The 57671-nt window shown below is 38.3% G+C and carries 58 protein-coding genes (2 of these 58 cut by a window edge); 27 read left to right on the top strand and 31 right to left on the bottom strand.

The genetic code is table 11. The features are described 5' to 3' along the window. The 4 genes in view from SK086_RS12225 to SK086_RS12210 are tightly spaced (at most 40 nt apart) and all read right to left on the bottom strand, a layout consistent with a single transcriptional unit that may run on beyond the window. Positions 1-171: the 5' portion of a hypothetical protein gene (locus SK086_RS12225; RefSeq protein WP_324691944.1), read on the bottom strand. Its footprint begins 66 nt before the window's first position; the window shows 171 of its 237 coding nt (coding positions 1-171); its start codon is at positions 169-171; its stop codon lies off the left edge, out of view. 13 nt (positions 172-184) lie between these two features. Then, a complete protein-coding gene (locus tag SK086_RS12220) occupies positions 185-628 on the bottom strand; it encodes a hypothetical protein (protein ID WP_324691943.1) in 444 nt (147 codons plus the stop codon). Between the two features lie 12 nt (positions 629-640). Continuing rightward, entirely contained in the window at positions 641-1036 is a 396-nt protein-coding gene (locus SK086_RS12215; protein ID WP_324691971.1) for a DUF5675 family protein, read from the bottom strand. Positions 1037-1076: 40 nt separating this feature from the next. Next, entirely contained in the window at positions 1077-1835 is a 759-nt protein-coding gene (locus SK086_RS12210) for a hypothetical protein (protein WP_324691942.1), read from the bottom strand. 996 nt (positions 1836-2831) lie between these two features. Here SK086_RS12210 and SK086_RS12205 point away from each other — a divergent pair. Continuing rightward, positions 2832-3356: a hypothetical protein gene (locus SK086_RS12205; RefSeq protein ID WP_324691941.1), complete on the top strand. Its 525-nt coding sequence runs from the start codon at positions 2832-2834 to the stop codon at positions 3354-3356. 71 nt (positions 3357-3427) lie between these two features. Here SK086_RS12205 and SK086_RS12200 read toward each other — a convergent pair whose 3' ends face one another. Together SK086_RS12200 and SK086_RS12195 are read right to left on the bottom strand one after the other, a co-directional pair. Beyond that, positions 3428-4126 carry an SIMPL domain-containing protein gene (locus SK086_RS12200; protein WP_324691940.1) on the bottom strand — a complete coding sequence of 233 codons (699 nt, stop codon included), beginning with the start codon at positions 4124-4126 and terminating at the stop codon, positions 3428-3430. A 50-nt stretch (positions 4127-4176) separates the two neighbouring features. Continuing rightward, on the bottom strand, positions 4177-4806 hold the full coding sequence (locus SK086_RS12195; RefSeq protein ID WP_324691939.1) for a rhomboid family intramembrane serine protease: 630 nt from the start codon (positions 4804-4806) through the stop codon (positions 4177-4179). A gap of 128 nt (positions 4807-4934) precedes the next feature. Here SK086_RS12195 and SK086_RS12190 point away from each other — a divergent pair, with 128 nt between their 5' ends. Continuing rightward, a complete protein-coding gene (locus SK086_RS12190) occupies positions 4935-5807 on the top strand; it encodes a lysophospholipid acyltransferase family protein (protein ID WP_324691938.1) in 873 nt (290 codons plus the stop codon). 16 nt (positions 5808-5823) lie between these two features. Here SK086_RS12190 and SK086_RS12185 read toward each other — a convergent pair whose 3' ends face one another. After that, positions 5824-7311, bottom strand: a complete 1488-nt coding sequence (locus SK086_RS12185) for an aminotransferase class V-fold PLP-dependent enzyme (protein WP_324691936.1) — start codon at positions 7309-7311, stop codon at positions 5824-5826. Positions 7312-7451: 140 nt separating this feature from the next. Here SK086_RS12185 and SK086_RS12180 point away from each other — a divergent pair, with 140 nt between their 5' ends. The 9 genes from SK086_RS12180 (at position 7452) to SK086_RS12140 (ending at position 15456) form a co-directional block, all read left to right on the top strand. Beyond that, entirely contained in the window at positions 7452-8264 is an 813-nt protein-coding gene (locus SK086_RS12180; protein WP_324691934.1) for a hypothetical protein, read from the top strand. Between the two features lies 1 nt (position 8265). Continuing rightward, positions 8266-9651 (top strand): DUF1800 domain-containing protein, encoded by a 1386-nt coding sequence (locus SK086_RS12175; RefSeq protein ID WP_324691933.1) that lies wholly within the window; start codon positions 8266-8268, stop codon positions 9649-9651. Positions 9652-9653: 2 nt separating this feature from the next. Beyond that, positions 9654-10820, top strand: coding sequence for a DUF1501 domain-containing protein (locus tag SK086_RS12170; protein WP_324691932.1), 1167 nt, complete (start codon positions 9654-9656; stop codon positions 10818-10820). A 111-nt stretch (positions 10821-10931) separates the two neighbouring features. Further along, the gene (locus SK086_RS12165; protein WP_324691931.1) at positions 10932-11381 is read left to right on the top strand and encodes a hypothetical protein; all 450 of its coding nucleotides are present in this window, start codon (positions 10932-10934) and stop codon (positions 11379-11381) included. 4 nt (positions 11382-11385) lie between these two features. Beyond that, positions 11386-13173 carry an ATP-binding protein gene (locus tag SK086_RS12160; protein ID WP_324691930.1) on the top strand — a complete coding sequence of 596 codons (1788 nt, stop codon included), beginning with the start codon at positions 11386-11388 and terminating at the stop codon, positions 13171-13173. After that, a complete protein-coding gene (locus SK086_RS12155) occupies positions 13170-13784 on the top strand; it encodes a response regulator transcription factor (RefSeq protein ID WP_290876706.1) in 615 nt (204 codons plus the stop codon). Before SK086_RS12160 ends, SK086_RS12155 begins: the two co-directional genes overlap by 4 nt. Positions 13785-14095: 311 nt before the next feature. Further along, on the top strand, positions 14096-14662 hold the full coding sequence (locus SK086_RS12150) for a hypothetical protein (protein ID WP_324691928.1): 567 nt from the start codon (positions 14096-14098) through the stop codon (positions 14660-14662). A 39-nt stretch (positions 14663-14701) separates the two neighbouring features. Further along, complete coding sequence (locus tag SK086_RS12145; protein WP_290876702.1) at positions 14702-14929, top strand: hypothetical protein; 228 nt, start codon at positions 14702-14704, stop codon at positions 14927-14929. Positions 14930-15084: 155 nt separating this feature from the next. Further along, positions 15085-15456 carry a VOC family protein gene (locus SK086_RS12140; protein ID WP_324691927.1) on the top strand — a complete coding sequence of 124 codons (372 nt, stop codon included), beginning with the start codon at positions 15085-15087 and terminating at the stop codon, positions 15454-15456. Between the two features lie 5 nt (positions 15457-15461). Here the strand turns inward: SK086_RS12140 and SK086_RS12135 are convergent, their stop codons facing one another. Continuing rightward, positions 15462-16190 (bottom strand): biotin--[acetyl-CoA-carboxylase] ligase, encoded by a 729-nt coding sequence (locus SK086_RS12135; RefSeq protein ID WP_324691926.1) that lies wholly within the window; start codon positions 16188-16190, stop codon positions 15462-15464. 94 nt (positions 16191-16284) lie between these two features. Here SK086_RS12135 and rsfS point away from each other — a divergent pair, with 94 nt between their 5' ends. From rsfS to SK086_RS12100, 7 genes are all read left to right on the top strand, one after another. Further along, on the top strand, positions 16285-16656 hold the full coding sequence (rsfS, locus tag SK086_RS12130) for a ribosome silencing factor (protein WP_290876698.1): 372 nt from the start codon (positions 16285-16287) through the stop codon (positions 16654-16656). A gap of 19 nt (positions 16657-16675) precedes the next feature. Then, the gene (gene ftsH, locus SK086_RS12125; protein WP_290876697.1) at positions 16676-18610 is read left to right on the top strand and encodes an ATP-dependent zinc metalloprotease FtsH; all 1935 of its coding nucleotides are present in this window, start codon (positions 16676-16678) and stop codon (positions 18608-18610) included. A 114-nt stretch (positions 18611-18724) separates the two neighbouring features. Next, positions 18725-19330 carry an LUD domain-containing protein gene (locus SK086_RS12120; RefSeq protein WP_290876696.1) on the top strand — a complete coding sequence of 202 codons (606 nt, stop codon included), beginning with the start codon at positions 18725-18727 and terminating at the stop codon, positions 19328-19330. A 1-nt stretch (position 19331) separates the two neighbouring features. Then, positions 19332-20135: a phosphatidate cytidylyltransferase gene (locus SK086_RS12115; RefSeq protein ID WP_324691925.1), complete on the top strand. Its 804-nt coding sequence runs from the start codon at positions 19332-19334 to the stop codon at positions 20133-20135. Then, positions 20125-20775 (top strand): phosphatidylserine decarboxylase family protein, encoded by a 651-nt coding sequence (locus SK086_RS12110; RefSeq protein WP_324691924.1) that lies wholly within the window; start codon positions 20125-20127, stop codon positions 20773-20775. Before SK086_RS12115 ends, SK086_RS12110 begins: the two co-directional genes overlap by 11 nt. An 8-nt stretch (positions 20776-20783) precedes the next feature. Continuing rightward, entirely contained in the window at positions 20784-21059 is a 276-nt protein-coding gene (locus SK086_RS12105; protein ID WP_290876781.1) for an acyl-CoA-binding protein, read from the top strand. A 3-nt stretch (positions 21060-21062) separates the two neighbouring features. Then, entirely contained in the window at positions 21063-21839 is a 777-nt protein-coding gene (locus SK086_RS12100) for a superoxide dismutase (RefSeq protein WP_324691923.1), read from the top strand. A 36-nt stretch (positions 21840-21875) separates the two neighbouring features. On the opposite strand, the gene SK086_RS12095 is transcribed toward SK086_RS12100, so the two are convergent. The 14 genes from SK086_RS12095 to SK086_RS12030 form a co-directional block, all read right to left on the bottom strand. Further along, complete coding sequence (locus SK086_RS12095) at positions 21876-23915, bottom strand: M13 family metallopeptidase (RefSeq protein ID WP_324691921.1); 2040 nt, start codon at positions 23913-23915, stop codon at positions 21876-21878. A gap of 109 nt (positions 23916-24024) precedes the next feature. Next, the gene (locus SK086_RS12090; RefSeq protein ID WP_290876787.1) at positions 24025-24210 is read right to left on the bottom strand and encodes a YgaP family membrane protein; all 186 of its coding nucleotides are present in this window, start codon (positions 24208-24210) and stop codon (positions 24025-24027) included. Positions 24211-24221: 11 nt separating this feature from the next. Further along, positions 24222-24527, bottom strand: coding sequence for a hypothetical protein (locus tag SK086_RS12085; RefSeq protein WP_324691920.1), 306 nt, complete (start codon positions 24525-24527; stop codon positions 24222-24224). A gap of 16 nt (positions 24528-24543) precedes the next feature. Beyond that, positions 24544-27753 carry an efflux RND transporter permease subunit gene (locus tag SK086_RS12080; RefSeq protein WP_324691919.1) on the bottom strand — a complete coding sequence of 1070 codons (3210 nt, stop codon included), beginning with the start codon at positions 27751-27753 and terminating at the stop codon, positions 24544-24546. A 41-nt stretch (positions 27754-27794) separates the two neighbouring features. Continuing rightward, positions 27795-28880, bottom strand: a complete 1086-nt coding sequence (locus SK086_RS12075; protein ID WP_324691918.1) for an efflux RND transporter periplasmic adaptor subunit — start codon at positions 28878-28880, stop codon at positions 27795-27797. Between the two features lie 35 nt (positions 28881-28915). Further along, positions 28916-30223 (bottom strand): TolC family protein, encoded by a 1308-nt coding sequence (locus SK086_RS12070; protein WP_324691917.1) that lies wholly within the window; start codon positions 30221-30223, stop codon positions 28916-28918. Positions 30224-30360: 137 nt separating this feature from the next. Further along, positions 30361-30561: a hypothetical protein gene (locus tag SK086_RS12065; RefSeq protein WP_290875909.1), complete on the bottom strand. Its 201-nt coding sequence runs from the start codon at positions 30559-30561 to the stop codon at positions 30361-30363. Between the two features lie 88 nt (positions 30562-30649). Then, a complete protein-coding gene (locus tag SK086_RS12060) occupies positions 30650-31249 on the bottom strand; it encodes a class I SAM-dependent methyltransferase (protein ID WP_324691916.1) in 600 nt (199 codons plus the stop codon). Between the two features lie 5 nt (positions 31250-31254). Beyond that, positions 31255-31449, bottom strand: a complete 195-nt coding sequence (locus SK086_RS12055; RefSeq protein ID WP_324691915.1) for a DUF6132 family protein — start codon at positions 31447-31449, stop codon at positions 31255-31257. Continuing rightward, positions 31446-31715, bottom strand: coding sequence for a heavy-metal-associated domain-containing protein (locus SK086_RS12050; protein WP_324691914.1), 270 nt, complete (start codon positions 31713-31715; stop codon positions 31446-31448). The genes SK086_RS12055 and SK086_RS12050 overlap by 4 nt, the downstream gene beginning before the upstream one ends. A 6-nt stretch (positions 31716-31721) precedes the next feature. Further along, a complete protein-coding gene (gene trxA, locus SK086_RS12045) occupies positions 31722-32027 on the bottom strand; it encodes a thioredoxin (RefSeq protein ID WP_290875917.1) in 306 nt (101 codons plus the stop codon). Next, the gene (locus SK086_RS12040) at positions 32020-32223 is read right to left on the bottom strand and encodes a hypothetical protein (RefSeq protein WP_324691913.1); all 204 of its coding nucleotides are present in this window, start codon (positions 32221-32223) and stop codon (positions 32020-32022) included. Before SK086_RS12040 ends, trxA begins: the two co-directional genes overlap by 8 nt. Before the next feature lie 6 nt (positions 32224-32229). Beyond that, positions 32230-33648 carry an MBL fold metallo-hydrolase gene (locus SK086_RS12035; protein ID WP_324691912.1) on the bottom strand — a complete coding sequence of 473 codons (1419 nt, stop codon included), beginning with the start codon at positions 33646-33648 and terminating at the stop codon, positions 32230-32232. A gap of 126 nt (positions 33649-33774) precedes the next feature. Next, positions 33775-34407, bottom strand: coding sequence for a Crp/Fnr family transcriptional regulator (locus tag SK086_RS12030; RefSeq protein WP_324691911.1), 633 nt, complete (start codon positions 34405-34407; stop codon positions 33775-33777). 132 nt (positions 34408-34539) lie between these two features. Between SK086_RS12030 and SK086_RS12025 the strand changes: the two genes are divergently transcribed. From SK086_RS12025 to SK086_RS12005, 5 genes are all read left to right on the top strand, one after another. Beyond that, the gene (locus SK086_RS12025) at positions 34540-34743 is read left to right on the top strand and encodes a YgaP family membrane protein (RefSeq protein WP_290875925.1); all 204 of its coding nucleotides are present in this window, start codon (positions 34540-34542) and stop codon (positions 34741-34743) included. A gap of 151 nt (positions 34744-34894) precedes the next feature. Continuing rightward, positions 34895-36448, top strand: coding sequence for a T9SS response regulator signal transducer PorX (porX, locus tag SK086_RS12020; protein WP_290875927.1), 1554 nt, complete (start codon positions 34895-34897; stop codon positions 36446-36448). Positions 36449-36574: 126 nt separating this feature from the next. Then, positions 36575-36982 (top strand): tRNA (adenosine(37)-N6)-threonylcarbamoyltransferase complex ATPase subunit type 1 TsaE, encoded by a 408-nt coding sequence (gene tsaE / locus SK086_RS12015; RefSeq protein WP_290875929.1) that lies wholly within the window; start codon positions 36575-36577, stop codon positions 36980-36982. A 106-nt stretch (positions 36983-37088) separates the two neighbouring features. Next, the gene (locus SK086_RS12010; protein ID WP_290875931.1) at positions 37089-38282 is read left to right on the top strand and encodes an alanine dehydrogenase; all 1194 of its coding nucleotides are present in this window, start codon (positions 37089-37091) and stop codon (positions 38280-38282) included. 64 nt (positions 38283-38346) lie between these two features. Beyond that, positions 38347-38721, top strand: a complete 375-nt coding sequence (locus SK086_RS12005; RefSeq protein WP_290875933.1) for a DUF4258 domain-containing protein — start codon at positions 38347-38349, stop codon at positions 38719-38721. A 62-nt stretch (positions 38722-38783) separates the two neighbouring features. Here the strand turns inward: SK086_RS12005 and secDF are convergent, their stop codons facing one another. The 4 genes from secDF to asnB all read right to left on the bottom strand — a co-directional run bounded on the left by secDF (position 38784) and on the right by asnB (position 46918). Next, on the bottom strand, positions 38784-41756 hold the full coding sequence (gene secDF / locus SK086_RS12000; RefSeq protein ID WP_324691909.1) for a protein translocase subunit SecDF: 2973 nt from the start codon (positions 41754-41756) through the stop codon (positions 38784-38786). Between the two features lie 224 nt (positions 41757-41980). Next, positions 41981-42916, bottom strand: a complete 936-nt coding sequence (mdh, locus tag SK086_RS11995) for a malate dehydrogenase (protein WP_324691908.1) — start codon at positions 42914-42916, stop codon at positions 41981-41983. A 142-nt stretch (positions 42917-43058) separates the two neighbouring features. Further along, positions 43059-44999, bottom strand: a complete 1941-nt coding sequence (gene gyrB / locus SK086_RS11990; RefSeq protein ID WP_324691907.1) for a DNA topoisomerase (ATP-hydrolyzing) subunit B — start codon at positions 44997-44999, stop codon at positions 43059-43061. A gap of 245 nt (positions 45000-45244) precedes the next feature. Continuing rightward, complete coding sequence (asnB, locus tag SK086_RS11985; protein ID WP_290877924.1) at positions 45245-46918, bottom strand: asparagine synthase B; 1674 nt, start codon at positions 46916-46918, stop codon at positions 45245-45247. Between the two features lie 205 nt (positions 46919-47123). Between asnB and SK086_RS11980 the strand changes: the two genes are divergently transcribed. Together SK086_RS11980 and SK086_RS11975 are read left to right on the top strand one after the other, a co-directional pair. After that, entirely contained in the window at positions 47124-47867 is a 744-nt protein-coding gene (locus tag SK086_RS11980) for a glycosyltransferase family 2 protein (protein ID WP_324691905.1), read from the top strand. After that, the gene (locus SK086_RS11975) at positions 47864-48985 is read left to right on the top strand and encodes a hypothetical protein (RefSeq protein WP_324691904.1); all 1122 of its coding nucleotides are present in this window, start codon (positions 47864-47866) and stop codon (positions 48983-48985) included. The genes SK086_RS11980 and SK086_RS11975 overlap by 4 nt, the downstream gene beginning before the upstream one ends. Position 48986: 1 nt before the next feature. On the opposite strand, the gene SK086_RS11970 is transcribed toward SK086_RS11975, so the two are convergent. From SK086_RS11970 to SK086_RS11960, 3 genes are all read right to left on the bottom strand, one after another. Beyond that, the gene (locus SK086_RS11970; protein ID WP_324691969.1) at positions 48987-49433 is read right to left on the bottom strand and encodes a hypothetical protein; all 447 of its coding nucleotides are present in this window, start codon (positions 49431-49433) and stop codon (positions 48987-48989) included. An 86-nt stretch (positions 49434-49519) separates the two neighbouring features. Further along, positions 49520-51238, bottom strand: a complete 1719-nt coding sequence (locus SK086_RS11965; protein WP_324691903.1) for a TonB-dependent receptor — start codon at positions 51236-51238, stop codon at positions 49520-49522. Between the two features lie 56 nt (positions 51239-51294). Continuing rightward, positions 51295-54309, bottom strand: coding sequence for a tetratricopeptide repeat protein (locus tag SK086_RS11960; protein WP_324691902.1), 3015 nt, complete (start codon positions 54307-54309; stop codon positions 51295-51297). 281 nt (positions 54310-54590) lie between these two features. Here SK086_RS11960 and SK086_RS11955 point away from each other — a divergent pair, with 281 nt between their 5' ends. Then, a complete protein-coding gene (locus SK086_RS11955) occupies positions 54591-55274 on the top strand; it encodes a cell division ATP-binding protein FtsE (protein WP_324691901.1) in 684 nt (227 codons plus the stop codon). On the opposite strand, the gene SK086_RS11950 is transcribed toward SK086_RS11955, so the two are convergent. Further along, positions 55243-56502 carry a hypothetical protein gene (locus SK086_RS11950; RefSeq protein ID WP_324691900.1) on the bottom strand — a complete coding sequence of 420 codons (1260 nt, stop codon included), beginning with the start codon at positions 56500-56502 and terminating at the stop codon, positions 55243-55245. The genes SK086_RS11955 and SK086_RS11950 overlap by 32 nt on opposite strands. Beyond that, positions 56502-57320, bottom strand: coding sequence for a 2OG-Fe(II) oxygenase (locus SK086_RS11945; protein ID WP_324691898.1), 819 nt, complete (start codon positions 57318-57320; stop codon positions 56502-56504). The genes SK086_RS11950 and SK086_RS11945 overlap by 1 nt, the downstream gene beginning before the upstream one ends. A 63-nt stretch (positions 57321-57383) precedes the next feature. Here SK086_RS11945 and SK086_RS11940 point away from each other — a divergent pair, with 63 nt between their 5' ends. Next, positions 57384-57671, top strand: the 5' portion of a protein-coding gene (locus SK086_RS11940) for a glycosyltransferase family 2 protein (RefSeq protein ID WP_290876166.1). Its footprint extends 609 nt past the window's final position; the window shows 288 of its 897 coding nt (coding positions 1-288); it begins with the start codon at positions 57384-57386; the stop codon falls past the right edge of the window.

Here is a 57671-nt window from a genome sequence, read left to right as displayed (position 1 = left end):
GAGTACTCCCCCGGCTACCGTTACATACCCACCAATAGTGACTACTGCAGCAGGCAAAGCTACTGGGGCTGTCAAAATGGTACCGCCAACAGCAGCCAAAACCAATCCGATATTGCGAAGCACTTTAAAAAATTTCGGAGTGGGAGATGTTATTCTCTTTTTAATAGTCATGATCTCAAAGCAATTAGGTTGATAAAAATAGATCCCTTATCGGCATTTCGAATTGCAAATCCGTTAAATGAATTGCAAAATCACCCCGAGGTAAATCTATAACCCGTATTTCCAATTCATCTACCGATACTGAAAGTGCCGATTCAAACAATATAGGCTGAGGAGTCGACTTTCCTCCAACCGCAATAAATGATACATCAGGCAAATTGATTACTATTGGCTTTACCCTTTCATTATAAATTTCATCGGGTACTGCATTTTCATTAACATGAGCTAATGAAATAGTATTAACGTAATGCAAGGCACACCTTAAGTCCGGCCACGGTGACCTGCTACCGCCAATAGGGCTGATTTCAGCTTTCGGCGGCATAGTCTGTGCCACAACGGTTGAACTGCTTAATGCAGTAAACAATAGAAACAATGCTAGTTTCAAACTTTTATAAAAATTGGTTTTCATGATTTTAAAAATTTAAGATTTGATGATGATTAAAACTCGTTGCTTTTTATCCAAAGCCGTATAAACTAACGATTTGAGCTTGGTAAAAGCTTTTCGGGATTGTAATCCCAATCCGGCTCCCGAAATTTTGGTAACCGGAGCAATACAGCCATTCAGTTCTTTGAGGGCATTATTAGCTGGGTGAAACAGAATCCAACTTCTGTTTTTAACTTCAATGATTTCCAAATGCCATTTAAACTTCTTACTGTATCTTTTTCTGATAAAATACTTCCCCTCCGGAATGCAGGAAACCTTCGTTTCGTTATTCTTCCAAGGCAATTCAATGGTGTTACAAATCAATTTGCCCTCGCATTCGAGTTGACCATTAGTTCCTTTGGGGAAATAAGTTCTGGTTAATACTAAAACCACTTCTAAATCGTGTTTGTCAGACTGAGCTTGTCGAAGTCCATTACACACCACTATCAACCTTAGCAATCGACAAAGGGTTAAATGCCCCATTTTTAAGCGGATACATTTGTCCATTAGTCTCTTGATAAAACTCAATACCTAAAGCCAAAAACAAGGGTTTAGTCGAGTTGGCAGTCACGGCATTAGTGTGATTGATTGCGGCTGTTGCTGTTGCATCCCAAGGTAAGATTGCCGTCTCTGAGGTGGCAACTACATAGGTCTCAGCCTCAAAATCAACTTCAGCACCACCGGAAATGATTTTAAAATGTGTTGTTCCACTAGGTGCTGCAATCATATTCAACGGAACAAACGAAGCAATATCAACAGTAATCTCTCCCGCTGCCCTGTCAATTGCAGCCACAAATGGTGCATACAAACTGGTACCCAACTTACCACGGATATTGAACTCAAAACCAAATAGCAACTCAGCCTCTCCGTCAATAACGTTTCGAAGTCCTCTCTCGCTAACAGTATCCGCTTGAATAACTTTAACCATAGCTTGGGTCAATCTGCTAACCATTCTACTGTCTGCTGAATTAATCAGCAATGGCCTTAAGGCAGTTCGTAAAAGCTTCCCAGCCTTCCCTGCCCTGCCAAATTCAGAGCCATTCTCACGTGTCCTCTGAAAAGCCGGGTCACTGGCAATTCTACTGGCATCAATTCCTCCTTTCTCACGTGCCAAATGCCCATCCTGCGTCTTGTAAAAGGTAATATCCCCGATAGTCCCTTTTAATTTAATTATGCCTTTCTGTCTAGCCATAATCTTTACAATTTTTGATTAATACTCATTTTCACAATTCACTTTCATTTCGATAATCGTTGCAACTAAATCTCAAATGATTTGATCAAAGATTCAGACATAAAAATCACATTAAAAAGAGTCTCTATCAATACCCACAAATAATCAACTATAACCACCAATTTTAATTTGTGGAGTTCTTCAAAAATTTTTTAGTTTTGTGTAATATGTTCGGCATGACAAAGACATACCAAAGGCATATATAAAGTATCAATAAGTTAAATGGGAGCAAGCAATGGAAGAATCTGCATGTACCCGAAAGATGTTCAACGCATAATGGGGAAAGAATACACTCAAGCAAGATTGTATTTAATCAAGATAAAAAAACACCTGAATAAAGAAGATCATCAATATATTTCAGTTGAGGAATTTTGCAAATATTCTGGTCTTCCAGTAGAAGAAGTTTTGCGTTGCATGTTGTAGGGTAAAATAAATAGATTTAGGTCTATAGGTTCTCTGAAAAGCTTACAAGCTAGTTCAATAAGAAGTACAAAAATTAGTATGATTCCTTCCATTTAATTTGTCCAAATCACCAATAATCATTAAATTTACATTATAAGATTTGGTAATTTTTTGCAGTATAGATGCAAAATCGAGACCCTAGTTTTTCAAGTTTATAAAACCCTCATAAACAAAGGGATTGTAGAATTGGTTCGAATCCTGCTCTCCCCACAAATAAATCAATAATAAAAAAGCACCAAGTTCACTTGAGTGCTTTTTTTGTTTGATTTATTTTGAAAACATCGCTTTGAGGATGTTGCTCAGCAAAATCCTTCTTCTTCATAAAATAGACCCTAATGGAAAATGACAATTCCATTTGAGCGTTTTCATTATTGAAATACTACCTCGCAACAAGATCAAAGAAGAACTTTAACATTTTCAAACCAATCACATAGCGCAATTTTTCTTGCCAATCCCATCAAAAAAAGTATCTTTGGTTTTCTAAAAGAACTTGTTATGAAATCAAAAATTGTTTTAGGGACAGTAATGAGCTTTGCATTATTGGCCGTTTCTTGTAAAAAGGAAGAGGAAAGTACAACCACCACCGATGCCAAACCGAAAGAAATAATCATGCCGAGAGTACAACCTATTCCTACTCAAAGTGCTCAACCGGTAATACAAAATGCTCCTGTACAAAATCAACAACCCGTTGCCACCAACAATCAAGCCGTAACGATGACACAAACTCCCGTTGCTACTAAACCGGGAATGAATCCACCACATGGTCAACCCGGACATCGTTGTGACATTGCTGTTGGCGCTCCGTTGAATTCACCAAAACAAACGAAACCGGCAAGTGGTACTGGTTCTGCTGTTGTGCAACAAGTAACACCAGGCATGACTGCACAACCCAATAATTCGGCTCCTGCTATTTTAACGCCTAATGCAGCGCAAACTACAACTGCTCCCGGTATGAATCCTCCTCACGGACAACCCGGACATGTATGCAGTGTTGCCGTGGGTGCACCATTACCAAAATAATCACTTTTTAAACATAAAAAAATCCCGTTTAGCACAACTAAACGGGATTTTTATTTTTCAGAATTTCTGAATTATTCTAAAGCAAAAGTAACGCTGACAGTAGTGTTGATTTCAATTTCACCTATGGCTAGTGTTTCTCTAACAGCATCCGCTTCGGTTGCCATAGCCATCATATTGCCTTTGTACATAGGTTGGGGAAAGTACACGTTAGAGGCATCTGTAATTAAAAGCGCCTTTCCTACTTTCTGTCCTAAAACACTAACGTAATCAGCTGCTTTTTGTTTGGCATTCAGCATGGCTTTTTTACGGGCTTCTCTTTCGTGTTCTTCCATTTTAGAGGATTTGAACTCAACTCCTTGTATGTTATTGATACCGGCATCATTCAAGCCCATCATGATTTCATCGTATTTAGAAAGATCTTTTAAGGCAATTGTTAAGGTTTGATTCGCTTGGAAATTATACTTCTTTTTCTCATAATCGTAGTTCTTACCCAAACTAACATTATTGGTTTTGTAATCAGTTGCAGGGATGCCGCTTTTCTTTAAAAACTTAATTACTTTATCCACTACCTCATCATTAAGTGTTTTTACTTCTTTGGCATCTTTTCCTGTATTTTGAAAACCTACAGTAACTAATGCCTGATCTGGAACCACTTTGATTTTACCTTCACCGGTAACTGAAATTTGTGGTACTACTGCCTTTTGCTCCTGCACTTGCGCTTGGGTGATTCCCATCACCAACAAAGCCAAAATTACTGCTGTTTTTTTCATGATATGATTGATTTAAATTTATAAACTTCCGATTTCAAAAGTTATGCCAATTATAGCTTCCCTTGTTTGGCCATTACAAAAAGAATTACAATAGGAATGGCCAATACTATTACCAATTGGGTATTGGTTTGAAGCAAAACCGGTTCTTTCAGCAGGGTAATAACATAACCGCCGATAGCACCGCCAAAATGAGCCGTATGTCCGATATTATCGTTCTTGGCACGCATCCCGTAAATAGAATACAGCAAATACAACACCCCAAAAACATAACCCGGAATAAAACCGTAAATCTGCATTTGAGGAAACAATAAAATGGCTGCATAAATAATACCGGTAACCGCTCCCGAAGCTCCTACTGCGCTGTAGCTGTAATTATTACCGTGTATGACCATGGTTAATAAATTCCCGAAAATCAAACTCCCGAAATAAATCAACAAAAAAGACCAGCCGCCCAGAAAAGTAATGACAATAGGCGCAAAAGAATAGAGCGTAATCATATTGAAAGCCAAATGTATTTCATCGGCATGTAAAAAGCCGGAACTGATCATTCGGATTTGCTCACCTGCTCTGATGCTACCGACATGAAAAAGGTATTTTCGATAAAAAAGCGTATCGTTAAACCCTTTAAAGCTGATGAGTACATTGGCTATAATCAAAGCCCATAAAAATTGGTTTCCCATAAACAAATAGATTCTTTTATTGTTGGCGTAAAAGTCTGTCGCGTAAAATTAGCAATACTTCCTCAGGTTTTGCTAATATGCATCGGATAAAATCGCATTAAACTTTATATTTGCACAAAATAAGCGGCATGCAATTATTAGTTTTTTTTCTGTTATATCCCATCATTTGGTTTATCTCGATTTTACCCTTCAGAATCCTCTATCTTTTTTCGGATATGGTTTATGGATTGGTTTACTATGTTATTGGCTATCGAAAGAAAATAGTCCGTCATAATTTAGCCATAGCATTGCCTCATCTGAGTGCAAAAGAGCGTTTGGTTATCGAAAAAAAATCCTATCATCATTTGTGTGATATGTTTTTGGAGATGATTAAAACCATGTCGCTTTCCGAAAAAGAAATGGACAAGCGTTTTTCATTCACCAATTTGGAAACTTTGACCAATATGGAAAAAGAAGGCAAAAGCATCGCCGTCATGATGGCGCATTATGCCAGTTATGAATGGGCTATTTCTTTGAACAAATACAGCGCTTTGACCAGCTATGCCATTTATAAAAAAATCGCCAACAAATACTTCGATAAATTAGTGAAAGACATCAGATTAAAGTTCAAAGCAGTGTTGATTACTACAAGTGAAACTATTCCGACCATCGAAAAAAACTACCGTGACAATCACTTGGGACTTTACGGATTTGCCAGCGACCAATCGCCTCAACTCAGTAAAACCCACCACTGGGGTACTTTTATGGGCTTGGAAACTCCGGTGCATACGGGAGCCGAAATGTTGGTAAAACGATTTGATATGAATGTCATTTTCCTGAAAGTGAAAAAAGTAAAACGCGGCTATTATGAAGCTACTTTTGAAACGATGTTCGACCAGCCGTCAACAGTGCCGAACTATCAAATTTCAGATGAGTTTTTACGTCGGGTTGAAAAACAAATTTTAGAGGCGCCGGAATACTATTTGTGGACACACAAACGATGGAAACACAAGAAAAAATAACAAAAAACTTACTGCACTAGCCCTGAATAAACCAAGATTTCACCATTTGCTTCTCGGCCTGTTTGGCATTTTGATGGATAAACTCATTACTCTTTGCATTGTATTGGTAGTCTTTGCCCCAATCAGCATGATTTTCAGCTAAGGCTTTAATGCTATCACAAACAAACTGAATTTCCTCAGTGGTTGTGGTTGGGTGAATCGACATTCTGATCCATCCCGGTTTTTTAATCAAATCGCCTGAAGTAATTTGGCACACCAAATCGTGTGAAGTTTCTTGATCTACATGCAACAAATAGTGTCCGTATGTACCGGCACAACTGCAACCACCACGGGTTTGAATTCCGAAACGATCATTTAATAATTTCACTCCTAAGTTGTAGTGTAAATTATCGATATAAAAAGAAATAACCCCTAACCTATCCTGGTGTTGTCCTGCTAAAATATGAAGGTTCGCAATGGGGCTTAACTCAGCAAAAACATAGTCTACCAATTCGTGCTCACGCTCCAAAATATTTTTTACACCCATTTGCTCTTTCAACTGAATGGCTAAAGCAGTCTTTATTACCTGTAAAAAGCCGGGCGTTCCGCCATCTTCTCTATCTTCAATGTTGTCAATATACTTGTGTTCTCCCCAAGGATTTGTCCATGATACAGTTCCGCCACCCGGACAATCAGGTACGTTATTCTTATAGAGATTCTTGTTAAAAATCAATACTCCGGAAGTACCTGGCCCACCCAAAAATTTGTGAGGAGAAAAGAAAATAGCATCCAAGTAACTTTCCTCATCAGGATGCATATTAATATCTACATAAGGTCCGGAACACGCAAAATCAACAAAGCAAACGCCTTTATTTTCGTGCATTAATTTGGCGACTTCATGATACGGCGTTTGAATACCGGTGACATTGGAACACGACGTTATGGAAGCAATTTTAAAACTTCTGTCTTGGTATTTTTCCAACAAAGACTTAAGCGATTCCATACACAATAAGCCTTCTTCATTAGCAGGAATTACGACCACATCAGCTATAGATTCGAGCCAAGAAGTTTGGTTGGAATGGTGTTCCATGTGGGAAATGAAAACTATCGGTTTTACTTCATCAGGTATGGTAGCAAAAGCTTTCAGATTCTCAGGAATTCTCAAACCAAGGATTCTTTGAAACTTATTTACTACACCGGTCATTCCCGTACCATCATTGATCAACACATCATTTTCATTGGCATTGACATGTTTTTTAATGATGTGACGTGCTTCGTGATACGCCATTGTCATAGCAGTCCCCGAAACCGTAGTTTCTGTATGCGTATTCGCCACAAAAGGACCAAACGTGTGCATTAGTTTTTCCTCAATAGGTCGGTATAACCTACCACTGGCCGTCCAATCGGTATAAATGATTTTTTTCATCCCAAAAGGCGACTCGAACACTTGATCGATGCCAATGATATCTTTACGAAACTGTTGAAAATACTGCTCTAATGCCGTTTGGGTAGTGGTAGTAATCATAATGCAATTATTTGTGCTCAAAGATACATTATTTTTATTTTTAGGATAATAAAATGCGGTTTGTTGACAAATCGATAAAAATCTGTCTGCATTTAAACCTTATCTTTACCAATAGGTCTTACCTCAAAACTTCTTTAGATATGAAAAAACATTTATCATCGCTGTTGGTTGTATTGGGAATGACAACAGCATTTAGTCAGGTTGACAATCGTCCCGCTCATACAGGATACGATTTTAGTTTGGAAGGCGCTTTGGCCATGTTTAAAAAAGCCAATTCACTAGAAGAATTTGAAAAATTGCTCAATGAGGAAAATAATAGTGTAAATAATCTCGACCTCAACAACGACGATGATATTGATTACATCGTAGTAGAAGACATCAAAGAAGGTGATTCGCACATTGTTGTACTAAGCACTTACCTCAATGAAAAAGAAAAACAAGACATCGCCACCATCGGAATTGAAAAAACAGGAGAAGATCAGGCAGTACTTCAAATTGAGGGCGATACCGATTTATATCCTGAAAATTCTATAATCGAACCTACCGATGAAAGAGAAAGTCTGAAGCCTTCTAAAGGCGGACCAAATGCTTTTGAGACTGATATCCAAGTAGTCACAGTTAATGTATGGTTTTGGCCAAGTGTGCGCTTTTTATTCGGACCGCGTTATGTGGTCTGGGTTTCTCCTTACCGTTGGGGCTATTATCCTCGTTGGTGGAAACCTTGGCGTCCGATAGCACATCCTGTATTTTATGCTCATTGCGCGCCACATCGGGTTTACTATCGCCCTGCCGGCAGACGTGTAATAGTAGCGAGAAGAGCATACACGCCAAGACGCCACTCTTCTACCCTTGTGGTTCACAACCGAAGAGGTACAACCGTAGTTCATAAAAACAGAAGAGGAACTGTAAAAGTCGTAAAAACCAAAAGAGCGCCCGTTAGAGGCAGAAGATAAAATGGACAAACACAACCTTTGGTCGATTCGTTTAGGCTTTTCGGGAAAGCAAAGCCCACTCATTGCTACAATGGGATTAGAGCAATTTCTCGAAGCTTCCTTTGCGTCAAAATTCAGCCCGGACATTCCGGAATTTTTAAAGGACAGTCCAAAAACGCTACAAGCCTTAAGAGCGAAAAGACAAACTTTACAAAGTAGTTCCGCCGAAGAAGCGAAAGAAATGCTCAAAAAAGAGCTTCAAGTTTCGTTTGAAATGAAGTCGTGGTGGATTTCAAAAATGCAGTCTGAAGACTATCCGTTAAGGGAAAAAATGACTTGCTTTTGGCACAATCATTTTGTGTCGACCTACCAAAAGGTAAAAGTTAACCATTGGGTTTTCCAACACAATCAACTGTTACGAGAACATGCTTTCGGGAATTTTAAAACCCTTACCAAGCAAGTATTGCAAACCAATGCGATGGTTCGGTATTTGGATAATGTAGACAACCGACGAGACAAAATCAATGAAAATTTGAGTCGTGAATTGTTAGAGCTTTTCACCTTAGGTATTGGAAATTATTCAGAAGAAGACATCAAAAACGGCGCTAAAGGTTTGGCCGGATTAAATCTTGGTGAAGACAAAGCAATGTATCGAAAATTGTTGAAAAACAATGATACCATCACCTATTTCGGTAAAACCGGCACATTCAAAGCGGATGACTTGGTAGATATCATTTTCGAACAAAAGGCGGTTCCTTATTTACTCACTCGAAAAATATTACAGTGGTTCATTTACGATTCGCCGACCGAAACATTGGTAAACTACTACGGGGATTATTTCAGAAAAGTAAATTTTGAAATAAAACCATTGCTGACCAAAATCTTTACTGAAGAATTCCAGAAAGACAATGCCGGAAGCAAAATCAAAGATCCGTTGGTATACATACTGCAACTGATGCACGAATTGAATGCCTCGAATATGAATCCAAAACTTATAGCTTTCTTCTTGAAACAACAAGGCATGGATTTATTCAACCAGCCCAATGTAAAAGGTTGGAATGGCGGGAAAGAGTGGTTGACTTCGCAGATTTATTTGCAACGAAATAATGTAGCCGATCTGCTTTGCGACGGTCGAAGTTGGAACCGAAGAATACAGTTTACCGAAGACAGCATGACAGAAAGCATGCCTAAATTGAACGTAAAAGTAAACTACAATAAAAACGGTAATCACTTAGCTATCATTTCTGAATTGAGCAACAGATTGCTATTTAAAAAAGATGAAAATTGGCAACAAGAATGGGAATCCATATTGAAATATGATTTCAACCCCAAAGCAGAAAATGCTGATAACGCTGTACTTAGATTGTTCAATGCGATGATCAAAACACCCGAATTTCAAATCATTTAAGGATGAACAGAAGAAACTTTTTAACCCTAACAGGTACTTTTACAGGCGGTACATTATTGTTACCGAACTTTCTTCATGCGTTTGGGAATCAGTCCGGTTTGGTAAAAGGCGAACAATGTCTAGTATTTATACAACTCAATGGCGGTAACGACGGGCTGAATACTTTTATTCCTTACGACAACCCGTTGTATTACGAATTGAGAACCAAAATTGCCCTTTCTAAGGACAATATTATCTCGAAAAACAAGGGTATGGCTTTCCATCCGGCTTTGAAAAATTTTGCCGAGATACAAGAAAAAGGCGACTTAACCATACTGCAAAATGTGGGCTATCCTAATCCCAATCGTTCGCATTTTCGGAGTCAGGAAATCTGGCAAACGGCCTCGGATTCAAACCATTACTTAAATGAAGGTTGGCTAGGTCGCTACTTGGATTTACAATGCAAAGAACACCAACCAACTGCGGGAATCAATTTGGATACCATAGACAATTTGGCTTTGAAAGGCAACGAACCCAACTTTATCACAGTGAAAGATCCAAATCGTTTTAAAATTCGAAATGATAAAGACGAAAACATAAAACTATCCGACAATCCGCAATTGGATTTTGTCCGGAAAATTGCGAATTCCGTTACCGAAGGCTCAGCGGAAATTCAACAAGCACTGGCTAAATCGACTACAGAAATAAGTTATCCTAAAACCAATTTAGGAAAGAACTTAGAATGGATAGCTCGACTTATCAAAGGCAATTTGAACTCTAAGGTGTATTACACTTCTCAAAACGGTTATGACACTCACGACAATCAATTAGCTATACACCAGCGCAATTTAGAAGAGTTAGATGCGGCTGTTTATAGTTTTTACAGCGACTTAAAAACAGCCAACTTGTTGCAAAATGTAACTTTGGTTGTTTTTTCGGAATTTGGCAGAAGAGTAAAAGACAACGGTAACGGAACCGATCACGGAACGGCAGCACCGATGTTTATAATTGGCGGTAGCAATCAAGGAAAAGTGTTGGGTAACAATCCAAATTTATCCGATTTGGACGAAGGCGATCTCAAACACCAAATCGATTTTAGAAGTGTATATGCCGCTTTACTTAAACATAAACTAGCATTTGATGCGGAGTCCATTGGGATTAATACTAAACCCTTTGTTGGCCTTTTTTAAATTTTTGTAGCATTTTTACCTAAAAATCATAAGATAAAATCCCTAATAGTAGGGATTTTTTTTTACAAAATAAATTCTCATCTTTGGACTAAACAATATAACCAAAAAATCATGAAAGTTTACGAATCAAAAGGAACCTTTGACTGTAAAGCCCAAACATTCAATTTAAAAGTTCAAACAACTGACATTAGTCCGGATACTTTTTACATCAGTGCTTTTTACAACATCTGTAATAAAGAGCGATTTGCCATAGTCGGAATTTTACAAACCAAAGACGGTAACACGAAAGATTTTAGTAAATATCCACCGGATTCTACTTTGAATATTGAAAATTTTCGTTTTTCAGATTTAAACGACAGTTACTTAAAAAAAGGAGACAAAGATATTACTTCCATAAAAGAAGGTGATACTGTTACCGTTTACATCCATGATGGCATTGGCTTTAATCCGGAAAAGAACAGTGCCGATAACGAATATATTGAGAACTACAAAAAAGGAGTTTATGTGTATTTAGAAGCCGGTTCACCTCCGGGATCTAGCGGTAATGGATATATTGGATAGATAAATGTTTGAAAAAAAAAAAACATACAATAAGATATACTTAACTGTTGCAGTAGTTATTTTTAATGCAGTGGTATCATACGCTCAAAGTAGAGCGTTAAAAGAGTTTGAGTCTAAATTTGACAAACTAGAATATACTACACGTTTGGCCGAATTGAGAAAGCTCTACACCAAAGAATTTTCTATAAAAGACCAAGCTCTTTATGAACACCTCTCGGGAAAAACACAATATCTTCGTAACTCCGGCGTTGGAGCCGTAGAACATTTTGTAAAGGCCAGAGCACTATATCTTAAGTCTAATGATTTAGACAAGGCTATGGAATTGTCCATAACTATTGCAGAACAAAAAAGATTTAGTGATTATAAATACAAAGATTACAAATCGCTTCTTGACGAAGCAATAGCTTATGCAATAAAAAACAATAAACCAAAATTATTGAGTTCAGCCTACTTAGAAGTTGGCAGTAATCTTATGGACTCATTACCTCTTGAAGCAATTCGAGTTTTTCAAGTTGGTAAAAGAATTGCAAAAAAAAATAAATTTTACATCGATGAAACAATATACGATAGAAGAATTGGTATTACTTATCGGGTAAATCTGAAGGATTTCAAAATGGCTCGCTATTATCTGGGGTTATCTTTAGAGAAATGTAAGAAATACAATTTTGAGGAAGGTATTGCTTATGTTTATATCAACTATGCCGGAATTTACAGACAGGAAGGAAAACCCGAAAAAGCCATACCCTTATACGAAAAGACATTTACTTTAAAATTTGAGAATTACAGAATTCTTTTTAATGCCAATATCTATCAGTTCTTATCTGAAACTTACCGAGAAATGAAGAACTATGAAAAAGCATTGGAATCTCTTGATAAGAAAAAAAAATACGAAAGTGAAATAAGTGACCAAGAAGAAAACAAAATCATCCGTGACATCAACACCAAATATGAAACCAGAGAAAAAGAACTGGAAAACCAAGAATTAAAGCTGAAAGACGAAAAAAACCAATTGATCATCTACAGTTTTATTGGTGTTTTTCTATTATTTTCTGCTGGTGCCTATTTCCGTATCAGTCATATCAACAAAAAAAAGAAAATAGCCGAACAAGAGCGACTTATCCAAAGCCAAAAACTGGAAAATGTATTAAAAGACCAAGAGTTAAAAGAAATTGACAAAATTTTGGAAGGTCAAGAAAAAGAGCGGCTAAAAATTGCCAACGATTTACACGATAATTTGGGTAGTATTTTGGCAACACTGAAACTCAATTTTCAAAATCTTTATTCGCAAAAAGACAATAATGAAAACGGACAAGAACTCTTTGACAAAACCAACGAGTTAATAGAAGAAGCCTACCAAAAAGTACGCGGGATAGCACATGCCAAAAATGCCGGTGTTATTGGTAGTGAAGGATTGGTTCCTGCCGTTCAAAACATTGCGAAGAAAATGGCCATTCCGAGTAAACTTAAAGTCCAAGTAGTACCATTCGGGATGACCAAAAGGTTTGAAAATGCTATGGAAGTTAACTTGTTCAGAATGATTCAAGAAATACTAACCAACGCTATCAAACATGCTGAAGCGAGCGAAATTACAGTTAGTTTAACTCAAGATGAAGATAGCATCAACATCATTATTGAAGACAACGGCAAAGGTTTTAATGCAAAAAACATAGCCAAAAAAGAAGGCATGGGCTTAAACAATATCACCAAAAAAGTAGAACAACTTAACGGTACTTTCAATATAGATAGTTTTGAAGGTAAAGGCACAACCATACTAATAGACATCCCATTATGATAACTGTAATCATAGCAGAAGATCACCAAGCACTGATCGACGGAATGAAATCATTTCTCAAAAATGAAAGAGACATTCAAATCATCGGTCACGCCAATGATGGTTTTTCATTAATTGAAAATGCGCGAAAACTCAAACCTAAGGTTATTATCACTGATATCCGTATGCCCAAGTGCGACGGTATATTGGCTACCAAAACCATAAAAGCAGAATTGCCCGATACTAAAATCATTGCCTTCAGCATGTTTGACCACGATGATGCCATTTCTCAAATGAAAGAAGCTGGTGCGTCAGGCTATATCATGAAAAACTCGTCTCTACAAACTGTTCTTGATGCTATTCGAGCAGTAAGTCAAGGATACTCCTATTTTGTTAATGAAGCCGAAAACGAATACGAAGTTTCCAAAAATGAATTATTTTTCAGTTCACGCGAGAAAGAAATTCTACAACTCATAGCCGAAGGAAAATCGTCTCAAGAAATTGCCGAAATACTTTTTATTGAAAAATCAACCGTCGATTCTCACCGAAAAAATATGTCAAAAAAAATCAAAACCATCGGCAAAAACGACTTAACAAAATTCGCCTTAGAACGCAAATATGACTATTTGTAAGATTATTACATTTAAATCAGATATAAAAATCCCCATTGATGGGGATTTTTTTTGTGCTTTACTTTTCCGAATTTTATAAAATCAAAAACCTAATTTAATTAAGTTTTGGTTAGTTAATAAAATAAAAACCTGCCCTCTTTTTTTGAAAAATTTTTAGTGGTATTTGATCTTTCGAACAAGGGCAGGTTTATTTCATCATAACAAAGACTACAATTAACTCTAGTCCTCATTTTTTTTTTTAGTTATTACTTTAAAGTTTGAAGGACAATAATTGAAATCTGTTATGATACTATTCTAAAAGACACCGCTAGATGAAAATTAGACTGGAAATTAATCAGCTTACCATTGACCGTCCGAAAAAAAGATGGCAACTTTATTTTGTTGTTGTGGCAGAACATCCTTCTGATCCCGATAAAATGGTAGTGACCACCATTCCGACTGATCCGATTAAAGTTACTCCTAATCAAGAAAACAATATTCACTTTGACGATGATGCTCCTGGAAGCGAAGGCTTGTTACTGTTGCAAAGAAGTATGCCCCCCGGGAAAGAACTCAACGTACACTTTTATGTGCGTCATTCCAGATCGGATGTCAGAAATGCAGCCAACGCTTTACAAGACATTGCTAAAGAACTTGGAATTGATGCTTTAGGCCCAACCGAAAATATTTTAGGCACCAATATAACTTGGTTGGAAATTACCAAAAAAGCGTTGCCGCACATTGGAAAAGCTTTAGCAAGAATCCCCGACAGAGATATGGGTTTCATCTCGATGTTTGAAAGATTCGGAGATGAATTTTTGGCAGATGGAGAAATTGACCGAAAAAAAACCGGTGGCTTTTGTACCATAGTTTACAGTTGGGCCATAGAGATGAAATAAAGAATAATAAGCATAAACAAAATCTAAAATAACAAAATCATGTGTTGGACTAATATTGAAAATCAGTGCAAAATAATTTATGAAAAACCATTCATCAATGCTGAAAAGCCCCACGAAAGAAGGTTTATCATCCAAATTATTGCCGAAGAATTTCCCGATTTTCCACGAGTAAGAATAGCCGCTGCGGTAGATCGTTGCTTTAAAATATTTCCCGCTCCGGTAGAACGCAAAACGCTGTTGCAATTTGTACAAAGCAGTATGCGTTGATGCTCCCTGAAATCTAACCTATCACTCCGACTGTTGTTTATTTTGAGACTTTAAGCAGTGGTTTCAGAGTGTAAAGTACACCGATCGTATTTCATGTGACCTTCCCTAAGAGGTTTTGAAATACGATTTTTGTATTTTAGCCCAATCCAATAAAAATGAATATGATAAACAACATGCTTTCCATCAGACCTTTCATCGGCGCAAAAGACTATACAATTTCAATGAATTTTTATTGTGATTTAGGTTTTGAAAAAATAGAACTGTCGGAGCACTTATGCCTTTTCAAAATGGGTAACTTGGGGTTTTATCTGCAAAAAGCTTATGTGGAAGATTGGGTCAACAATTCTATGGTTTTTGTAGAAGTGGCTGATGCTATCGAATTTTATAATCGCATAACGGAGTTAAAGCTAACCGAAAAATACAAATCAGTTAAAATTGTTGGGGTAAGAGAATTTGATTGGGGAAAAGAATGCTATGTACATGATCCATCAGGCATCTTATGGCATTTTGGAGCATTCCGAAAATAGCCCGATTAATACAACAGTTTAACCTCTTTCAAATCATAATAAACCACACTGTCATCGTTTAACAAAACAGCCAGCTTTCCGTCACGCGTAACCGTTTGTATCATACCCATAAAACGAGTGCCGTCAGCCGACTCAAAAGCTGCCGGTTTACCTCTTTTAAACAAAAGCTCGTCATAACGCGTCCATGCCTCTTCTGCCCGCTCCGGAAAAAGAATCAAATGCAACTTCAGTGATTTAATGAAATCTTTAGCCATGGCTTCAACATCGTAAACTTTATGGGTAATATTGGTTAGCGAATTGGCTTGCGGTAACAATTCAAAATCGGTTTGATTCAGATTCAACCCGAAACCAACAACCGCCGTAAAAGTACCATCAGATTTTAGGGAGTTTTCAATCAATATGCCACCGACTTTTTTTTGCTCTGCCATTATGTCGTTAGGCCATTTGACATTCACTTTTTCAATTCCATTCCATTGTAACAAAGCAACACCTGCCAAAGCAACAGCCACATTAAAATCGTAAATAGAAACCATTTCCACAGGCACATCTTTTACTAACACGCTAACAGTAAGGTTTTTACCAGGCTCGCTAACCCATTCCGAACCCATTTGTCCGCGGCCTTTAGTTTGCTCAAAAGCCATGACAGCCGTATAGTTTTCTAACCACTTTTCTTTGGCCAACTGCTTTAAAAAATCGTTGGTAGAATCTATGGCATCGAGTTTGATTAGAGGCATAGTACAAATAAAGTAAAGTGAATTTTTTTAAAGTTTTGTTAAGCAAAAATAAGGACAAAAAGTAATACCTTTGCCAAATACACATAAATACTAGATGACTAAAAAAGCAGTAAACACTGATGTACTATTAGCCAGTATCATCAAAGGCATTGAAGAAGTAAAAGGAAATGACATAGACATACTCGATTTAAGAGCTATCGATACCGCTGTATGCGATTATTTTGTAATTTGCAACGGTAATTCAAATACCCAAGTTAACGCCATCGTTAACTCCATCCAAAAATTAGTTTCCAAAGAATTAAAAGACAAACCTTGGCACGTGGAAGGTACGGACAATGGTGAGTGGGTTTTAATGGATTATGTTAACATAGTCGTACACGTTTTCCAAAAACAAATTCGAGAGTTCTACAATATTGAAGGACTTTGGGGTGACGCCCAAATTACATCGATTCCTACTAACTATTAAAAAATTGCGCTAATACTATATGGCTACGGAAAAGAAACCTAATAATTTTAAGTTTAGTCCTTGGTGGATATACGCCGGATTAATTATTGCATTTTTTGGATTAAATTACATCGGCGGTTCCGGTTTTCAGGAAACGGCTAAAATTTCATCCTCAAAATTCAATGAGTACTTAGACAAAGGACAAATTGAAAAAGTTGTCATTTACAATAAAACCGAAGGAGAAGCTTATTTAACAGCAGCCGCCCTTAAAGATAAAACGCACAGCAAGTTGGCCAAAGACATGTTGGGCAATCCTAACAAAGGGCCACACTACTCATTCGATATCGGAAACGACGAGGTTTTTCAAAACAAAATTGAGAAAGCCAAACAAGAAGGCAAACTAAAAGACTTCGATTTCAAGCCGAAAAGCAATTGGTCGGAAATCTTCATTGGTTTATTGCCTATCATTATCATCATCGGACTTTGGGTGTTAATCATGCGAAGAATGTCGGGTGGCGGAGCCGGAGGTGGCGGCGGTCAAATATTCAACATTGGCAAATCGAAAGCCAAATTATTTGATGAAAAAACAGATTTAAAAACTACTTTCAAAGACGTTGCCGGATTAGAAGGCGCCAAAGAGGAAATACAAGAAATTGTTGAATTCCTAAGAAACCCAGAAAAATATACCACATTAGGAGGTAAAATTCCAAAAGGAGCTTTGTTAGTCGGCCCTCCGGGAACCGGAAAAACATTACTAGCTAAAGCTGTAGCTGGTGAAGCCAAAGTACCTTTCTTCTCGTTGTCAGGTTCTGATTTCGTGGAAATGTTCGTAGGTGTTGGTGCTTCACGTGTTAGAGATTTATTCAAACAAGCCAAAGACAAATCACCGGCTATCATCTTTATCGATGAAATTGATGCCGTAGGTAGAGCACGTGGCAAAAACAACTTCTCAGGCTCTAACGACGAAAGAGAAAACACCTTAAATCAACTCCTTACCGAAATGGACGGTTTCGGCACCAATACACATGTTATCGTGTTGGCAGCCACCAACAGAGCTGATGTTTTGGACAAGGCTTTGATGCGTGCCGGACGTTTCGATCGTCAAATTTATGTTGACTTACCGGATGTTAGAGAGCGTAAAGAAATTTTCGAAGTGCATTTAAAACCATTGAAAAAAGTTGATGGTTTAGACATCGATTTCTTAGCCAAACAAACCCCTGGATTCTCTGGTGCTGATATTGCCAATGTTTGTAATGAAGCGGCTTTAATTGCGGCCAGAAACAACAAAACAGCGGTTGACAAACAAGATTTCTTGGATGCTGTTGACCGAATTGTTGGTGGTTTAGAAAAGAAAAATAAAATCGTAACTCCGGAAGAAAAACGCGCTATTGCCGTACACGAAGCCGGGCATGCCACTGTAAGCTGGATGCTGGAACACGCAGCGCCATTAGTGAAAGTAACTATTGTTCCTCGCGGACAAAGTTTAGGAGCCGCTTGGTATTTACCAGAAGAGCGTTTGATTGTTCGTCCCGAACAGATGTTAGACGAAATGTGTGCAACCATGGGCGGACGCGCGGCAGAAAAAGTAATGTTTAACAAAATTTCAACCGGCGCTTTGAGCGATTTGGAAAAAGTGACCAAACAAGCTCGTGCTATGGTTACCATTTACGGATTGAACGATAAATTAGGCAACATTACTTATTACGATTCTACCGGTCAAAGCGAATACAATTTCTCTAAACCATACTCTGAAGAAACCGCCTTGGTTATCGATCAGGAAATTTCAGCTTTGATTGAAAACGAATACCAAAGAGCTATCAAAATCCTTCAAGATAACAAGGAAAAATTAGAGCAATTGGCCAATATATTAATCGAGAAAGAAGTCATCTTTAAAGACGATTTAGAAGCCATTTTCGGCAAACGACCTTTCGGTGACTCAACCGAAGAAACTGTAGCTGAAACTGTAAGCGAATAAGTCCGATTCTTTTTTAACATTTTTTTAAAATCTTAATTCAAAACATACTTTTGAATTAAGATTTTTTTATCTTTGAAGGATTTCAAAAACCAAACCCGATTATAAACAATCAGCATGAGTCTTTTCAGAAAAATTTTTGGCACAGGAAACGATGCCTCTGACGAAGAAAGTCAAAGCGAATTCAACAATGCTCCTTCCAGCTTTTCACTACTACCTGTAGACGAGAAGTTTACTTATAACTTTAAGAAAAATGGTGGGAAGTTTTTGTATTGTGAAAACCTCAATGAAGTCAAAGACCAATTCTTAAATATTTTAGAAGAAAACGATTGGTTTGAATGCGAAGCCCTTTGTTATGAGCCTAAATTGTTCAGTATGTTAGACGAAAACAAACTGATCTATGATAAACCAACGAATCCGAAATTTTTATTTGCCAGTTGTGAAAACCTTATAGCCGATGAAGGTTCTGTATTATTTTCTTCCAACCAAATAAAACAAAATAAGCCAAACGACTTACCAATCAACATCATCATTTTAGCCACTACCAGCCAGATTTTAGAATCCAAAAGCGACGGTTTGCGTGTGATTAAAAAGAAGTACGATAAAGATTATCCAACCAATATCACTACCATCAAATATTTCGAAAAAGCTAAGGACGAAGACTTCCTACAATACGGAAGCACAGCCAAGAATTTATACCTCTTGCTTTTAGAAGATTTATAAAATGACAACTACCGTAACAAGAGCTTTATCCGGAGCAGTTTATGTGCTGTTGCTGGTTGGTGCTACACTTTATTCGCCTTACAGTTTTTTGTTACTCTTTGGTGTTTTGTTATTGTTTTCAGTGGGAGAATTTTGTAAACTAGTAGGTTTAAAACCGGTTTTCCCTTTGCTTTTGGCGACATTGGGTTACATCCTTTTTAATTTAGACAATACCGTAAAAACCAACGAAATTTTGCTTTTGATAGCCGCTTTATTGGTTTCGATTCGTTCGTTAGTTTTCTTATTTGAAAAGAAAAACCGTTTTTTAGACAAGCAGTCCAAATATGTATTCTTGATTGGATATTTGATTATTCCGATTATCATTTTTACTAAAATTCCATTCATTTCCAATAGTTACCATCCGGAGATCATCATTGCCATTTTGATCCTCATTTGGACCAATGATACTTTTGCTTATTTGGTTGGTATCACTATGGGAAAAACCAAATTATTCGAAAGAATTTCTCCCAAAAAAACCATAGAAGGTTTTAGCGGCGGATTGGTTTTCGCCATGATAGCCGGAGTGTTGTTAGCCCAATTTTATTTGCAAGAATCTATCATTCGCTGGATAATCATTGCCTTATTAGTGACCACTTTCGGTACCTTAGGCGATTTAATTGAATCCAAATTCAAAAGACTCGCCGGTGTAAAAGACAGTGGCAACATCATGCCCGGACACGGGGGTTTTCTAGATCGCTTGGATAGTATTATATTTGTGGCACCATTTGTTTATTTGTTTTACCAAATTATCTATTATGTTTCATAAAGAAGGTTATAAAATCATTTTCATCGCATTGGTCAGTTTTATTGCGGCCTTGCTGCTAGCCGATAAATTCATTCATTTAGCTTGGCTGAAAATGACAGTTCAATTATTGGTCTTGTTCTTCTTTGTGATGATACTACAGTTCTTCAGAAATCCGAATCGTAAAATCAACCCAAATAAAAACACCATTTTAGCGCCAGTTGACGGAAAAGTAGTGGTGATTGAAGAAGTATTTGAAGAAGAATACTTTAAAGACAAACGTTTGCAAGTTTCGATTTTCATGTCGCCTATCAATGTACACGTCACTCGATATGCCGCTTCAGGTAAAATCAAATTCAGCAAATACCATCCCGGAAAATATTTAGTAGCTTGGCATCCAAAAGCCAGTACCGAAAACGAAAGAACTACTGTAGTTATTGAAACCGAAGCTTTCGGCGAAATCTTGTACCGTCAAATTGCCGGTGCTTTAGCGCGTCGAATTGTTAATTATGCCGAAGAAGGTCAGGAAGTTACCCAAGGTGACGATGCCGGATTCATCAAATTCGGTTCTCGCGTCGATATTTATCTGCCTTTGGGAACTAAGGTAGATGTAAAATTACAACAAAAAGCGGTAGGAAATCAAACTGTAATTGTTTCTAAATAAGAAGCACCATGTCGGAAAAAGACTTAGAAGCTCGATTTCAAGAGGCTGTTGCCATAGCTTCTCAAATGACACAATCTTCACTCCCGCAAGATGTGCAATTGCGTTTGTATGCTTTTTACAAACAAGCCACTTTCGGAACCATCGAATACAATAATTCTCCGGCTTTTGATTTGCGTAATGCTTTTAAAACCAATGCATGGATGCAAATCAGTCATTTAACTGTAGAAGAAGCCAAAGAAGCATACATCAAAGCCATACATGCCATTGTAAATGAAAATAAGTAAAATATGAAAAAGATATTTGTTGTTGTTTTAGGTATTTCATTCGCTTTCTTATTGCCTTCTTGTCAAAGAAAAAAACTCACCGAAGTAGTTGAAGTGCCGTTGCCTTCCGCAGAAGAAAAAGTAACCATAGGTCATCCCGATGATGTTAGTGCCGAAAGCGGTCAGTTTAACTTAGCCAAATTACCGTATGAATACAATGCCTTAATGCCGAGTATCGACATTTTGACCATGGAAGTACATTATTCGAAACATTACTTGACATACACCAACAATTTAAACAAATTGGTTGCTGCCGATCCGAATATGGTTGACTTAGCCATTGAAGATATTTTGAAAAAATTAGACATGAGCAATGCCGATTTGCGCAACAATGCTGGTGGATATTACAATCATACGCTATTTTTTGAAGGTATGGCACCCAAAAGTGGCGGTGAACCTAAAGATACCTTAGCCACGGTTATTACGCGTGATTTTGGCTCTTTTGAAGTGTTCAAAAACCAATTTGCCGACGCCGCTGAAAAACAATTCGGTTCGGGTTGGGCTTGGTTGGTTGTTGACAAAGCCGGTAAATTATCGGTTACCGCAACTGCTAATCAAGATAATCCTTTAATGCCCAACCAAACTGTTAAAGGCACACCTATTTTGTGTTTGGATGTTTGGGAACATGCTTATTATTTGGATTACCAATACAAACGCAAAAAATACATCGAAGCATTTTTTAAAGTCATTAATTGGAAGAAAGTCACCGACCGGTATCTCGAAGCCAATACAGTTAAATAAAAAAATCCCTAATCGTTTGATTAGGGATTTTTTTGATTACCAAATTTCAACTTTCAAATTGTCCGGTCTGCGCATTTTACTGCCCGGTTTAATGTTGAAGGCTTTATGAAAATCCGGATTGTTTTGCAACGGTCCATTGATTCTGAACTTAGCCGGCGAATGCACATCGGTTAACAACTGATTGGCCAAAGCTTCCGGTTTAATGTTGACCATCCAAGCATAACCGTAAGCCAAGAAGAAACGTTGCTCAGGAGTTAAACCGCTGATTTTTTGCTTGTTTTGATACTGAGGTGTTTTCTTAAAGGCTTCAAACCCCATTACCACACCACCCAAATCGGCTATGTTTTCACCTTGCGTAGCATCGCCGTTAACAAACTTACCCGGCAAAGCTTCAAACTGACTGAACTGCTCCACAATTAATTTGGTTTTGGCTTTGAATTTTTTCAAATCTTCTGCTGTCCACCAATTGTTTAAGTTGCCTTTTTCATCGTATTGACTGCCTTGGTCGTCAAATCCGTGGGTGATTTCGTGACCAAAAGTAGAACCTCCGATAATACCATACAACACAGCATCATCCGGCATTCTGCCTTCAAAACCAGGCACTAAAATATTACAAGCCGGCACACAAATTTCATTGTTACTCGGATTGTAGTAAGCATTGTAAGTTTGTGGATACATACCCCATTCGGTGCGATCAACCGGTTTGCCGAATTTAGACACCATTTCTTTAATCGCCCATTTATTCGTAGCCATTACGTTCGACAAATACGTTCCTCTATTGATGTTTACGCTACTCATGTCTTTCCACTTATCTGGATAACCCACTTTCATGACAATTTTACTCAACTTGTAAAGCGCTTTTTTCTTGGTTTCCTCACTCATCCAATCCAGCTTTTTGATACGCTCTGCATAAACCGTTCTGATGTTGTTTCCGATTTCGAGTAGTTTTTCTTTGGAACCTTCCGGCAAATACTCTTTTACATATACTTGTCCTATCAGTTCACCCAAAGCGCCATCAGTTTGCTCCACTATACGCTTCCAACGTGGCTTTTGCTCTTTTACGCCACTCATTACAGTTGAATAGAAATAGAAATTTTGCTTCTCAATAGCATTGTGCAAATACGAAGCATACGAATTCACCAAATCCCATTCCAAATACGTTTTCCAATCCTCAATAGTATAGCTTTTGACCATTTGGTTTAAGGCTTTGTAAAACTCAGGTTGACCTACAATAACGGTATCCGCATTTTTAATACCAATGTTAGCCGTCATGGATTTCCAATCGATATTCGGAGTAGATGCATTGATTTGGGCTAACCCCATTTTGTTATAATTTTTAATCGGATCACGAAGCGCTTCTAACTTACGAGAGTTTTGCGCCAATTCTGTTTCCAATTTCATAATCACTAAGGCATTGGCTTTAGCTGTCTCTGACGATTTACCCATCAAAAGTCCCATTTTTTCCAAATGCTTCACATATTCGGCACGAATGTTTACTGTTTCTTTATCCGTATTGAAATAGTAATCGCGGTTACCCAATCCTAATCCGCCTTGTCCTAAAAAGATGGCGTATTTGGCACTGTTTTTATCGTCTTGACCCACATACAAAGAAAAAGCCGGATTAGCTCCGATAGTATGTAAGTACGCAATAGTATTTAATAAAGAAGGGACATCGCTAACGGCTTTGATTCTGTCTAAATCGGCTTTTAAAGGAGATAAGCCTACTTTTTCAATTTGTAGCGTGTCCATACCGGAAGCATAGAAATCGCCAATTTTTTGTTCGTTACTACCTTTAGGCGCATCGGTCATCTTAGCCGATTTTTCACAAATTTGTTTGATTTGTGAATTAATGGTATCGCCTATCGTTCTGAAAATTCCGTTACTTCTTTCGCTGTCAGGAATCGGATTTCGTTTGAACCAGCCGCCGTTGGCGTACATAAAAAAGTCATCACCCGGATTGACTGTTGTATCTCGGTTGGTTACCAAAGGATCAATAAAATCGGCCTCTTTTTGGTTACAACTCACCAGTAAAGCAGCTGAAAATAAACCTATGGTTAGTTTGGTTAGTAATTTCATAGTATTGTTTTTAAATGGCTATTGGACTTCATTTTAAATAAAATGTTACCAAATGTAATGCATTTGTTAAAATGAAACATAAAAAAACCACCCGAAGGTGGCTTAACTGTTAGTCTTTAACTCCTAATTTGGTTAATATATCTTCCATCAAACACCATTTGGTAATGGAAGATTGCAGCAAATTAGCACCGACAAAAGCCGTGAACCACAACCAATTTTGATTGACATAAATCGCCAATAATAAACTGATTAAGATAAAAGTTCCTGCTACAGCTCTGATGATTCTGTTTTTCATGGTATCCTTTTTTAGTTAGTTTTTTCTATATCGAGTATAGCTACGTGAATGTTCGACATTGTTTCTTGAGAATCATTGAATGCCTTGACCGCATCATAAACGATAGCAACATTCTCATTTTCTGTATAAGCATAAAACATCAAAGACTCGTTTTGGGTCATTGCTGTTCCGAACCAATTTGATTCGACATCTTCCTCAGTGGCATCTCTAAAACCTGTTACAGGATTATAAGAGTATTTTTTTACGGCTGCCTTTTTTAAAATTTGCTTCACTTCGTTTTCAAATTCAGCTATGGCAGTAATGATTAAAAGTTTCATCTGTATAATCTTTAAGTTATTGTTTTTCAACGGAATTTGATTCCCATTTTTTTCTCTCGGTGATATAGTAAATCAATGGCACTACAATCAAGGTTAGCAGAGTGGAAACTATAGCTCCAAATACTAACGAAATCGCCAAACCTTGGAATATCGGATCAAATAAAATAATAGAAGCTCCTATTACAACCGCTCCGGTGGTTAGTAAAATTGGAGTAGTACGCACTGCTCCGGCTTCAATAATGGCTTGTTTCAACGGAATACCATCGTTCAATCGGATTTCGATAAAGTCAATGAGCAACACTGAATTTCGTACCATAACACCAGCTAAAGCAATCATTCCGATAAAAGAAGTAGCGGTAAAGAAAGCTCCCAATAACCAGTGTCCTAACACAATTCCGACCAAAGAAAGTGGTATCGCCATCATCATTACCATAGGTGTTTTGAAGTTTTGGAACCAACCTACAATCAACATGTAAATGATGACAATTACGATTAAGAAAGCCGCTCCTAAATCGCGGAATACTTCCAAAGTAATCTGCCACTCACCATCCCATTTTACGGTAAAATCACTTTCATCCGAAGGCTGTTCCATATACAATTCGTTAACCTTATACCCTTTCGGCAATTGCATTTTTTGCAGCTTTTCGTTCATCCCTAAGATAGCGTACACCGGACTTTCCAAAGCGCCGGCCATATCAGCTGTTACATACACGACTCTTTTCTGGTCTTTGCGGTAAATGGTTTTTTGCAGCGTATCTTGTACCACTTTTACCAAATCACTTACCGGAACGACATTGCCGCGACTGCCCTTGATTTTTAAGCTTTGAATGTCTTGTAAACTCGTTTTGTCTTTGTCGTCTAAAGCCAATACGATGCCTACATTATCATTCGAATGTTCATCGTACAAATTAGACACAGGATATTCTTTCAATAAATAGGTCAAATTGCCTACTACTTGCTGTGGCGCGATTCCGTTTAACATCGCCTTTTCTTTATCGACTTCCAAGCGGTATTCGGTTTGATTGTCTTCGGTCATCCAATCGACATCCACGATATCGGTGGTGTTTTCTAAGATATTTTTGACTTGGTTGGCTACTTTAATTTGCTCCTTGTAATCCGGTCCGTAAATTTCGGCTACTAAAGTCGATAATACCGGCGGTCCGGGCGGCACTTCGATAATTTTTACGTTAGCGCCGTATTTTTTAGCAATTTTCTGCGCTTCCGGACGAACGATTTTAGCGATGTCATGACTTTGTAAATCGCGGTCTTCCTTGTGCAACAAATTCACCTGAATATCCGCCATATTGCTCCCGCCACGCATATCGTAATGACGTACCAAACCGTTAAAAGTTATTGGAGCCGAAGTACCAATGTAGTTTTGGTAATTCACCACTTCTGGAACCGTAGAAAGGTATTGAGCGATTTCCTGAGTTACCGCCGCAGTTCGTTCTAAAGTAGTACCTTCCGGCATGTCTATTACGACTTGGAACTCGTTTTTATTGTCAAAAGGCAACATTTTCACCGCCACCGATTTGGTAAAGAACATCAACACCGAACCCAAAAGTAACAATACGGTTATCCCTAACATCAAACGGCGTTTTTTAGAACTTTCCAAAAAAGGACGTTCCATTTTGCTGTAGATTTTGTAAATCCATGACGTTTCAAGTCCTTGTTCGGCTTTGTGTTCTTGTGCTTCTTTTTCGTGTAATAAATGGTAACCTAGATACGGCGTAACAGTCAACGCCACGAACAACGATAATAGCATGGCAATCGAAGCGCCAATCGGCATCGGACTCATATAGGGTCCCATCATGCCGGATACAAATGCCATAGGTAAAATGGCCGCTATAACCGTAAACGTGGCTAAAATGGTTGGATTCCCAACTTCGTTAATCGCATAAATGGCAGCTTGTTTGAACGGCAGTCGCTTCATTTTGAAATGTCGGTGCATGTTTTCGGCGATGATGATACTGTCGTCTACCACAATTCCAACCACGAAAACTAAGGCGAATAAGGTGATTCTGTTCAACGTATAGCCTAACATATAATAAGCGAACAACGTTAAAGCAAAGGTCAGTGGCACTGAGAAAAACACCACCAAACCACCTCGCCAGCCCATGGCCAACATCACCAAAATGGTTACGGCTATAATCGCAATGCCTAAGTGTAACAACAACTCACCTACTTTATCCGAAGCGGTTTCGCCGTAGTTACGGGTAACTTCTACATGAACATCATCGGTGATTAAGGTTTGTTTTAAATGGTCGACTTTCTCCAAGATCTTTTCGGAAATTTTCATTGCATCGGCACCTTTTACCTTACCAACTGAAATGGTAACGGCCGGATATTCTGAATTGTTTTTAGCGAATTTTTCATTGGCTTTTCCGTATCCGAAAGACACATAACTTCTTGGTGTTGAAGGTCCGTCTTGCACCGAAGCCACTTGTTTTAAATAAACCGGTAGATTGGCATTGACGCCCACTACCAAGTTTTCGACATCTTCGGCGGTTTGTAAAAACTCACCCGTAGTTACCAAATATTCTTTATCGGCGGAAACAAAACTACCCGATTGCGAGCTGCCGTTATTGGCTTGAATCATTTGCATAATACTTAATGCATCCACACCGTTTTCGGCCATTTTGTCTTTGTCTAACACCACTTTCACTTCGCGGTTTCGACCACCGATTTCTTTGGTGATGGCTACATCTTTGACTTTTTCAATTTCCGAAGTCACTTCTTCCGCCACTTGACGGATTTCAAAATCGTTTAATTTTTCGCTCCACAACGTTAATCCCAACATCGGAACATCGTCGATAGAACGCGTTTTCACCATCGGTTTGTACACGCCTTGCGGGAATATATTTTCGTGTTTGGCCAACTCGTCGTATAGTTTCACATACGAGCGTTCCACATCTTGACCTACATAAAATTGGACAATCAACATCGCCTGACCATTCATTGCCATACTATGCACGTGTTCTACGCCTTTGATGTTGGAAAGAATTTTTTCTAATGGTTTTACGACCCGACTTTCTACTTCACTCGGACTCGCTCCCGGATAACCTACCATTACGTCGGCCATCGGAACATTAATTTGCGGTTCTTCTTCTCTCGGAATGAGAAACGAACTGTATACACCAATGATCATTAATCCAACCATTAACAGTATCGTTAACTTCGAATTGATGAAAAAATGGGCTATTTTACCTGATATACCTTCTTGCATTTTTAGATTTTTAGATTGTTGGATTGTTAGATTTTCAGAATCTATTGGATAGAAACTTTAGCGCCGTTAAATAATTTCCCTTCGGCAGAGACAATGTATGGTTCCTCAGCCGATAATCCCGACAAGACTTCTACTTGATTGTCAAAGGTTTTGCCAATGCGCAACCATCTTAAAATGGCTGTATTCCCGTTTCCGACTGTGTAAATTCCGGTGAGTTGACCTTGTTTGACCAAGGCGCTTTCGGGTACTAAAACTTTATCAGATATAACAGTAGTTAGTGTTTTGTTAGCTAACGGAAATTGGACATTCACAAACATGCCGGATAAAATGGCTTTGTCTGTTTGGGTTAAGTTGATTTTCACCAAATATAGACCGCCGGTGTTTTTAGCGGAACTACTTAATTCGGTCACTTTTCCGGTGACTGTTTTGTTGATGGATTTTACTAAAATTTTCACCGCCATTCCGTTTTGAATGTTCGCAATATCGCTTTCCGAAACCATCGCAGTTACTTGTAAGTGTGAAGCGCCTTCGATACTTACCAGCGGCATTCCCGGATTAGCCATATCGCCTTCTTTGACAAAGGTGTTGGTCACTTCTCCGGAAAACGGTGCGATGATATTGCTGTAACCGAATTGCGCCACGACTTCGTTTCGCATTTGCTTGGCGGCTTCCAATCCGGCTTTAGCCATTTCGTAGCGCGACGTCATATCGTCTAACTCTTTTTGAGAAGCACTTTGTTGGTTGAACAAAACGGTAAATCTTTCGTAGTCTTTTTTAGCGTTGTTAAAAGCCGCAGTCGCTTGCAAGATAGAAGCTTCCACTTGGGCTTTTTTCGCTTGTAAATCGGTGTTGTTGATGCTGACCAAAAGTTGACCGGCATTGACTTTCTGTCCTACTTTAACGTGCACTTTGGTCACATAACCCATCATTCGGGTACTGACATTAGCACTGTTTTCGGCTTCGATTTTACCACTGGCCGTTACAAAAGAAGGGTTAGTTGAAACTGAATTTCCACTCATTTTTACCGGAATAGCCGGTGTGTTTTCAGTAATTTCTTTTTGGTCTTTTCCGCAAGAAAGGAATAGGAAAGCCGACAGCAATAGTGTTGTTATTATTTTATTATTCATATTGTTCTGTTTTATAATTGTCTTAAATCTTAATACTACTTAGTTAAAAAAGTCAAATACTCCTGTGTAAATTGGTATTCAAAAACCGCTTGCAAATGCTCCAATTCTTTCTGAATCATTTGGGTTTCGGAAACCAATAAATCAGTAGTTTTTTCTAAGCCTTGGGCAAATCGGTTTTGGCGAATGCGATACGCTTCCTGCGCTTGTTCGAAGGCCAATTGTGACAAACCAACTTTGTTTTCGGCATCTTTTAGTTGTCGATTGGTTTTGTTGAATTCGAGTTGGCTTTGCTTTTTGTATTGCTCCGTTTCGAGGCTTGCTTTTTGGTAATCGGCTTTGGCTTTGTCAAGTTTACCAATGGATTTGTAGCCGTCGAAAACATTCCACGACAATTGTGCTCCAACCAAATAACCTTTGGCTGCAGTTCCTAAAAACTGACGGTCGTACAACTCGTAACTTCCGAAAGCATTCAATCTTGGTAAGAAACTCATTTTGCTCATCGTTAGCATTTTTTGGTAAGCTTCTGAAGATTTTTGCATCGCTTGAATATCTTTTCTATTGTCTGACCATTGCCAATCAACAACTTCAACTTTAATTGTATTGTCTAAAGCTTCTGCAGGCTTGAAGGTTTTGCCTTGGGTATCTTCATTGATTAAAAACGCTAAATAATCTGAAGCATTTTGGACATTACTCTTAGCGTATTGCAGTTGATTTGTAATGTCATTTACACGAACTTGTACATTTAAAACATCGGTTTTTTGTAACAAGCCTTGTTTAAAATAGTTGTCTACCAGTTTTAAATTGGCTTTAGCGGTGGATTCTGCTTTTTCCAAAACGTTAACCGCTTTGTAGGCCAATTGCAGTTTCATATACGCTTTGGAAACCTCTAGGGTTAAATATTCCTCCGTGCGCTGTGTTTGCAATTGAAAAGCTTCCATTTTGGCTTTGGCAGCCTGTCGACCAAAAACACCGTCCATATTGATTAACGGTTGTTGGATTTCGATTTTAGTCGCGAAATTTTGAGTGGTATTCGGATCGTTTAGCAAGGCCGGATTGAAATCGGATTGGGTTAAGATTTCCTGATTTAATTTGGAACCAAAAGCCATCAGCGGATTGGTAGTAGCCATTCCGGTGTAAGATGCAGTAATGTTGGGCAAAAAGAGTGCATTGGATTGTTGGTAATCTGCTTTAGCCGATTGGTAATTTTTTCGGGCGATTTGGAGTTGCAGATTTTTGTCAGCGAGTTTTTGTTTCAAATCGCTTTTGGAAATCGTCAACGTATCCTGACTGAATCCAAAAGCGGAAAGGAATACAAATCCCAGTGTTACAAATAGTTTGCTCATATTCATCATAGTTTATCTGAATTATGAAGCAAAAGTAAAACGCCGAAAAAGCGTGTACAGTTACAATTGTTACAGAGGGTAAGGCTAAAAAAAACGCCTCCTTTTGGGAAGCGTTTGACAAGTTACAAGAACTTAAATTATGATTTTTTCTCATCTGCTTTTTTAGCAGCGCAACAGCCGGCTTTTTTCTCGGTACTGCATTCTTTTTTCTCTTCAGTAGAGCAAGATTTTTCCGTTTTAGCTTTTTTCTTTTTTTGCTTTGGTTCGCCGTTATTAGCGTTAACAGTCATTGAAAACATAAGCGCAACGGCGGCAAAGGCATAAACTAATTTTTTCATTTTTATAAATATTTTAAGGGTTTAACTTTTTTTACAATACTCAAATGTACTGTTTAAATTTATTGAGAACTAAAAAATTAACTTAAAACTAACTTAACTTTCTAGCCCTGAAACGTACTACAGATCCTAATCCATGGTGGTATTTACCTTCGTCAAGACTTATAACTTCTGTGGATAGGGAATCAAAGGCAACATTAGGAAAATCATGTTTGACTTGCGATTCGGAAAAAAGCATCTCGCTGTTTTTTGGGCCACCTGAAGTATAATTAAGCTGTTCTTGACTAAAGCCTTCAAATATGATTTGGCCGTTGGGTTTGAGTAAGCGAAGTAAATGTTGACAAAATGCGGTTCTGACTTCTGCAGGAACATGCGCATAAATTAAGATTACAGCATCGAAATAATTTTCGGGATAGTTGAGTGCTTCAAGATTACCGACTCTATAATCTAAGGTAACATCATACTTTTGAGCTAATTTGTCGGCTTTGATTTTACCTTCTTTACTGATATCAAAAGCATACACTTCATATCCTAGTTGGGCTGCAAAAACGGCATTTCTACCTTCGCCTTCGGCAGGAAAAAGTATTTTCCCCTTAGGAATTTCAGCAATGGAGTCTTTAAAAAATGCATTGGGTTGCCAACCATAAGCATATTCTTCTTCTGCGTAACGTTCGTTCCAAAAATCAATCATAATGGTTATTTTTTTGGATTAGGGACAAAAGTATTGAACAATAAGCCACCCATCAAACCACCGTATAAAGTGGCATTCAATGGTTTGGAGGTAATAGCACAAGTTCCAGAGGCACAACCAATAAAATGATAATAAGCATAACCGCCCATTGCCCCAATGATAACGCCAACACCGGTAATGATTAATGCTTTTTTACTCATGATTCAGTTTCCGACATTCGGCCAATGGCACAATTCACATACGATTTGGCTTTGCGAATTAACGTATTGTTGCCCTTTTCGGGATATCCCAAATCGTTGAGTTTGTTTATCAAATCCTCGCGAATTATTGTTCCGGTAACCGTAACGGTATCGATTTCCTTATCGATGCTTACATCGGTAACGCCATCCAATTTAAGTAAGGCCGTTTTAATACTGTTCATACAGCCGCCGCACTTAATGTTTTCTACTTCAAATTGTTGTTCCATAACCCTCTAATTATTAGATTTCTCGAGTATGTTTTTGATAATTTCTTCTTTCGATAACAGTCCGGATTGCCGCCATAGCTGTTTGCCGTTTTGAAATAACATCATGGTCGGCACGCCTCTCACTTGTTGCATCGCCGCTAATTCCTGATTCTTATCCACATCTATTTTGATGATAGAAACGCTATCTCCTAATTGGTCTTTTACTTCTTTCAATACGGGTCCAAGCATTTGACACGGTCCGCACCAAGTGGCAAAAAAATCAATCAACACCGGTTTATCCGAATGGATTAATTGGTCGAAACTGCTATTCATCTTTTTGATTTTTATAAGTTACATTACATCCGCTAGGGCCGCAACCCAAATTGAAAATCGCTTGAAATAAGAAGAAGCAACCAAAGGCAATAAAAAACCATTGTTGGGTTTCATACGCTTGAAAAAACAAGAACAAAGCGAACGCCAGTCTGAAATAGCGCATTAAATGCCAATTGGTAAGCAAGATTTTCTTCATATTATTTTACAATAAAGTGGTTGGACAAACGTAATCCGTGATTGGTAAGTTGGTCAACTTGATTTCATTAAATCCGCCAATCACATCTACAAAGTTATCATATCCTCTTTGTTTTAGTATGGAAGCGGCAATCATACTGCGGTAACCGCCGGCGCAATGCAGTACAAAATGTTTATCTTTCGGGAACTCTGATAGACGTTGGCTTATTTCATTTAAAGGAATATTGACTGCCTGCACCAAATGTTCTGAAGCAAATTCGCTTTTCTTTCTTACATCAAAAACCGGAGTCAGGTGAATTTCTTCTAATATAGCCAAATCATCAGCTGTAATTCTGTTGACTGTATCTACTTCTTTTCCGGCGTTCACCCAGGCTTGAAATCCACCTTCCAAATAACCAATAGCGTGATCGTAACCCACACGAGACAATCGGATGATGGCTTCTTCTACTTTCTCATGGTTTTCGGCCACAAGGAGAATTTCTTGTTGTAAATCGGGAATCAATTCGCCTACCCACATTGCAAAATTACTTTCCAAACCAATGTTGATACTGTTAAGAATGAATCCATCTGCAAAATCAGCTGCTTTTCGGGTATCTAAAATCAGTGCTTTTGTTTCGTTGGCTACTATTTCGAACGACTTAGCATCGTATGGTTTTTGTCCGCGATGCATCACCGTTTCCAAACTTTCATAGCCTTGAATGTTCATTAATACATTTTTAGGAAAATAAGCCGGTGGCGTGGTTAAGCCGGTCAACAGCGCTAATACAAATTCGTCTTCCGTTAAATTCGGATTCAAAGCATAATTGGTCTTTTTTTGATTGCCTAAAGTATCGGTCGTTTCTTTGCTCATCATTTTTCCACAAGCACTACCGGCACCGTGATTCGGATACACAATTAAATCATCCGACAACGGCATAATTTTTTCTCGCAATGAATGGTATAACAATCGCGCTAACTTGTCTTGTGTCAAATCAGCCACCACGTGTTGCGCTAAGTCAGGTCGACCAACATCGCCTATAAATAAAGTATCTCCGGTGATGATTCCGTGTTCTTTTCCGTTTTCATCGATAATCAAATAGGTCGTGCTTTCCATGGTATGGCCGGGCGTGTGAATGGCTTTCACTTTACATTGTCCGACTTCAAAAACTTGATTGTCATCGGCTACCAAAGCATCAAAACCCGGTTTAGCGGTTGGTCCGTAAACAATTACAGCCTTTTCCTTTTTTGCTAAATCCAAGTGTCCCGACACAAAATCGGCGTGGAAATGCGTTTCAAAAACGTATTTGATTTTAGCGTTGTCTTTTTGGGCGCGATCAATATAAGGTTGTACCTCGCGCAAAGGATCAAAAATGGCAACTTCGCCATTACACTCTAAATAGTAAGCGGCATGGGCCAAACATCCGGTATAAATTTGTTCTAGTTTCATGTTTTTCAGATTTACCTCAAAAGTATCTTTCCAAACTAAGAATGGAAATGATAATTATCAGTTAATCGATTACAAAATTAGAACCTAAAAAAGCTTTAGTCGGTATCAAAAGTTACACAGTAAAAACTAGCTGCGAACCAGTTCTATAGAAGCGCGATGGAGCTTGATTTTTCCTTCATTCTCCAAGGCTTTCAGCAATCGGGAAATCACCACTCGCGAAGTGTGTAAGTCGTACGCAATTTCCTGGTGGGTATTTTGAATAAAATCGGATTTATTGATTTGGGCTTTGTCTAAAAGATAATTATAAAGCCTTTCATCCATATTCATAAAAGCCAAATTATCGATGGCCATCAACATTTCTTTCAAGCGATTGTTATAGCTGTTGAAAACATAGTTGCGCCAACTTTTGTATTTGCCCAACCACTCTTCCATTTTGGCTACGGGTATCATCACAACTTCACCTTTGGTTTCGGCAACGGCTCGGATTTCGCTTTTGGTTTCTCCCAAACAACAAGCCATCGTCATGGCACAAGTATCACCTTTTTCTAAAAAGTAAAGCAACAATTCTCCTTCATCGAAATCCTCACGAAGAATTTTAATAGCACCCGAAAGCAACAAAGGCATAAACTTGATGTAATCGCCAAAATCGATTAATATATCTCCTTCTTCAAAGGTTCTCAAAGTAGAAACTTGAGCAATTTCTTCAAGTAATTTTTCTTCAAAAATAAATCCGTAGTTTTCTTTGAGGAGGTCAATCATGAGTAAGGTACTTTTAGTTTGGTAAATTTCGACTAAAAAAGGATATGATAAAAATCATGTATAGTGAAATTTATCTTTTTTACATTTACCATTCATTTACACATTATTAATCAACGACTTATACTTACAACTATGAAAAAAAATATGGGAACTTTAGATCGCGGCATTAGGGTCATTTTGGCTGCTGTATTCGCCTATCTGTATTTTTCGGGCACGGTAAGCGGCACTTTGGGCTATGTCTTGCTGGCTTTTGGTACGGTATTTTTACTAACCAGTTTGGTGAGCTTTTGTCCGTTATATCCGCTCTTAGGCATCAACACCTGTAAAACCAAGTGAGTAATTTAATGTATTGGGTTACATTAGAAAGTGCTGCCTTAGGCGGCATTTTTTATTAGGAAATACTTGGAAAAAGATTTTAAGATTTTATAATAATTTTAATACTACTGCGTTTTATAAATAGTAATTTGCACCAAAATAACTACGATACATGGACAAAATCAAAATACTTTGGGTGGATGACGAGATTGATTTACTCAAACCGCACATCTTATTTTTAGAAAGTAAAAACTACCAAGTTACCACTTATAACAATGGTCGAGATGCCATTGACGCCTATGAAGACGGTAATTTTGACATCGTTTTCCTGGATGAAAACATGCCCGGTATGAGCGGACTCGAAACCTTATCGGAGATGAAAGAGAAAAAATCTTCCACACCGGTGATTATGATTACCAAGAGTGAAGAAGAATATATCATGGAAGAAGCGATTGGTTCTAAGATTGCTGACTATTTGATTAAGCCGGTAAATCCGAATCAGATTTTGTTGAGTTTGAAAAAAAACCTCGACCATTCGCGATTGATTTCGGAGAAAACCACTTTGGATTACCAGAAGGAATTCCGCAAAATCGCTATGGAATTGGCTATGGTAAACAACTACGAAGACTGGGTAGAATTATATAAAAAACTATTGTTTTGGGAATTGGAATTGGAAAACATCAACGACCAAAGTATGTTTGAAATTTTGGAAAGCCAAAAAGTAGAAGCCAACGTACAATTTGGAAAATTCATTGAGCGCAATTACGAAAATTGGTTCGATCCCAAGGCTGATAAACCCATACAATCTCATACCCTATTCCGAGAATTGGTAGTCCCGGAGTTGGTCAAAAAAGACAAGCCCGTTTTGTTTGTGGTGATTGATAATTTGCGCTACGACCAATGGAAAGCCATGGAAAGTGTGGTGGCCAATCATTACAAATTGGAAAAAGAAATCCCGTATTACGCCAGTTTACCAACAGCGACGCAATATGCCAGAAATTCAATTTTCTCCGGATTGACACCGCTGGAAATGGAAAAACAATTTCCGCAATATTGGAAAAATGATATCGACGAAGGCGGCAAAAATATGCATGAAGCTGACTTCCTAACGGCTCATTTGAAACGTTTAGGCCTCAATATCAAACAAGATTACTTTAAAATTACCAATTTGGCCGGCGGGAAAAAACTAGCGGATAATTTTAAAGCACTTAAAGACAACCAACTGGTAACGGTGGTTTACAACTTTGTTGATATGCTGTCGCACGCCAAAACCGAAATGGATGTGGTAAAAGAATTGGCTTCCGATGACAAAGCGTATCGTTCACTTACGTTGAGTTGGTTTAAAAATTCGCCTTTGCTGGAAATCATTCAGCAAGCCCAAAAGTTAGGTTTTAAGCTAATCATCACTACCGATCACGGTACCATAAACGTTAAGAATCCTTCGAAAGTAATCGGCGATAAAAACACCAGTTTGAACTTACGCTACAAAACCGGTCGCAGTTTGACTTATGAAGACAAAGACGTTTATGCCGTAAAAGATCCTAAAAAAATAGGTCTGCCAACGATTAACATGAGTAGCTCTTACATTTTTGCAAAGAATGATTTATTTTTGGCCTATGTAAACAACTACAATCATTATGTGAGTTACTACCGCAATACCTACCAACACGGAGGTATTTCGCTAGAAGAAATGATTGTACCGTTTTTAGTATTTAATCCGAAATAGGGCCGAGCGTTAAAAACAGTCTAGGACTGTTTAACTTCGTTCAATTCGTCCCGCTAAGCGGGCCTCGGGTTAGCGAAAAAGCCGGCAGGCGCATTGGCCATTTATCTAGTACCAAAAAGCATAGTAATGGAAATCATCTTTTCAATTAACGAAATACAAGAAGTCGCTCAAAAAATCATAGCCGAAAACCCACACAAAGTGATTATTTTTAATGGTCAAATGGGCATGGGCAAAACCACTTTGATCAAAGCTTTGGCGAAAACTTTAGGCGTAAAAGACACTACCAGCAGTCCGACTTTTTCATTGGTAAATGAATACCAAGCCGATGGTAACCAATACGTTTATCACTTCGATGTGTACCGATTGAAATCGGAAGCCGAAGCCTTAGATATGGGCATCGACGAGTATTTGTATTCCGGACATTGGTGCTTTATTGAATGGGCTGAAAAGATTCCGAATTTACTTCCGGATAACTACTCGACTATTGACCTTACTACAGCACCTGACGGCAAAAGAATTTTGAGATTGAGTTGACAATGCGAAACAATGACAATGGCAATATTCTATTAGACTTATGATAATTTTTGATATTAACATTGCTATTTTTTTCGTACTTTCGAGCTAAATTCATTGTTCCGTTATGTCGTTAACCCCATTCACCAAGCAACAATTGCTGCCGCAAGAGGAAAAGTTAGAAATCTTTCGTCACAAAAGCGACCTTTTCATAGGAATTCCCAAAGAGACTTCTTACCAAGAAAGACGTATTTGCTTAACGCCGGATGCGGTGAATTCACTAACCTCACACGGACACCAAGTGATGATTGAAGCCGGAGCCGGACTGAGTTCGAGTTATACCGATAAAGAGTTCAGCGATGCCGGAGCCATCATTACCAACGATACCAAAAAAGTGTTCAGTTGCCCGATGATTTTAAAGGTAGAACCTTTAACGATAGAAGAAATCGGTATGGTGAACCAGAATGCGATTGTCATTTCGGCCATCCAATTAAAAACCCGAAAAAAAGAATATTTCGAAGCCTTATCCAAGAAAAAAGTAACCGCTTTGGCCTTTGAATACATTAAAGACGAAGATGGTTCTTATCCTGCTGTAAAATCGTTGAGTGAAATTGCCGGTACTGCTTCTGTCTTGATTGCTGCCGAGTTGATGATTAACAACGAATTCGGCAAAGGTTTACTTTTAGGGAACATTACCGGAGTACCGCCAACCGATGTAGTTATTTTAGGTGCCGGAACGGTGGGTGAATTTGCGGCTAAAACAGCCTTAGGATTAGGAGCCAGTGTCAAAGTATTTGACAACTCTATTACCAAATTGCGTCGTTTACAAAACAATTTAAACCAAAGAATTTTTACGTCAACTATACAACCCAAATCGTTGCTCAAAGCATTAAGAAGATGTGATGTAGCGGTAGGTGCGATGCGTGGTAAAGATCGATGTCCGGTAGTAGTAACCGAAACCATGGTGGAACACATGAAAAAAGGAGCAGTTATCGTGGATGTGAGCATTGATACCGGTGGTTGCTTTGAAACTTCGGAAGTAACTACACATGAATCGCCTACCTTTATTAAAAACAACGTGATTCATTATTGCGTTCCGAATATTCCGTCTCGTTATTCTAAAACAGCATCGTTATCCATCAGTAATATTATTACACCTTATTTGTTACAAATTGCAGAAGACGGCGGATTAGAAAGCGCTATCAGATGCAATAAAGGTTTGAAAAACGGTGTTTACCTCTACCACGGTATCTTGACCAACAAAGCCATAGGCGATTGGTTTAACTTGCCGGACAACGACATTAATTTGATTGTCTTTTAAAATAATCCGCTACACTATTTACTGTAACTCTAACATTGATTACTTTTGCTGAAAAGAATCAATTATGAAGTTTTATCAACGATTTGCTTACTATTTGGTAGGCTTTAGTATCGGGATGTTTTTTGTGGTCTTAATTTGGAGCGGCAAAGATACCCGATGCAACTATTTCCCCAACGCCAGGGTGCTGAACGATCTGAGGAACAAACCTTTTCATTACGACAGTTTGGCTACCAAAAAACTAAATGAAAAATGGGTTGATACCGCCGACATTAAAGCCACACTAACTCACGGCGATGTAGATTTTGATATGAGTAACAAACCCTTAGAAGGCGGAAAAGTATATATCATAGAAGGAAAGACAAAACAAAACTTACCCATCGTTTTAAAAGTCATCAACTACTCCAACAAAGCCGTTTTAAAAGACATTACAAAAAAATAAATAGCATAATAAAAAAAGGGTTGTCGCAATGACAACCCTTTTTTTTATGTAGTGAGAAAAGACTAAGCTTGTTCTCCTTTGTGACGACTTTCGATTTCTTCGATGTCTTTTTTGCTTACACTATCCACCAAGATTGGCGTTGCAATAAACAAGGAAGAGTACGTTCCTACTACGATACCAACCAACATCGCGAAGATAAATCCACGAATGGATTCACCACCAAAGATGAACATGATTAACAATACCAAAATCATCGTCAATGAAGTATTGATAGTTCTGGAAAGCGTAGTATTAATAGACGCATTTACCACATCTTTGAACGAGCCTTTAATATTACCGGCCAAGAACTCACGAACCCTGTCGAATACAATTACAGTATCGTTCATAGAGTAACCGATTACCGTTAAGATCGCGGCTATAAAGTGTTGGTCCATTTCCATGTGGAATGGCATGTATTTGTATAATAATGAATACAATCCTAATACGAAAATAACGTCGTGTAAGATAGCAGCAATAGCGCCTAAAGAATATTGCCACTTACGGAAAGAGATTACTAAGTAAATACCAACAACCAACATAGCGCCTAAAACCGCCCAGAAAGAGTTGGTTTTGATATCGGCTGAGATAGAAGCACCAACTTTAGAAGCTTGTAAAACACCTACTTGTTTTCCGTCGTAAGTATTGATGAATTTGTCATAAGTCAAATCAGCACTGTAGTATTTTTTCAAAGTATTGAACAACAATTCATTTACTTCTTTATCTACTTCCACGCCATCTTCTTTGATTTTATATTTGGTAGTTACTTTCAACTGATCGTCATCTCCGAAAACTTTAGCTTCTACGGTTACTCCGAATGCTGCCGTTAATTCCTCAGACACTTGAGTAGCTTCAACCGGTTTTTCAAATTTCACTTGGAAAGTTCTTCCTCCAACGAAATCTACACCTTCATCCAATCCGTTGAAATAGAACGAAACACAACTTACAATTACCACTAAAGTAGAGAAAACGTAAGAGATTTTCTTGATTCCGATAAAGTCGAAGTGGAAACCGGTAAACCAATTTTTAGTTAAGTTGGTAGAGAACATCAAACTTCTATTGTTCGCAATGTCTTTATCAATAAACATTCTGGCGATAAAGATAGAAGTGAACAATGAAGTGAAAATACCGATTAACAAAGTAGTAGCAAAACCTTGGATTGGTCCTGTTCCGAAAATGAATAAGATAGCACCTGTTAACACGTGAGTAACGTTAGCATCAATAATAGAACGCATAGCCCCTTTCCAACCGTAAGAAGTTTTTACGGCATCGGCCAATGATTTTCCGTCGCGTAATTCTTCTTTAGCTCTTTCATAGATAATGATATTCGCATCCACGGCTGTACCTAAAGTTAATACGATACCCGCAATACCCGGTAAAGTCAATACTGCACCTAAACTGGCTAAGATACCAAACAAGAACAATAAGTTGACTAACAAAGCAACGTTAGCATACCAACCTGCTCTTCCATAGTAGAATACCATCCATAAACATACTAACAAGAAACCAACAATTGATGAAGTCATACCCGCATCAATAGCTTTTTGTCCTAAAGATGGTCCTACGATTTCTGATTGAATGATTTCAGCAGTAGCCGGCAATTTACCTGCTCTTAATACGTTTGCTAAGTCTTTGGTCTCCGCTACGTTAAAACTACCTGTGATTTCAGATCTACCACCGGCAATTGGTCCGGAAGTAACACCCGGTGCAGAGTATACTACATTATCTAAAGCGATAGCGATAAAGCTTTTTTGGGTGTAAGCGTTACCGGTTAATTTTTCCCATTCTTTAGATCCGGCACCATTCATTTGCATAGAAACAGCCGGTTTACCCATCTGGTCAAAAGTATCTCTGGCATCAACAATAACACCACCGCTTAATGGAGCCGCATCATCTTTGTTGCCTTTCAAAGCATACAATTCAACCGTTTCGGTTTCTTTTTTAGTTTTTTCGTCAGTTACTGAGGTTGGTTTACCCCAAACGAATTTAGCAAAACGTTTGTCACCAGGTAACATAGAACGAATTTCCGGTCTTTTTAAATAACCGCTTACAGCAGCTGTATCTTTAGTATTAACAATTGCTAAGATAGGACCACCACCGATAGATACGAATTTATCGAATAACGGATTATTTCCTTTTTTAGCAGCCGCAGAATCACTGCTTTTGTCAGTCAATAATTTTGTCAATGAATCCTCAGCTTTAACAGCTTCGGTTTTTTCAGTAGTTTTAACAGTCGCTTTTAAAGTTTCGTTGGCTTGTTGTAAAAACCCGCCTAATTCTTCCGCTTTGAAAGTTTCCCAAAACTCTAATTCCGCTTTACTGGAAACTAATTTTTTGATACGGTCAACATCTTTAGCACCCGGTAACTCGATTAAGATTCTTCCGGTTTGACCTAATTTAGCAATGTTGGGTTGGGTTACCCCGAATTTATCGATACGACTTCTCAATACACCGAAAGCCGATTCTACTGACTCGTCAACTTTTCTACGCAAAACTTTTTTAACTTGATCGTCAGTTGAATTGAAGTTCAACTCTTGATCGTCAAAATTTCTGTTGGCAAAAATATCAGGCGAAGCCAATTTGGTTGTTCCTTTGTTAGCCTCAAAAGCTTCAAAGAAAGCATCCAAATAAGACTGATTTCCTTTTTGGTTTGCCGTAGCATCTTCCAAAGCTTTGTTGAAAACCGGATTTTTAGAATTGTTAGATAATTGTTTCAAAACATCTTTTACAGAGATTTGAAGAATTACGTTAATTCCTCCTTCAAGGTCCAAACCTTTATTAATTTGTTTGTCTTTTACATCATTGTAAGTAAAGAAATCCAGAAACACTTTTTCCTTGCCTATCGAGTCAAGGTATTTGATTTCTTTCTCAGGATTTCCTCCCGCAAATGTTTTGGCGTCACTTTTTACTTTATTGGCCACAAAAGTGAACGATAATTGGTAAATACTTACCAATGCAAATAAAATTGCGAAAAACTTAACTAGTCCTTTATTCTGCATTATTACTAAAAATTAATTAATTCTTTGTTTTCTCTTGCCCTCACAAAAATTAAAACAGCTGAAATTCAAAACTTTACCAAAGAAAGCCTTGTATTTACAATCATCCCGTTTTTTATGAAACGTGCAAATATATAATTATAGATAAGATTAACCAATATTTTCTCGATTAATATCAAAAAAAAGACTGCAAAGATTGCAGTCTTTTTTTATCTTACCTTAATATATTATGCTAAATGCGATTTTAAATCGTTGTTCATGTTGCGAACCGCATCGGCACTCTTCGCAAACAAAGCTTTTTCGGCCTCATTTAATTGAATGTCTACAATTTGTTCCACCCCGTTTTTACCAATAATACAAGGCACTCCGATGCAAATATCACTCTGACCGTACTCGCCTTCTAAAAACACTGAACACGGAATCATTTTCTTTTGGTCGTTCAAAATAGCATCTACCAAATACGCTACAGAAGCGCCCGGCGCATACCAAGCAGAAGTACCTAACAAACCTGTTAAAGTCGCACCACCTACCATAGTATCAGCGGCCACTTTAGCCAAAGCTTCTTCCGATAAAAACTGAGAAACCGGCACACCGTTGTACGACGCCAAACGGGTTAACGGAATCATAGTAGTATCACCGTGACCACCAATAACCATTCCTTGAATATCGTTAGCCGGCTTGTCTAAAGCCAAAGACAAATAGGTTTTGAAACGAGAACTGTCTAACGTTCCGCCCATTCCGATAATTCTGTTTTTTGGTAAGCCTAACGATTTATAAGCCAAATACGTCATTGTATCCATTGGATTAGACACAATCACAAAAATAGCATTTGGCGAATGTTGTAATAAACTCTCAGCCACACCTTTAACAATTCCGGCATTGATTCCGATTAATTCTTCACGAGTCATACCCGGTTTTCTCGGCACTCCTGAAGTAATTACCACCACATCACTGCCTGCAGTTTTAGCATAATCATTAGTACTTCCTACTACTTTGGTATTGAACCCTAAAGTGGTTTGGGTTTGCGTAATGTCTAACGCTTTCCCTTCAGCAAAACCTTCTCTGATATCCACCAACACAATTTCGCTGGCAATTCTTCTGTAAGCAATCGCATCGGCACAAGTAGCACCTACGTTTCCTGCTCCTACAATAGTAACTTTCATTTTTGTATAATATTTTGTTGTTTCTTTATTTTCATTTGGAGCTAATCCCGCTTTACGCTGCAATCTTTTTGTTTTGTAAAAAGCCCTTCGACTGCGCTCAGGGTGACAAAACAAAAAGGATTTTCGCTTCAATCGGGGCTAGTTACGCATCAATTTTAGCGTACACAGCATTTTTCTCGATAAACTCTCTACGTGGCGGCACCTCATCACCCATCAACATCGAGAAGATTCTGTCGGCTTCCGCCAAACTGTCAATCGTAACCTGACGCAAAGTTCTGAACTCCGGATTCATGGTAGTTTCCCACAACTGTTCTGCGTTCATCTCTCCCAAACCTTTATAACGTTGGATGGTAGCACTTCCGCCCATTTTTTCGTTGGCTATGTCACGCTGGTCATCGTTCCAAGCGTATTCTTTTTTGTTTCCTTTTTTCACCAAATACAACGGCGGTGTGGCAATGTAAACGTGACCGTTTTCAATCAACTCGCGCATAAAACGGAAGAAGAAGGTTAAGATTAGCGTAGCGATGTGACTACCGTCAACGTCGGCATCACACATGATGACTACTTTATGGTATCTTAATTTTTCTATGTTCAACGCCTTGCTGTCTTCTTCGGTTCCGATAGTCACACCTAAAGCGGTGAAAATATTGCGAATCTCTTCGTTTTCAAACACTTTGTGGTGCATCGCTTTTTCCACGTTCAAAATCTTACCACGCAATGGCATGATGGCTTGGAAATTACGGTCGCGTCCTTGTTTTGCCGTTCCTCCCGCGGAATCTCCCTCGACGAAGAAAATCTCACATCTGGCCGGATCTTGCTCAGAACAATCCGATAATTTACCCGGTAAACCACCACCGCCCAAAACGGTTTTGCGTTGTACCATTTCACGCGCTTTTTTGGCTGCATGACGTGCCTGAGCTGCTAAGATTACTTTTTGTACAATGATTTTGGCGTCATTCGGGTTTTCTTCCAAATAATTTTCCAACATTTCCGCCACCGCTTGAGAAACCGGAGACACTACTTCTCTGTTCCCTAATTTGGTTTTGGTTTGTCCTTCAAACTGAGGCTCTGCCACTTTTACCGAAATAATCGCAGTTAACCCTTCACGGAAGTCATCGCCGGAAATTTCAAACTTTAATTTTTCTAATAATCCCGAAGCGTCAGCATATTTTTTCAACGTACGGGTTAACCCCATACGGAAACCTTGTAAATGCGTTCCTCCTTCGTGTGTGTTGATGTTGTTTACATAAGAGAAAATGTTTTCCGAGTAGCTTTCGTTGTAAATCAACGCCACTTCTACCGGAATTTCACCTTTGTCATTTTCCATCGAAATCACGTGACCGATGATAGGAATTCTGTTGCCGTCTAAGAACTTGACAAACTCTTTCAATCCTTCTTTAGAGTGAAAAACTTCTCCTTCATACTCCCCGTTTTCTTTGGTAAATCGTTTATCGGTTAAAGTAATGGTGATGCCTTTGTTCAAAAAAGACAACTCACGCATACGCGCCGCTAAAGTATCATAAGAATATTCTAAGGTTTGGGTAAAAATAGTAGCATCCGGCTTAAACGTAACCGTAGTTCCTCTTTTATCAGTTTCGCCTATTTGCTTTACAGGATATAATGATTTTCCTCTTTCGTATTCTTGCTCGTATACTTTACCATCACGAAAAACGGTAGCGCGTAAATGATCGGATAGCGCATTCACACACGATACACCAACCCCGTGCAAACCTCCGGAAACTTTATAAGAATCTTTGTCAAACTTACCTCCTGCTCCGATTTTGGTCATTACTACTTCCAAAGCCGAAACGCCTTCTTTTTTATGCAGGTCTACCGGAATACCGCGTCCATTATCTTCAACGGTAATAGAATTGTCTTCATTGATTATTACACTGATGGTATCACAATGTCCAGCCAAAGCCTCATCGATAGAGTTGTCAACCACCTCATAAACCAAGTGGTGCAAACCTCTAACTCCGGTATCTCCAATGTACATGGAAGGACGCATTCTTACGTGCTCCATTCCTTCTAACGCCTGAATACTATCGGCTGAATAATTGTTCTTTTTAATCTCGTCGCTCATATAATTTTATCGTAAAAAATGTATTTTTTGTCTAACACGCAAATATATAAAAACGCATAGGATTTCCTATTGAAAAAAGGGGTTAAAAGCTTTAAGTTATTAACATTTTTGGCCGGATTTCAACAAAAAACGCCTGCCAAAAATGACAGACGTTTTTCAACAAACAAACTAAACTTCAATTCAATCAAGTTTGAGCACTCGACTTTACTGTAATAATGCTTTTCGAGACTAAGCGAAAGAGCATTTTATGCTTTTACGTAGGCTTCTTCGTGAACATTAGCCACAGCTCTGCCCGATGGATCATTTAGGTTTTTAAAGGCTTCATCCCATTCTAAAGCAACTTTGGTACTACAAGCCACACTGGCTTCTTGTGGTACGCTTAAAGCCGCTGTATCGCTTGGAAAATGTTCGTTAAAAATGGAACGGTAATAATACTCTTCTTTCGACGTTGGGGTTTGTATCGGAAACTTGTATTTGGCGTTGGCCAATTGCTCATCGGTGATTTCCTGAGCCACCATAGCTTTCAAAGTATCAATCCAACTGTAGCCTACGCCGTCACTGAATTGCTCTTTTTGGCGCCAAGCCACACTTTCGGGTAACATATCTTCAAAAGCTTTGCGCAACACCCATTTTTCCATACGCTCGCCATTGATCATTTTATCTTGTGGGTTGATTCGCATCGCCACATCCATAAACTCTTTGTCTAAAAACGGCACTCGACCTTCGATGCCCCAGGCAGCCAAACTTTTGTTGGCGCGCAAACAATCGTACATGTGGAGTTTGCTCAATTTTCGAACGGTTTCTTCGTGAAACTCTTTAGCATTCGGCGCTTTGTGGAAATACAAATAACCGCCAAACAATTCGTCCGAGCCTTCGCCGGAAAGCACCATTTTGATGCCCATCGATTTGATGACTCTGGCCATTAAATACATAGGCGTAGAAGCCCGAATGGTAGTAACATCGTAGGTTTCTATATTGTAGATCACATCGCGAACAGCATCTAAGCCTTCTTGTATGGTGAATTTGATTTCGTGGTGAATCGTTCCCAAATGATCGGCGACTTTTCGGGCAGCGGCCAAATCGGGCGAACCTTCTAAGCCAACGGCAAAGGAGTGCAATTGCGGATACCAAGCATCAACCGTATCGCCGGATTCGATTCGCTTTTGGGCAAACTTTTTGGCGATGGCCGAAGTGATGGAAGAATCTAATCCGCCGGACAACAATACGCCGTAAGGCACATCGCTCATCAACTGACGGTGAACGGCTGCTTCCAACGCTTTTCTGATTTCTTGAATGCTGGTTTCGTTTGCTTTAACCGCTTCGAACTCGGTCCATTCTCTTTGGTACCATTGCACTAATTCGCCGTCTTTACTCGACAAATAATGGCCAGGCGGAAACAACTCGATTTTGGTACAATAACCTTCTAAAGCTTTCAATTCGGAAGCTACGTAAAATGTTCCGAATTGATCCCAACCCATATACAACGGAATGATTCCCATGTGATCACGAGCAATGAAGTATTCGTCTTTTTCTACATCGTACAAAGCAAATCCGAAGATACCGTTCATTTCGTCTATAAAATGCGGTCCTTTTTCTTGGTAGAGCGCCAAAATAACTTCGCAATCACTTTGGGTTTGGAATTCGTATTTTCCTTCAAATTGTTGACGCAACAATTGGTGGTTGTATATTTCTCCGTTAGCGGCCAAAACCAACCTTCCGTCTTTACTGAACAAAGGTTGTTTACCCGAAGCCGGATCTACAATGGCTAATCTTTCGTGGGCCAAAATGGCTTTATCATTACTGAAAATACCGCTCCAATCCGGACCGCGATGGCGGATGATTTTCGACATTTCCAACACTTGTGGTCTTAAGGTTTCTGATTTTTGCTTTAATTCAAAGGCGCATACAATTCCGCACATAACTTAATTATTTATTTCGATAGGGCAAAGATGCCCTTTTAGTTATAAAACAAAAACATAATATTATTTTTAATTAACATTTTAAACTATAATATGAAAATATGTTTTATTTATAAACTTATTAAAACCAAAAACAAACTGTTTGGTGAAAAATATCAATTTATAGCTTAAGTTTACAAAAGAATAATCACTTATAATTCTGAAGATGATTAACCAGAAAAAAATCATTGTAGTACTTCCCGCATACAATGCCGGCAAAACATTATCGGACACTTACAATGAAATTCCTTTTGAAATTGTAGATGAAGTAATATTAGTTGATGACAACAGTAACGACAACACGAAAGAAATCGCTAAACAACTTGGTATTAAGCACATAATTTCTCATGAAAAAAATTTAGGCTATGGTGGCAATCAAAAAAGTTGTTACAACAAGGCGTTGGAAATTGGCGGCGATATAATCATCATGCTCCATCCGGATTATCAATATACACCCAAGCTAATTCACTCTATGAGTTATTTGATAGCCAACGAGGTTTATCCGGTGGTAATTGGTTCCAGAATTTTAGGCAAAGGCGCTTTGAAAGGCGGAATGCCTTTGTATAAATACGTAGCCAATCGATTTCTGACTTTATTTCAAAACATCTTGATGAATCAAAAATTATCGGAATACCACACGGGTTATCGTGCTTATTCACGAGCAGTATTGGAACAAATTGATTTCAACAAAAACTCGAATGATTTTATTTTCGACAATCAATTCATCGCCCAAATATTTCACAAAGGATTTGAAATTGCGGAAATCACTTGCCCTACTAAATATTTTGAAGACGCTTCATCGATTAATTTTTCGAGAAGTTTAAAATACGGATTAGGGGTTATTAAGATTTCTATTCAATATTTTTTAAGTAAAATTGGAATTCATAAAGCAACTATTTTCAAATCGTGAAGCTTAAAAACACAACCTATAAAAGCAATATCGCCTTATCCATTTTTTTGATGGTTAATTTTTTATTTGCTTTAAAATATATTGCTAGAATAAGTCCATATTATGTATCCTTATCTCTCGGTATTGTTTCATTCTATCTTCTTTTTTGGTTGAAAAGAGAAACAATTATCAAAAAAATACCGGGATTAAAAAAACTAACAATCTTCATACTATCAACTTTTTTGCTTTTCGGTTTAATTATTTTCAAACTAATTGATGTCGAATCATTAAACGTAGACAGGTGGAGTGTCATCACTTCCTTTTGGGACAATTATTTCAAAGGAGATTATGTTTATCTCGCCAAATCAAATGTCGGCAATTATCCCGGTCCTATGCCGTTCTATTTTATTTTGGCTCTACCATTTTATTTCTTAAAAGAGCTAGGATTACTCTCTTTAATGGGGGCAATAGCATTTTACTATTTTTTAGAAAAGACTGTAAAACTAAACCCTGTAAATCATATAGTTCTTCTTTTATCACTAATTAGTTTACCCTATTTATGGGAAGTAGTTTGTAGGAGCAATGTGTTTTTTAATGGTACAATTGTTTTAGCTGTATTAGTATTTTTTAACAATCAAAATACGTTTAACGCAAAAAAAGCAATCCTGACAGGAAGTTTAATAGGCCTTGTTTTGTCTACAAGAAATGTTTTTGTAATTCCTTTTATCATCGCATTTGTTTATGCAATGAAATCAAAAAAAATCACCTTGAAAGAAACTTTGTTAATTGGTATAGCAACGGTAATTACCTTTGGTATAACATTCGTTCCTTTTATATGGAATCACTTTGATGCTTTTTTAACGATGAATCCGTTTATTATTCAATCAAGTTTTTTAATGCCCTTTAAGTTTACTTTGTTTTTTATCTTAACCGCTTTTGTAGCAGGCCTTTATTGTAAAACAGAAAATGAAGTTTATCTGTACAGCGGAATAGTACTTTTTTGCACTATAGCCTTTTACTTTATCTATTGGATTTATCTTCTGGGTTATCAGAAAACTTTCGTCGATAGTTTTGCTGACATATCCTATTTTATCTTGTGTTTGCCTTTTGCACTTTACTATCTAGTAAAGGAAAACTAATTTAATAAAGTTGCACTATAGTGTATTCTTTCCCATTAATTTCCGCAGTATAGCCAATACCATTCCCCATCAAAACTGTACCTAAAGGCGACTGAGGAGAAATCGCAAAAACCGTTTTATCGTTTAGCGTTATTTTAGGCAAAGCGGTACTAACAAACAAGCACATGCGATTGGTTTGTACCAAACTGCCTAAAGCCACTTTTTGATGTACAACCGAGGCATCAATTTTATCCAATACGGCTTTTTGGGCTAGAACTTCCTGCAACTTATGGTTGAGTTTTTCTTGTTCCAAATGCATCATCGACAAAGCCGTTTCGTGTTTGTCGCCTGCGGAACCTTTGGCATCGTTTTGTGCGTCATCAGTCAACCCGGAAATCATGTCTTGGAAAACATCAATGCGGTCTTGAACTAATTGCTTGTAGGATTGGAGGATTTGTTGTTTCACTATAGATAATTGGATCTTTAGACTAACTTAGACTTCTTAGATCTATAATTCTTACTTTCTAAGAAGTGTAAAAATCTAAGAAGTCGGATTTAAAAATCAAACTTATAATTCGCGCCACCCAACACTTGTAATCCTTGCACCGGAAAATTCAACCAACGTTGGTAATCTTGGTTGGCTAAATTGTTGCCTTTTAAGAAAAAGGTCAAACGCTCGCTGTGTTTGTAACCGATGTGTGCATTCAAGTCGAAGAAACTGTCTAAGGTAACTTCGGTGTCAAAAGTTGGTTGCGTTAAAGAAGCAAAATGGGCAAAATCTTTTCTCTCACCTACAAAGAACACATTAGTACCGGCGTACCATTTTTGAGTAATGTTCACGTCTAAACTGGCGCCTAATTTTAAAGCCGGTAAATTCCAAGCTTCGCTTTCAACATCGGTCGAATAGCTACTGAAAGTACCGTTAATGCCAAAAGCCACATTTTTAGAGAAATCGGCTTTCAACTCACCAAAGAAACTTACGGTTTTAAGTTTGTCATACACCACATTAAAGGAATTGCCGTATTGATAACCTTCAAAACCAACTAATTCTTCGTAGCCGTTGCTTTTGAATAAGGCGCGATTGTCTTCGTTTAGATAAGAACCGCGAATGTTGTAGCTTACACTGTTGGCTAACTTTCCTTTCAACCCTACATAAATATCATATTTCTGATCGGTTGGCGCCACCATCAAGGTTGGAGAAACAAAGAAATTCTCTTGTACAAAATCGCGATAAGAATTTTGCTTCAGTCCGCCTTCCAATCCGGCATAAAAAATCATCAAATCGCCTACCACTCTGTATGAACCGGTCACTTGCGGATAGATGAAAAACTTGCTTTCGCCTTGTTCCTGAGCAGCGCTGTAAAAGAAACCTACTCCGGCATTCACCGTTAAATCATCTTTTTGGATTTTGATACTCGGTTGAAAACCTACATTGGTAAAACCGTATTTTATACCCGCATTCCCAACCATGTTTTTGTCGAATGAACCACTGATGTAATCCAATACAAAATCGGCTTTTATTTTTTGTTCTACAATATCAAACTCTAGTGATGGCTTGGCCACAAAACGATTTTCAGCCGAGCCGAAAGCATCCCAAAAACGGGTAAATTTAACCGAACTTTCTTTTAAGATGTTGTTCAATCCTAATCTACCGCCAACATATAAAGTATGGTACGTTTGCTGCTCATCTATGGTAGCCAAAGTCTCCGGCGTAATGGTTCCGGGATAAAAACCGTACCAATTGTAAATTTGGTGTTGGTAACCCAAATCGGCGTTCCAGTTCATCGTATTGGTGCGACTTCCGTAAGTTAAATCCAAAGTAGTATTCATGAATTTATCATCTAAAAACACGCCGTCAATGCCTCCTTGCGAGGAACTGTGGCGTAACGAGCCACCAAAGTAATCCGTGTTGCTTATGTTTTCCGTTACAAACAATTCCGCGTTCACCGTACCGAAATTTCCGGCCGCTAAGGTCAGATAGTTACTGAAGATTTTTTCTTGAGGCGATTTGTCAACACCGGCGGCTTTTCCTTTAGCAGGTGCAAAAGTCGACGCTACCGGAAACGAAAAAATAGTGTATTTGATGTTTTCCTTTTTTTGGGTTTCTTCGTCGTCCAACGAAGGCGTTTCTTTTACTTTAAAAGCATCGGATATCGTTGGCGTGTAAGGTTTCACCACGTTTACTACTTCGGTTCCGATGTTTTCGTCTTTCTTTTGGGCGAAAACGATTTGGGTTACAAAAAGGATGGCTGCTATATATTTTACTTGTTTCATATCTAATTAAAATTACACAGAGGTTCACAGAGAAACTCGGAGATTCACAGAGAAATTTATTCGGTTACAGAAGAATTCGTTTTAGCGGCTTCGCCTTTGATGGTATCCAATTCGGTTTGTGCTTCGGCTACTACATCAGGATAAGCGGTGAAATTTTTAATCACACTGTCCAAAATGGATGTCGCACTGAAGTTGTCTTTCAACTGGTAATAGTTTTTAGCCATAATTACCAACCCTTTAGCCCCGAAATACTTGTAGCCTGAATATTCTTTAGCTAATTTTTGAACGGTTTTGTTCGAGTCTTCAAACTTGCCGTCTTTGTGTTTGAAATACGCTTCGTAATACAACGCTTCAGCCGCTAATTCGCCTTTAGCAATAGTTAGCAATTTGGCATAAGCGGTTCGGGCTTTGGCTTCGTCGTTCACCTGAATTGCCGCTCTGGCTACTATGATTTGCGCATCACTTTTGACTTTATTATCGGTTTTAGGATTCGCTAAAACTTTATCAGCATAAACCACAGCATTCGTGTAATCTTTTTGCTCATAATACGCTCTCATTAAATTGGCTTGCGCGAAAGTCACATTCTGAGGAAAATCAGCCTCTGTTTCCAAACGTTTTAAAACCGGAACGGCTTTGGTGTAATCGTTTTTCTTGAGGTGAATTTCACACAAACGCGCCAAGGATTGCTCCGTAAATTCACTGCGACTTTTGCTGATTACAAACTCGTAACCCGAAACCGCATTGGCTTCCAAACCGTCGGCATAATACGATTGCGCTAAGTAGAAATTGGCTTTCAGCGCGTGAATCCCGTTCGGGAATTTCGACACATAACTACTCAAACCTGAAATGGCTTGTTTGGTATTGTTTTGCAAGTATTGTTTTTCGGCAGCTTCGTAGGTATCGTTATCCAATTCGGCATCAGATACTTCCACAAAATCGAGTGTTCTAACCCACGATGCATATTCGTCTACTTTACCGTTATCCATGTAAATCAAACGCGCCGTTGAAACCGCTTCTAAGGCTTCGGGAGTTCTCGGATAATCGGCGGCTACTTTTTTGAATTTAGCCAAAGCCAATTCGTCTTTCTGACCGTTGTAATACACCAAACCTTGACGCAAAACCGCTTTGGAAGCAAAGGAACCATTTTTGAATTCGGCCAACAATTGGTCATACGTTTTCACGGCTAAATCTGTTTTGTTCTCGGCCACATACGTATTTCCTAATTCGAACAACGCATCATCGCGGTATTTTGAAGTTTTGAAATTTTGTAAAAACTTATTGAAATCTTCAATCTTTCTGTCGTTGCGCGATACAAATCCGTAACTCAACGCTTTTTGGAAAGCGGCGTAATCCGCGTCAATGCCTTTCATTTCAATTGCTTTGTTATAAGCATCCATAGCCGGCCAGTATTTGGAAGTAACAAAGCGAGAATCTCCCAAACGCAAATACGCATCGTTCAAACGCACTTTGTCGTCTTTGTTAGTATCGATATAACTTTGGAAATAATTTCCGGCTTGCTCGTATTCTTTTTGTTTGAAATAAGCGTAGGCGATATTGTAATTGATATTTTTGTATTCCGGTGTTTCTTTGGCGGCAGCGTAGCCCAAAAATTGTTTGAAACTCAACAACGCTTCGCTGAAATTATCCAAAACATACTCGGTTTCGCCTTTCCAAAACGTGGCTCTGGCGGTGAATTTTTCGGTTCTGGCTGTGGTTGCCGATTTTTTAAACATGACCAAAGCTTCTTGGTAATTTCCGTCGGTGTACAATTCGATACCGCGGTAGAATGTTACTTTTTGATAGGCCGGTTTGTTGGTTTCGGTATTGTTTTTCTCTAATAAAACCAAGGCGTCTTTATAGTTTTTCGAGGTGATGTACGAGTTAATCAACAGCGTCTCAATTTCTATCTTACTTGGCGAATTCGGATACTTGGCCAAGAAAGCTGCCAATACGTCCGGAATCGATTGGTAAGAGTTTCCGATTTCGTAACTCAATTTGGCGTAATTTAAGTTCGCATCTTCCTGAATGGCTTTGTCGAAATCCATTTCTGAAGCACTTTTGAAAGCGTTCAAAGCCTGTTGCTTTTTATCGGTTTTGAAATAACATTCTCCCAAATGGTAATAGCCGTTTTGAGCCACAAAATCTTTTCCGTCTATGATTTTATTGAATTGCAAAATGGCATTTTCATAGTCTTTTTGCATGTAATAAGCATAACCCAATTGGTAAAAATCGGTATTACTCCATTTGCCTTTTTTGCCTTTGTATTCTTTTAGATACGGCAGCGCTTTATCGTATTGTTTTAAGTTGAAATAACTCTCGCCTATAATTTTATTCAATTCCGATTTTTCGACAGCATTGGAATTCGGCATAGCGGTCAATCCGGCCTCAATGGCTTTTTCAAACTCTCCGGCTTTGAAATGCATATCGGCTTTGAAATAGGACAATTTCTCTTTGTACTTTTCTTCGTTTTCTACTTTTTGAAAATACTTATTGGCATCTTGATAATTGTTGTCTTCATACTTCATGAAGCCCAAATAGTAATTGGCCTGCGTGCCGTATTCTTTAGAGTTTACCACTTTTTTAAAGTACTCATCGGCTTCTTTTTTATTACCGGCAGTAAAATAAGCATAGCCTTTTTGGAAAGTGAATTTCTCGGATTGCTCGTAAGTCAGCGCACTTTCGTCTACTTTATCAAAGTACTGTAACGCTTGAGGAAACTTCCCTTGTTCGAAATAATACTGCGCCACTTCAATATACGCTTGATTTTGCTTGGAACTGGTGGGATAATCTTTGACAAATTTTTCCATCAATTCATCGGCATTCGATTGGTTCAAATGAATGGCACAATTGGCGATATAGTAGGCGCAATCAGCCGCTACTTCTTGTTCTTTATTGTTTTGCTTCACTCGCTCAAATAAAATTTGGGCGGATTGGTATTGCTTGTCTTTGTACAACAATACGGCTTTGTCAAACTCGGATAACTCGTGAGTGTAAATAGCAGATTGTTGGGCGGAAATCGTTGGAACTGCTGACAATCCCAACAAAAATGATAACATTAAAACGTTACGCATGGTGAATTTTTTTATTTATTCAAAAATATTACTCTAAAACCTATAACGCAAAAAGCCTGTTATTTATTATAAACATTGTTGTAAACAATTTTTTTAGACGAAGAGACGAGAGACTAAGAGATATGAGACACCAAAACGACTCTTTCTTTCATCAATGCGTCTATTATCACTCATCTATCCGTATATCCCTCCATTATTATTTCTCTCCAAACCAATTTTAAAAATATATTTTGAAATCAAGCCTTATCTTTATTACTTTTACCCAATAAACCCAATTAGCCATGTCAGCAACAGTTTTGTCTTTGAAAAACGTTACCATTTATCAAGAAAATCGTGTGATTTTATCACAAGTCAACTTGGAAGTTAAAGAAGGTGAATTCCTTTATATCATTGGTAAAACCGGGACCGGCAAAAGTAGTTTTATGAAAACGTTGTACGGCGATTTGCCTTTAACAGAAGGCAGCGGTACTATTGTTGGCTATGATTTGGTGAATTTAAAAGAGAAAGACATTCCGTTTTTGAGACGTAAAATCGGAATAGTATTTCAAGATTTCCAATTGTTGTTAGACCGAAGCGTTAACGAAAATATGTTGTTTGTGTTGAAAGCCACCGGCTGGACAGACAAACAAGAAATGCAAGATAAAATTGATGACGTTTTGGACCGCGTAGGTTTAAAAGGCATTGCCAACAAAATGCCACACCAACTTTCGGGTGGAGAACAACAAAGAGTGGCCATTGCCCGAGCTTTGCTGAACGATCCCGAATTGATTTTGGCCGATGAACCTACCGGAAACTTAGATCCGCAAACGAGCGCTGAAGTTTTGGGCGTATTGCGAAAAATCAACGAGAACGGCAAAACCGTAATCATGGCTACGCACGATTATGCATTGTTGATGAAATTCCCATCGAAAACCTTGAAATGCGAAGACAATACTATTTTTGAAGTCGTACAAAAAACCGTTTAAATCGGTCGGTTTCGATTAATGCTTTAGCCAAAAGCAAGAAGACAATCGGGAAAGTTATCACATGAAAGCGATCGCCTTGACCGCAGGATATACCGGATAAAATTATCGTATACAATACAAACAGCGCCATCAAAGCGTAAACTGACTTTGGTATGAATAGCTTTCGCACAAAATAAAGAGAAACCAAAACGCCTAACACGGTAAACAATCGGTTTTGCCATTTGGACAAGTTAAAAGCAACAGTTTTCCAAAAAGTAAAATTGCTACTTCCTCTTTTATTTTCTAAATCGAAAACACAGGCATTACCCGATTTGGTGTTTTCCAAAAGGTTATCAAAATACGCTTTAACTACGTTGGGAAAGTTGGTTTTGATTTGGAGAATGGCATCTTCTTTAGCCACTCGTTTTTGGTCCGTAAAAAGCAAACTGAACAAATACTCCGCTCTGGGATTGTTGATTTGATGGTATTCCTTGCCGTTTTTAAAACATTCCGCTTTGCTGAACAAATAATTGTGATAGGTAACGCCATCAATGTAACTGATGGTAAAATCGCCGTATTGGACTTTCATTCCGACCAGTTGAATCAAAATCATCAACACACTGCCGTAAATTAAAATCATCGCTTTGGCTTTGTGATTTTTCAGAAGCGTTTTGATAAAAAACAATAGGATTAATATCGCCAAAAACTTCGCGCCGGGCTTGATTAACATACTCGACAGCAACAAAGACAAGCTGAAGGACAAAAACCAAAAGTTGTTGGTTTTGAAATAGCGAAACAAACTGTAAAAGGCCAACACAATAAAAAACGTGTAAATGTTTTCCGTAAGCAAATGGTAATTGAGCACCGCGTTGCCGATAATAAAAAACGGCAGTATGGCCACAATAAAAGCTACTTTCGTTTTCAAAAAATCTTTGGCAATTTGAAACAGCAATAACGAAGTACCTAACCAACACATGACGTTTACTATCAAACTCCATTGCAAAATACCGGCATCAGAACTCCCAAACAAATACGGTAATCCGGTTATGAAAGCCATTACCATCGGACGGTAATAATGTCCGGTAAATTTTAAATACATCTTTTGAGCCGATTCCAAATAATTAGAAGCATCGGGATACAACAAAGTCTGTCGGTCGAGTTGCAACAACACATTCAGCACTTCCAACCAAAGCAATCCGATGAGCACTAACAGTAGCGAGTAGCGGTATTTTTGAATAAAGGTTAGCACTATTGGTCTTTTTTATAAACGTGTGGATTTTCTTTGAGGCCTTTTTTAAAGACTTTTCGAATGCCCATTCGCAAGAAGGTGTCGGCTTGTAAAATCAAATCGGCCAGTTTGTTTTCGGGGCGACCGCGGAAAGAAGTCACATGAAAAGTATCTTCGGCCAACAATGGTTTTTCGGAAAAATAATAATTCGACACACAACGACGATAACCGTCAAAAACCACAGGAGAAACGGAATGCAGCGAATGACTGTGGGTTTCCATAATGGCCAAACGATTAAATTTACTGTGAATGGTAATGGGCGATTGCGACAAACCGTTAGGCCACAGCTCCAAATTACCGCCGTGAGCTTCTTCCCAATCCGGTGTGACGTAATACAATAAATTCAGCACACGCCACAAGTTGCGGTCTTTGTCGTGTGAATTATCCAAATGCGGATTCAAAAACTGATTTTGTCCCATTAAGGAAATTCCGCCGGCGTATAAATTTTCGTCGGGAATGGGTTTCTCTATACCACAAACTTCACCGATTAACGCCACGATTCGCGGATCTTGAAAAGCATATATAATATCTTCCAGCAACGAATGGTATAAATTCATTTGTGCCGCGATGTACTTGTCTTCGCGCAAGCTTTTTTTGAGCACCATTGCTTCCGGTTTAGGGAATACGGCAGCAATTTCCTGCGCCACAGCTTCAGGCAGCAAGTCATCCACAAAACCATAACGAATAGGTGTGTTTTCTTTATTAAAGTCGGCTAGCAACTGCGATTTTTGCGCTTGCAATTTTTCAAAAATGGAATTCGCTAAATCAATTCGGTTCATCTTGTAATAGTTGCCAAAAAATATATTTTCTTTGTAAAGGTATTATTTAATTCCGTTTTCTAAATGATTTCAGTGCTAATTCCGACATACGATTACAACACTTTACCGTTGGTAACGGAATTGCACCAACAATTGTCGGTAGCCGATATCGCCTTTGAAATTATTGTTCAAGATGATGCTTCGCCGCTGAATTCGAACACCGACAACAATCAAAAAATCAACCTCTTATCCGACTGTCGCTTTGAGAGAAACGATACTAATTTAGGGCGCGGACAAAATCGGAATGCATTAATTCAAAAAGCCCAATTCGATTGGGTATTGTTGATGGATTGCGATATGTTTCCTAAATCG

Origin of the sequence: Flavobacterium cheonhonense, assembly GCF_035671315.1 — a bacterium.
In the GTDB taxonomy this organism is placed as follows: Bacteria; Bacteroidota; Bacteroidia; order Flavobacteriales; family Flavobacteriaceae; genus Flavobacterium; species Flavobacterium cheonhonense.
The sequence above is the reverse complement of the archived record's forward strand: the minus strand, read 5'-3'. Positions and strand labels throughout refer to the sequence as shown.

Bases quoted from the DNA above. Each gene is read 5' to 3' on its own strand.
- SK086_RS12220 (WP_324691943.1), bottom strand. From the start codon at position 628: ATGAAAACCAATTTTTATAAAAGTTTGAAACTAGCATTGTTTCTATTG.
- SK086_RS12210 (WP_324691942.1), bottom strand. From the start codon at position 1,835: ATGGCTAGACAGAAAGGCATAATTAAATTAAAAGGGACTATCGGGGAT.
- SK086_RS12205 (WP_324691941.1), top strand. From the start codon at position 2,832: ATGAAATCAAAAATTGTTTTAGGGACAGTAATGAGCTTTGCATTATTG.
- SK086_RS12200 (WP_324691940.1), bottom strand. From the start codon at position 4,126: ATGAAAAAAACAGCAGTAATTTTGGCTTTGTTGGTGATGGGAATCACC.
- SK086_RS12195 (WP_324691939.1), bottom strand. From the start codon at position 4,806: ATGGGAAACCAATTTTTATGGGCTTTGATTATAGCCAATGTACTCATC.
- SK086_RS12190 (WP_324691938.1), top strand. From the start codon at position 4,935: ATGCAATTATTAGTTTTTTTTCTGTTATATCCCATCATTTGGTTTATC.
- SK086_RS12185 (WP_324691936.1), bottom strand. From the start codon at position 7,311: ATGATTACTACCACTACCCAAACGGCATTAGAGCAGTATTTTCAACAG.
- SK086_RS12180 (WP_324691934.1), top strand. From the start codon at position 7,452: ATGAAAAAACATTTATCATCGCTGTTGGTTGTATTGGGAATGACAACA.
- SK086_RS12175 (WP_324691933.1), top strand. From the start codon at position 8,266: ATGGACAAACACAACCTTTGGTCGATTCGTTTAGGCTTTTCGGGAAAG.
- SK086_RS12170 (WP_324691932.1), top strand. From the start codon at position 9,654: ATGAACAGAAGAAACTTTTTAACCCTAACAGGTACTTTTACAGGCGGT.
- SK086_RS12165 (WP_324691931.1), top strand. From the start codon at position 10,932: ATGAAAGTTTACGAATCAAAAGGAACCTTTGACTGTAAAGCCCAAACA.
- SK086_RS12160 (WP_324691930.1), top strand. From the start codon at position 11,386: ATGTTTGAAAAAAAAAAAACATACAATAAGATATACTTAACTGTTGCA.
- SK086_RS12155 (WP_290876706.1), top strand. From the start codon at position 13,170: ATGATAACTGTAATCATAGCAGAAGATCACCAAGCACTGATCGACGGA.
- SK086_RS12150 (WP_324691928.1), top strand. From the start codon at position 14,096: ATGAAAATTAGACTGGAAATTAATCAGCTTACCATTGACCGTCCGAAA.
- SK086_RS12145 (WP_290876702.1), top strand. From the start codon at position 14,702: ATGTGTTGGACTAATATTGAAAATCAGTGCAAAATAATTTATGAAAAA.
- SK086_RS12140 (WP_324691927.1), top strand. From the start codon at position 15,085: ATGAATATGATAAACAACATGCTTTCCATCAGACCTTTCATCGGCGCA.
- SK086_RS12135 (WP_324691926.1), bottom strand. From the start codon at position 16,190: ATGCCTCTAATCAAACTCGATGCCATAGATTCTACCAACGATTTTTTA.
- rsfS (WP_290876698.1), top strand. From the start codon at position 16,285: ATGACTAAAAAAGCAGTAAACACTGATGTACTATTAGCCAGTATCATC.
- ftsH (WP_290876697.1), top strand. From the start codon at position 16,676: ATGGCTACGGAAAAGAAACCTAATAATTTTAAGTTTAGTCCTTGGTGG.
- SK086_RS12120 (WP_290876696.1), top strand. From the start codon at position 18,725: ATGAGTCTTTTCAGAAAAATTTTTGGCACAGGAAACGATGCCTCTGAC.
- SK086_RS12115 (WP_324691925.1), top strand. From the start codon at position 19,332: ATGACAACTACCGTAACAAGAGCTTTATCCGGAGCAGTTTATGTGCTG.
- SK086_RS12110 (WP_324691924.1), top strand. From the start codon at position 20,125: ATGTTTCATAAAGAAGGTTATAAAATCATTTTCATCGCATTGGTCAGT.
- SK086_RS12105 (WP_290876781.1), top strand. From the start codon at position 20,784: ATGTCGGAAAAAGACTTAGAAGCTCGATTTCAAGAGGCTGTTGCCATA.
- SK086_RS12100 (WP_324691923.1), top strand. From the start codon at position 21,063: ATGAAAAAGATATTTGTTGTTGTTTTAGGTATTTCATTCGCTTTCTTA.
- SK086_RS12095 (WP_324691921.1), bottom strand. From the start codon at position 23,915: ATGAAATTACTAACCAAACTAACCATAGGTTTATTTTCAGCTGCTTTA.
- SK086_RS12090 (WP_290876787.1), bottom strand. From the start codon at position 24,210: ATGAAAAACAGAATCATCAGAGCTGTAGCAGGAACTTTTATCTTAATC.
- SK086_RS12085 (WP_324691920.1), bottom strand. From the start codon at position 24,527: ATGAAACTTTTAATCATTACTGCCATAGCTGAATTTGAAAACGAAGTG.
- SK086_RS12080 (WP_324691919.1), bottom strand. From the start codon at position 27,753: ATGCAAGAAGGTATATCAGGTAAAATAGCCCATTTTTTCATCAATTCG.
- SK086_RS12075 (WP_324691918.1), bottom strand. From the start codon at position 28,880: ATGAATAATAAAATAATAACAACACTATTGCTGTCGGCTTTCCTATTC.
- SK086_RS12070 (WP_324691917.1), bottom strand. From the start codon at position 30,223: ATGAGCAAACTATTTGTAACACTGGGATTTGTATTCCTTTCCGCTTTT.
- SK086_RS12065 (WP_290875909.1), bottom strand. From the start codon at position 30,561: ATGAAAAAATTAGTTTATGCCTTTGCCGCCGTTGCGCTTATGTTTTCA.
- SK086_RS12060 (WP_324691916.1), bottom strand. From the start codon at position 31,249: ATGATTGATTTTTGGAACGAACGTTACGCAGAAGAAGAATATGCTTAT.
- SK086_RS12055 (WP_324691915.1), bottom strand. From the start codon at position 31,449: ATGAGTAAAAAAGCATTAATCATTACCGGTGTTGGCGTTATCATTGGG.
- SK086_RS12050 (WP_324691914.1), bottom strand. From the start codon at position 31,715: ATGGAACAACAATTTGAAGTAGAAAACATTAAGTGCGGCGGCTGTATG.
- trxA (WP_290875917.1), bottom strand. From the start codon at position 32,027: ATGAATAGCAGTTTCGACCAATTAATCCATTCGGATAAACCGGTGTTG.
- SK086_RS12040 (WP_324691913.1), bottom strand. From the start codon at position 32,223: ATGAAGAAAATCTTGCTTACCAATTGGCATTTAATGCGCTATTTCAGA.
- SK086_RS12035 (WP_324691912.1), bottom strand. From the start codon at position 33,648: ATGAAACTAGAACAAATTTATACCGGATGTTTGGCCCATGCCGCTTAC.
- SK086_RS12030 (WP_324691911.1), bottom strand. From the start codon at position 34,407: ATGATTGACCTCCTCAAAGAAAACTACGGATTTATTTTTGAAGAAAAA.
- SK086_RS12025 (WP_290875925.1), top strand. From the start codon at position 34,540: ATGAAAAAAAATATGGGAACTTTAGATCGCGGCATTAGGGTCATTTTG.
- porX (WP_290875927.1), top strand. From the start codon at position 34,895: ATGGACAAAATCAAAATACTTTGGGTGGATGACGAGATTGATTTACTC.
- tsaE (WP_290875929.1), top strand. From the start codon at position 36,575: ATGGAAATCATCTTTTCAATTAACGAAATACAAGAAGTCGCTCAAAAA.
- SK086_RS12010 (WP_290875931.1), top strand. From the start codon at position 37,089: ATGTCGTTAACCCCATTCACCAAGCAACAATTGCTGCCGCAAGAGGAA.
- SK086_RS12005 (WP_290875933.1), top strand. From the start codon at position 38,347: ATGAAGTTTTATCAACGATTTGCTTACTATTTGGTAGGCTTTAGTATC.
- secDF (WP_324691909.1), bottom strand. From the start codon at position 41,756: ATGCAGAATAAAGGACTAGTTAAGTTTTTCGCAATTTTATTTGCATTG.
- mdh (WP_324691908.1), bottom strand. From the start codon at position 42,916: ATGAAAGTTACTATTGTAGGAGCAGGAAACGTAGGTGCTACTTGTGCC.
- gyrB (WP_324691907.1), bottom strand. From the start codon at position 44,999: ATGAGCGACGAGATTAAAAAGAACAATTATTCAGCCGATAGTATTCAG.
- asnB (WP_290877924.1), bottom strand. From the start codon at position 46,918: ATGTGCGGAATTGTATGCGCCTTTGAATTAAAGCAAAAATCAGAAACC.
- SK086_RS11980 (WP_324691905.1), top strand. From the start codon at position 47,124: ATGATTAACCAGAAAAAAATCATTGTAGTACTTCCCGCATACAATGCC.
- SK086_RS11965 (WP_324691903.1), bottom strand. From the start codon at position 51,238: ATGAAACAAGTAAAATATATAGCAGCCATCCTTTTTGTAACCCAAATC.
- SK086_RS11960 (WP_324691902.1), bottom strand. From the start codon at position 54,309: ATGCGTAACGTTTTAATGTTATCATTTTTGTTGGGATTGTCAGCAGTT.
- SK086_RS11955 (WP_324691901.1), top strand. From the start codon at position 54,591: ATGTCAGCAACAGTTTTGTCTTTGAAAAACGTTACCATTTATCAAGAA.
- SK086_RS11945 (WP_324691898.1), bottom strand. From the start codon at position 57,320: ATGAACCGAATTGATTTAGCGAATTCCATTTTTGAAAAATTGCAAGCG.